At 42.9% G+C, this 57,671-nt stretch carries 54 protein-coding genes and 2 tRNA genes (2 of these 56 cut by a window edge); 31 read left to right on the top strand and 25 right to left on the bottom strand.

Annotated features, from left to right (window positions below; translation table 11 throughout):
• The 3 genes in view from Q6344_00520 to Q6344_00510 are tightly spaced (at most 51 nt apart) and all read left to right on the top strand, a layout consistent with a single transcriptional unit that may run on beyond the window.
• Positions 1–174: the final stretch of an ABC transporter ATP-binding protein gene (locus Q6344_00520; GenBank protein WLG13876.1), read on the top strand. 1,734 nt of this gene lie to the left of the window's left edge; only the last 174 of its 1,908 coding nucleotides appear in the window; its start codon lies off the left edge, out of view; it ends in the stop codon at positions 172–174.
• A gap of 51 nt (positions 175–225) precedes the next feature.
• A complete protein-coding gene (locus Q6344_00515; GenBank protein WLG13875.1) occupies positions 226–1,116 on the top strand; it encodes an alpha/beta hydrolase in 891 nt (296 codons plus the stop codon).
• Positions 1,117–1,133: 17 nt separating this feature from the next.
• Complete coding sequence (locus tag Q6344_00510; GenBank protein WLG15232.1) at positions 1,134–1,766, top strand: alpha-ketoglutarate-dependent dioxygenase AlkB; 633 nt, start codon at positions 1,134–1,136, stop codon at positions 1,764–1,766.
• Positions 1,767–1,957: 191 nt separating this feature from the next.
• Here Q6344_00510 and Q6344_00505 read toward each other — a convergent pair whose 3' ends face one another.
• From Q6344_00505 to Q6344_00490, 4 genes are all read right to left on the bottom strand, one after another.
• Positions 1,958–2,962: an NADP-dependent oxidoreductase gene (locus Q6344_00505; protein ID WLG13874.1), complete on the bottom strand. Its 1,005-nt coding sequence runs from the start codon at positions 2,960–2,962 to the stop codon at positions 1,958–1,960.
• Between the two features lie 87 nt (positions 2,963–3,049).
• The gene (locus Q6344_00500; protein ID WLG13873.1) at positions 3,050–3,808 is read right to left on the bottom strand and encodes an endonuclease/exonuclease/phosphatase family protein; all 759 of its coding nucleotides are present in this window, start codon (positions 3,806–3,808) and stop codon (positions 3,050–3,052) included.
• A gap of 4 nt (positions 3,809–3,812) precedes the next feature.
• A complete protein-coding gene (locus tag Q6344_00495) occupies positions 3,813–4,565 on the bottom strand; it encodes a hypothetical protein (protein WLG13872.1) in 753 nt (250 codons plus the stop codon).
• A 164-nt stretch (positions 4,566–4,729) separates the two neighbouring features.
• Positions 4,730–5,842, bottom strand: a complete 1,113-nt coding sequence (locus Q6344_00490; protein ID WLG13871.1) for a hypothetical protein — start codon at positions 5,840–5,842, stop codon at positions 4,730–4,732.
• A gap of 456 nt (positions 5,843–6,298) precedes the next feature.
• Here Q6344_00490 and Q6344_00485 point away from each other — a divergent pair, with 456 nt between their 5' ends.
• The 4 genes from Q6344_00485 to Q6344_00470 all read left to right on the top strand — a co-directional run bounded on the left by Q6344_00485 (position 6,299) and on the right by Q6344_00470 (position 10,014).
• Positions 6,299–8,494 (top strand): M3 family metallopeptidase, encoded by a 2,196-nt coding sequence (locus Q6344_00485; GenBank protein ID WLG13870.1) that lies wholly within the window; start codon positions 6,299–6,301, stop codon positions 8,492–8,494.
• Positions 8,495–8,752, top strand: coding sequence for a YheV family putative metal-binding protein (locus tag Q6344_00480; GenBank protein WLG13869.1), 258 nt, complete (start codon positions 8,495–8,497; stop codon positions 8,750–8,752).
• 113 nt (positions 8,753–8,865) lie between these two features.
• Positions 8,866–9,390, top strand: coding sequence for a hypothetical protein (locus Q6344_00475; GenBank protein ID WLG13868.1), 525 nt, complete (start codon positions 8,866–8,868; stop codon positions 9,388–9,390).
• A 33-nt stretch (positions 9,391–9,423) separates the two neighbouring features.
• Positions 9,424–10,014 (top strand): hypothetical protein, encoded by a 591-nt coding sequence (locus tag Q6344_00470; protein WLG13867.1) that lies wholly within the window; start codon positions 9,424–9,426, stop codon positions 10,012–10,014.
• Positions 10,015–10,142: 128 nt separating this feature from the next.
• Here Q6344_00470 and pnp read toward each other — a convergent pair whose 3' ends face one another.
• From pnp to tpiA, 14 genes are all read right to left on the bottom strand, one after another.
• Complete coding sequence (gene pnp / locus Q6344_00465; GenBank protein ID WLG13866.1) at positions 10,143–12,245, bottom strand: polyribonucleotide nucleotidyltransferase; 2,103 nt, start codon at positions 12,243–12,245, stop codon at positions 10,143–10,145.
• A gap of 748 nt (positions 12,246–12,993) precedes the next feature.
• Complete coding sequence (gene rpsO, locus Q6344_00460) at positions 12,994–13,260, bottom strand: 30S ribosomal protein S15 (protein ID WLG13865.1); 267 nt, start codon at positions 13,258–13,260, stop codon at positions 12,994–12,996.
• Positions 13,261–13,627: 367 nt separating this feature from the next.
• A complete protein-coding gene (locus Q6344_00455) occupies positions 13,628–13,804 on the bottom strand; it encodes a hypothetical protein (GenBank protein ID WLG13864.1) in 177 nt (58 codons plus the stop codon).
• A 143-nt stretch (positions 13,805–13,947) separates the two neighbouring features.
• A complete protein-coding gene (locus tag Q6344_00450; protein ID WLG13863.1) occupies positions 13,948–14,109 on the bottom strand; it encodes a hypothetical protein in 162 nt (53 codons plus the stop codon).
• 75 nt (positions 14,110–14,184) lie between these two features.
• Positions 14,185–14,709, bottom strand: a complete 525-nt coding sequence (locus Q6344_00445; protein ID WLG13862.1) for a type 1 glutamine amidotransferase domain-containing protein — start codon at positions 14,707–14,709, stop codon at positions 14,185–14,187.
• A gap of 376 nt (positions 14,710–15,085) precedes the next feature.
• On the bottom strand, positions 15,086–16,165 hold the full coding sequence (truB, locus tag Q6344_00440; GenBank protein WLG13861.1) for a tRNA pseudouridine(55) synthase TruB: 1,080 nt from the start codon (positions 16,163–16,165) through the stop codon (positions 15,086–15,088).
• 16 nt (positions 16,166–16,181) lie between these two features.
• Entirely contained in the window at positions 16,182–16,586 is a 405-nt protein-coding gene (locus tag Q6344_00435; protein WLG13860.1) for a ribosome-binding factor A, read from the bottom strand.
• Between the two features lie 203 nt (positions 16,587–16,789).
• Complete coding sequence (gene infB / locus Q6344_00430) at positions 16,790–19,516, bottom strand: translation initiation factor IF-2 (protein WLG13859.1); 2,727 nt, start codon at positions 19,514–19,516, stop codon at positions 16,790–16,792.
• A 151-nt stretch (positions 19,517–19,667) separates the two neighbouring features.
• Positions 19,668–21,152: a transcription termination factor NusA gene (nusA, locus tag Q6344_00425; protein WLG13858.1), complete on the bottom strand. Its 1,485-nt coding sequence runs from the start codon at positions 21,150–21,152 to the stop codon at positions 19,668–19,670.
• Between the two features lie 158 nt (positions 21,153–21,310).
• Positions 21,311–21,811: a ribosome maturation factor RimP gene (rimP, locus tag Q6344_00420; protein ID WLG13857.1), complete on the bottom strand. Its 501-nt coding sequence runs from the start codon at positions 21,809–21,811 to the stop codon at positions 21,311–21,313.
• A 446-nt stretch (positions 21,812–22,257) separates the two neighbouring features.
• Positions 22,258–22,334, bottom strand: a tRNA-Met gene (locus Q6344_00415).
• A gap of 125 nt (positions 22,335–22,459) precedes the next feature.
• Positions 22,460–22,543 (bottom strand) — tRNA-Leu (locus tag Q6344_00410).
• Between the two features lie 186 nt (positions 22,544–22,729).
• Entirely contained in the window at positions 22,730–23,038 is a 309-nt protein-coding gene (gene secG, locus Q6344_00405) for a preprotein translocase subunit SecG (GenBank protein WLG13856.1), read from the bottom strand.
• Between the two features lie 214 nt (positions 23,039–23,252).
• Positions 23,253–24,065: a triose-phosphate isomerase gene (gene tpiA / locus Q6344_00400; GenBank protein ID WLG13855.1), complete on the bottom strand. Its 813-nt coding sequence runs from the start codon at positions 24,063–24,065 to the stop codon at positions 23,253–23,255.
• Positions 24,066–24,703: 638 nt separating this feature from the next.
• On the opposite strand from tpiA, the gene pilB reads away from it, so the two are divergent.
• The 4 genes from pilB to coaE all read left to right on the top strand — a co-directional run bounded on the left by pilB (position 24,704) and on the right by coaE (position 29,768).
• Complete coding sequence (gene pilB / locus Q6344_00395) at positions 24,704–26,413, top strand: type IV-A pilus assembly ATPase PilB (protein ID WLG13854.1); 1,710 nt, start codon at positions 24,704–24,706, stop codon at positions 26,411–26,413.
• Positions 26,414–26,805: 392 nt separating this feature from the next.
• Positions 26,806–28,029: a type II secretion system F family protein gene (locus Q6344_00390; GenBank protein WLG13853.1), complete on the top strand. Its 1,224-nt coding sequence runs from the start codon at positions 26,806–26,808 to the stop codon at positions 28,027–28,029.
• 25 nt (positions 28,030–28,054) lie between these two features.
• On the top strand, positions 28,055–28,957 hold the full coding sequence (locus tag Q6344_00385; protein ID WLG13852.1) for an A24 family peptidase: 903 nt from the start codon (positions 28,055–28,057) through the stop codon (positions 28,955–28,957).
• A gap of 124 nt (positions 28,958–29,081) precedes the next feature.
• The gene (gene coaE, locus Q6344_00380; protein WLG13851.1) at positions 29,082–29,768 is read left to right on the top strand and encodes a dephospho-CoA kinase; all 687 of its coding nucleotides are present in this window, start codon (positions 29,082–29,084) and stop codon (positions 29,766–29,768) included.
• Here coaE and rlmB read toward each other — a convergent pair.
• Both rlmB and Q6344_00370 read right to left on the bottom strand, forming a co-directional pair.
• Positions 29,731–30,501, bottom strand: a complete 771-nt coding sequence (rlmB, locus tag Q6344_00375) for a 23S rRNA (guanosine(2251)-2'-O)-methyltransferase RlmB (protein WLG13850.1) — start codon at positions 30,499–30,501, stop codon at positions 29,731–29,733. The two genes, coaE and rlmB, sit on opposite strands and share 38 nt — an antisense overlap.
• A 212-nt stretch (positions 30,502–30,713) precedes the next feature.
• The gene (locus Q6344_00370) at positions 30,714–31,049 is read right to left on the bottom strand and encodes a pyrimidine/purine nucleoside phosphorylase (GenBank protein ID WLG13849.1); all 336 of its coding nucleotides are present in this window, start codon (positions 31,047–31,049) and stop codon (positions 30,714–30,716) included.
• Between the two features lie 739 nt (positions 31,050–31,788).
• Here Q6344_00370 and recN point away from each other — a divergent pair.
• The 10 genes from recN (at position 31,789) to Q6344_00320 (ending at position 39,846) form a co-directional block, all read left to right on the top strand.
• Positions 31,789–33,468: a DNA repair protein RecN gene (gene recN / locus Q6344_00365; GenBank protein ID WLG13848.1), complete on the top strand. Its 1,680-nt coding sequence runs from the start codon at positions 31,789–31,791 to the stop codon at positions 33,466–33,468.
• A gap of 147 nt (positions 33,469–33,615) precedes the next feature.
• Positions 33,616–34,179: a YqgE/AlgH family protein gene (locus Q6344_00360; protein WLG13847.1), complete on the top strand. Its 564-nt coding sequence runs from the start codon at positions 33,616–33,618 to the stop codon at positions 34,177–34,179.
• A 108-nt stretch (positions 34,180–34,287) separates the two neighbouring features.
• The gene (ruvX, locus tag Q6344_00355) at positions 34,288–34,815 is read left to right on the top strand and encodes a Holliday junction resolvase RuvX (protein ID WLG15231.1); all 528 of its coding nucleotides are present in this window, start codon (positions 34,288–34,290) and stop codon (positions 34,813–34,815) included.
• Positions 34,816–34,907: 92 nt separating this feature from the next.
• A complete protein-coding gene (locus tag Q6344_00350) occupies positions 34,908–35,387 on the top strand; it encodes a hypothetical protein (protein WLG13846.1) in 480 nt (159 codons plus the stop codon).
• Positions 35,388–35,447: 60 nt separating this feature from the next.
• Complete coding sequence (tusA, locus tag Q6344_00345) at positions 35,448–35,774, top strand: sulfurtransferase TusA (protein ID WLG13845.1); 327 nt, start codon at positions 35,448–35,450, stop codon at positions 35,772–35,774.
• 137 nt (positions 35,775–35,911) lie between these two features.
• Positions 35,912–37,114: a class I SAM-dependent methyltransferase gene (locus Q6344_00340; protein ID WLG13844.1), complete on the top strand. Its 1,203-nt coding sequence runs from the start codon at positions 35,912–35,914 to the stop codon at positions 37,112–37,114.
• Between the two features lie 24 nt (positions 37,115–37,138).
• Positions 37,139–38,077 carry a site-specific tyrosine recombinase XerD gene (gene xerD / locus Q6344_00335; GenBank protein WLG13843.1) on the top strand — a complete coding sequence of 313 codons (939 nt, stop codon included), beginning with the start codon at positions 37,139–37,141 and terminating at the stop codon, positions 38,075–38,077.
• A gap of 41 nt (positions 38,078–38,118) precedes the next feature.
• The gene (locus Q6344_00330; GenBank protein WLG13842.1) at positions 38,119–38,382 is read left to right on the top strand and encodes a hypothetical protein; all 264 of its coding nucleotides are present in this window, start codon (positions 38,119–38,121) and stop codon (positions 38,380–38,382) included.
• Positions 38,383–38,386: 4 nt separating this feature from the next.
• Positions 38,387–39,010, top strand: coding sequence for a hypothetical protein (locus tag Q6344_00325; protein ID WLG13841.1), 624 nt, complete (start codon positions 38,387–38,389; stop codon positions 39,008–39,010).
• A 227-nt stretch (positions 39,011–39,237) separates the two neighbouring features.
• Complete coding sequence (locus Q6344_00320) at positions 39,238–39,846, top strand: methyltransferase (protein ID WLG13840.1); 609 nt, start codon at positions 39,238–39,240, stop codon at positions 39,844–39,846.
• Positions 39,847–39,940: 94 nt separating this feature from the next.
• Here Q6344_00320 and lptG read toward each other — a convergent pair whose 3' ends face one another.
• Complete coding sequence (gene lptG, locus Q6344_00315) at positions 39,941–41,167, bottom strand: LPS export ABC transporter permease LptG (GenBank protein WLG13839.1); 1,227 nt, start codon at positions 41,165–41,167, stop codon at positions 39,941–39,943.
• Positions 41,167–42,462: an LPS export ABC transporter permease LptF gene (gene lptF / locus Q6344_00310; GenBank protein ID WLG13838.1), complete on the bottom strand. Its 1,296-nt coding sequence runs from the start codon at positions 42,460–42,462 to the stop codon at positions 41,167–41,169. The genes lptG and lptF overlap by 1 nt, the downstream gene beginning before the upstream one ends.
• 564 nt (positions 42,463–43,026) lie before the next feature.
• Between lptF and Q6344_00305 the strand changes: the two genes are divergently transcribed.
• From Q6344_00305 to sstT (Q6344_00285), 5 genes are all read left to right on the top strand, one after another.
• On the top strand, positions 43,027–43,647 hold the full coding sequence (locus tag Q6344_00305; protein ID WLG13837.1) for a cysteine hydrolase family protein: 621 nt from the start codon (positions 43,027–43,029) through the stop codon (positions 43,645–43,647).
• Between the two features lie 190 nt (positions 43,648–43,837).
• Positions 43,838–45,517 (top strand): leucyl aminopeptidase, encoded by a 1,680-nt coding sequence (locus Q6344_00300; GenBank protein ID WLG13836.1) that lies wholly within the window; start codon positions 43,838–43,840, stop codon positions 45,515–45,517.
• Positions 45,518–45,553: 36 nt separating this feature from the next.
• Entirely contained in the window at positions 45,554–46,039 is a 486-nt protein-coding gene (locus Q6344_00295; GenBank protein ID WLG13835.1) for a DNA polymerase III subunit chi, read from the top strand.
• A gap of 213 nt (positions 46,040–46,252) precedes the next feature.
• Positions 46,253–47,455: a serine/threonine transporter SstT gene (gene sstT, locus Q6344_00290; protein WLG13834.1), complete on the top strand. Its 1,203-nt coding sequence runs from the start codon at positions 46,253–46,255 to the stop codon at positions 47,453–47,455.
• Positions 47,456–47,670: 215 nt separating this feature from the next.
• The gene (gene sstT, locus Q6344_00285) at positions 47,671–48,873 is read left to right on the top strand and encodes a serine/threonine transporter SstT (protein ID WLG13833.1); all 1,203 of its coding nucleotides are present in this window, start codon (positions 47,671–47,673) and stop codon (positions 48,871–48,873) included.
• A 91-nt stretch (positions 48,874–48,964) separates the two neighbouring features.
• Here the strand turns inward: sstT (Q6344_00285) and Q6344_00280 are convergent, their stop codons facing one another.
• Together Q6344_00280 and Q6344_00275 are read right to left on the bottom strand one after the other, a co-directional pair.
• Complete coding sequence (locus Q6344_00280; protein WLG13832.1) at positions 48,965–49,288, bottom strand: chaperone modulator CbpM; 324 nt, start codon at positions 49,286–49,288, stop codon at positions 48,965–48,967.
• Positions 49,289–49,380: 92 nt separating this feature from the next.
• Positions 49,381–50,364, bottom strand: a complete 984-nt coding sequence (locus Q6344_00275; protein ID WLG13831.1) for a DnaJ C-terminal domain-containing protein — start codon at positions 50,362–50,364, stop codon at positions 49,381–49,383.
• A gap of 572 nt (positions 50,365–50,936) precedes the next feature.
• Here Q6344_00275 and Q6344_00270 point away from each other — a divergent pair.
• Entirely contained in the window at positions 50,937–51,299 is a 363-nt protein-coding gene (locus Q6344_00270) for a septal ring lytic transglycosylase RlpA family protein (GenBank protein WLG13830.1), read from the top strand.
• 118 nt (positions 51,300–51,417) lie between these two features.
• On the opposite strand, the gene Q6344_00265 is transcribed toward Q6344_00270, so the two are convergent.
• Positions 51,418–53,439: an ATP-binding cassette domain-containing protein gene (locus Q6344_00265; GenBank protein WLG13829.1), complete on the bottom strand. Its 2,022-nt coding sequence runs from the start codon at positions 53,437–53,439 to the stop codon at positions 51,418–51,420.
• Positions 53,440–53,906: 467 nt separating this feature from the next.
• Here Q6344_00265 and erpA point away from each other — a divergent pair, with 467 nt between their 5' ends.
• The 4 genes from erpA to Q6344_00245 all read left to right on the top strand — a co-directional run.
• On the top strand, positions 53,907–54,287 hold the full coding sequence (gene erpA / locus Q6344_00260) for an iron-sulfur cluster insertion protein ErpA (protein ID WLG13828.1): 381 nt from the start codon (positions 53,907–53,909) through the stop codon (positions 54,285–54,287).
• Between the two features lie 349 nt (positions 54,288–54,636).
• Positions 54,637–56,211, top strand: coding sequence for a glutamate--cysteine ligase (gene gshA / locus Q6344_00255; GenBank protein ID WLG13827.1), 1,575 nt, complete (start codon positions 54,637–54,639; stop codon positions 56,209–56,211).
• Positions 56,212–56,294: 83 nt separating this feature from the next.
• A complete protein-coding gene (locus tag Q6344_00250) occupies positions 56,295–56,822 on the top strand; it encodes a disulfide bond formation protein B (protein ID WLG13826.1) in 528 nt (175 codons plus the stop codon).
• A 488-nt stretch (positions 56,823–57,310) separates the two neighbouring features.
• A protein-coding gene (locus Q6344_00245) for a copper resistance protein NlpE N-terminal domain-containing protein (GenBank protein WLG13825.1) crosses the window boundary here: on the top strand, positions 57,311–57,671 show its 5' portion. Its footprint extends 278 nt past the window's final position; the window shows 361 of its 639 coding nt (coding positions 1–361); the start codon lies at positions 57,311–57,313; the stop codon falls past the right edge of the window.

Below are 57,671 nucleotides of genomic sequence, written 5' to 3'. Positions count from 1 at the left end.
GTTATTGCGATTGCCCATCGTCTCTCTACCATTGCCGCACTTGATCGATTGGTGGTCATGGATAAAGGTAAAATTATCGAACAAGGCAGCCATGATGAATTATTAAATCTATACGGTGTTTATGCTCGCTTGTGGCACCGTCAAAGTGGCGGATTTTTAGGCGAAGACAGCTAAGTACAATCATTAATTTTCATTGAAAATCAGACACAAGGAGGTGTGTACATTATGAAAGCATTTGCAAAAAATATTAATATTAGTGGAAAACAAGCGCGCTACTATAACCTTAGCCAGCTTACGCCATCGATACAGTCAAGTACTGCCTCTCGCGTACCAGCACACTTTTATGGTGGCAATAGTTTTACCGTTGGTACTTATAGTCCCTTATTAAGTGCGCTGGCAACTGACTTCAAAATCAGCTCGCTTGCGCTTCGTGGCTATTGGTATGACAAGCCGCAGCGCCGTCGTCTTATGCGCGAGCAGGATGCTGAGATACTTATTGAATTTTTAGAAAAAACGCAAGACAAACCCATCGTTGGTATTGGTCATTCGCAAGGAGCCACTGCCACTGCCATCGCTGCAGCCCAGCGCCCAGATCTGTTTTCACAGCTATATTTAATAGAGCCTGTGACGTTTACCAAACCACAAGCCCGACTCTATAATCTATTGCCGCGTAAGCTTCTACTCAGTCGCGAACCGTTTAAAAGCACTCTCACCAAACAATCTACTTGGGCAAGCATCGATGATTATTATGAGAACTTACGCGCTCAACGTGCTTATAGGCGCATGAGTGATGCGCATTTGCGGGTATTTGCAGAGCAAAGTTTATCCAAAGATACCAATGGCTGTTACACGCTGATATTTGCGCCTGAACAAGAGCTCGCCAACTATTTTGGCGCGCCGCATATCGATACCGCCCTCAAGCAATTAAGCTGTCCTTATACGCTTATCACTGGCAAGCCGACGTTGTTTATTAACCATAAAGTGCGACAACAATGGCAAAAATTCGTCCCTGATGACAGCATCATATCTTTGTTAGATTACGGTCATCTACTGCCGATGGAAGCACCTGAATTATGTGCTCAAGTTATCAATGAGCATTATCATAGTTATAAATAAGCTGAGCTGTCTAAGTGATGACTGACCTCTTTGCCCCTAAACCGACTGATAACCTATTGCCTTACGATGGTCAGGTCAATGACTTAGGGGTAGTTATCAATGAGGCTAACGCTCTGTATGAGAATTTACTAAATGAGCTACCTTGGCAGTCTGACATCGTGACGTTGTTTGGTAAAACACATGTTACCACTCGCCAAATCGTCTGGATGGGTGACCACGATGTCAGTTATTATTACTCTGGACAGACGCGTCGAGCCATTCCATGGTCAAAGCAGATGTTGCACGTAAAACGACATATTGAGCAGCAGTTATCAAGCAGTGGAATCAACGTTGATTTTAATTCTTGCTTACTTAACCACTATCCCTCTGGTGCTGATGGCATGGGTTATCATGCCGATGATGAAAAAGAGCTGGGCGCGCAGCCGATCATCGCTTCTTTATCGCTCGGTGCTAGGCGAAAATTTGTTTTTAAGCATAAAACTATTAGACAAGAGAACAAGCCCGTCAAAGTTGAGCTATATCTTGAGTCCGGTCAGCTTATCGTTATGCATGGCGATACGCAGGATTTTTGGAAGCACACCATTACAAAAACCAAAACTGTCGCATCAGGGCGCATCAGCCTCACGTTTCGAAAAGTGCTATCGCATTAAATTAATGCAACTTAATATAAGCTAGAGCGCGTCCTCGTTTTGAAAATGGTGATAAAAATGAGATAAACGGTAGCCAAACAAGGAAAATAGCTGATTGATATCGGGATATTAACCAGCTATTTGATGCAGTCTAGAAAGATTTAACCACTTTTAGCCCGTTTAGTCGCATGCCTTCAGATTGAGGACATGCCCTAGCTCACTTTTAAAACGATCTTGCCAAAAGCAGCACCTTTTTGCAGCTCATGATGAGCCGCGACCACTTCAGACAATGGATAGGTTTGCTGAATACGTAGCGTTAGCTTGCCATCAGCAACGAGCTGTAAAACTCGCGCCATATCTTCACCACTACGCTGCGCCTTATAACCCGCTACCTTTAACTGCTTCTGGCTACCCGCCTCTTTGAGTTTATCCACCCAAATCGTTGGTAATACATTGACGCGACCACCAGATTTGAGCACGCTAAGCGCTCGCACGCCTGCTTCATTACCGACCAAATCCAGTAGCACATCTGCCTGTAACTCAGGGAATTCATCGTCTTTGGTATAATCAATCCAACCTGTAAGCTGATTGGTATCTATTATTTCATCAAGCTTGGCATATTTTTCTGGTGAGCAAATGACGGTCACCTTGATATTGTTTTTAGCCACTTTATCCATGAGCAGCTGAATCAACAAGTGACCCACGCCGCCTGCTGGCGCGTTTATCACCACATGCTCACCATTTTGAATATCTGCAAACTCTACAAACTGTATCGCCGTCTGTCCAATACAAGGCAGCGCACCTGCTTGCTGTAACGTGACAGAATCCGGTACTTTTGCCAGCATGTCAGCATCGACTGCTACATACTCTGCATAACAGCCACCATGAAAAGTCAGGGCAGCGACCTGTGTACCGATAGTAAACTGCTCACTACGACTATCGACCACAGTGCCTGACATATCAAACCCCAAAATTGCAGGCTCATTTTTATCAAACTTGTCTTTTTGAATGGCATCAGCGCCCCAGCCTTTGCCTTGACGCGTTTTGTAATCGACAGGATTGATACCCACGTAAGCAACTTTGACCAATACCTGATTATCTGTTAACACAGGAATGGCCACATCCTCTTGATAGCTCATCACTTTAGGTTCGCCAAACTCACGTATGAGTACGGCATGTTGGGTCGTTGGTAGCGGGTTATGAGAAAGAGTAGACATCGTTATATATCCTTATAGGTATCTATTGCTTTATTTTTGCATTCAATTTTATTTTTAGTGAATAACTTAAGCTTATCTAATAATCATTTATAAATGTGCCAATTCCGCACTGAGCGGCAGATGATCAGACAGTGTCGACCATGGTTTGCCCGTATGCACCCAGGCATTTTTCACTCTTAGATTACGCACATAAATACGATCTAAGCTAAGCACAGGAAGCTTGGCTGGGAAAGTTGGCAGCAGTTTGCCATGACAATGCTTGAAAGCTTCGGTCATACCCAAGCTAGTAGCAAGCTTATCACAAGACATTTTTTTCCAATCATTAAAATCTCCTGCCAAAATCAGTGGTTGATCAGGTGCAATCTCATTACGAACATAGTTGGCAATGGCTTCATATTGCTTGATGCGATCACGCTCAAACAAATTTAGGTGTGCACACAGTACAACCACTGGTACATCCCATCCAACTGGTTGTACTTCGCAGTGCAAGACGCCACGCTGCTCAAGCTTATTAACGGTGATATTGACGTTATGTTTAGGATCCAATGGAAAACGGCTCAATACCGCATTGCCATGATGACCGTTTTCATACTCTGAATTTTTACCATAGCTATTTTGCAGCTGTAAATACTCACCAAACCATTCATGTTGCGATTGGTCAGGGTATTCGTTGTACTGCATATTGCGCTTAAGATTCTGACCTTGCACTTCTTGGAGACACAGTACATCGGAGCCAATAATATCGAGCGCTTGGGCGATACCTTGTATTTTAACTTGGCGATTCATCGGCGACATGCCTTTATGAATGTTATAGCTGGTTAGCACAAAAGAGGTTGTGGTAGTCATAGAATTAGTCATCATACTTAAAATAAATGGAACATTGGTTATCTCGCCACACTGATTGCAAGTGACGCCTAAATACTGATTTTTGAGTAGCTGATAGCGCTGATTGCTGTAGTAATTTTTCATCAATCTTGTAGTCACCACCGTAATAACCAGTAGCATCAACTGGCTGGTCTGTCTTGGCGTTACAAATTGCAGAGTTACCACGTACAGCAAATTTTTGCTGCCCTTCGTACATGATTACTTTCATCTCATCATAACTTACGTCACCACGACAACCGAGATAATAAGGCACACTCACTTCGATAACACCGTTATTATTAATATCAGTCACTACGGCGGTGTTTTTAGCGAATTCTGCGATTACATCTAACCCATCGCAGGGTACATAATCATATATTTGCCATACACGTAAAGCCTCTTGTTCATCTATAACATATAAATGCGTGAAGACCTCTCCTGCTGGCTCGTCAGGGCTATTGGTTGAATTGAAACGCTGTAATTGAACCAAATACTGTTCTCCTACTGTGCCAATCCAAGAACGAATAGCAACAATATCTTTGGTCTTTAGCCTCATTTTATTTTTTTTAGAGTCTATTTGATAATAGTTTTGAATAGAAGGCGGCAATTGACCCCATGATAAATGGCTCACAGATATATTATTCACATCTGTCTCTGCCATACTGAGACTGGAGCTAAAGGCTATCATTGCTGTGACGCTAAATAGCATGAGAGTATTTGGTATGTTATTTCGCATCATTTAACAACCTAAAGCAATCAAGTATAATTTTTAGATAAAGGCTTAATATATCATCAATGTAAAAAGAGCATTGATTCTTATCGAACCAATGCTCCCATATTATACCTATCTTCTATCAATGGCGAATTCGCAAAGGATTGTCATCAATAGGCACTATCTATCAACTAATAGCGTGTCACCAAAGCAATTGGTTGATCTTCACCCATAATATCTTGTGGCATAAATACTGCTTCGCCACCATTATGAATGACATGCTCAATGATTTCGCCAATGGCATCATCGGTGACACCTTCTGAAGCCGCATCATCTGCAGGACTCAAAGTCTGTGCCTTTTCATCAATTTTAGCCGATTGTATATAACCACGACGGACATAAAGTGTCTCGCCTGCACCTTGGAAGGCACTGCGGTAGACTTCTTGTAGATCTGTTTGCAACATATTAGCACCGCGTGCTTTATCAATCTCACCCATGGCTGCTTGATGCAGTGATGTACGATAGCCTTCCACCGCCTCTTGCACACTATTGATAATATGCTGAGCACTACCATCTTCTAGATTGGTCGCATTTGACACTGTGGCAATGATGTTGTCTGGACGATCACAAACTTCTTTATAGTAGCCGATATTTTTAGCATCGCCAACGACAACCAAAGGCATTTTATGCTCACCCCACAGCTCTTGGACACTTTTATCCACCTGATTAAAAAACTCTTTTAGATAGCTGCTTTCATTATTAGATGAGCGATCTGAGCCACCGTCGCCTGTCGTATATAGACCATTGTTTTCAATAGGAAATGGAATATTATCCATGTTTTTTTGTAAGTCATCGTCCTTATCGAACTCTCTCACCACACGATCATTAGACGCTTCAATCAAGCGAGCATTATCACGAGTGAGCACCAAGGTGTAATAGTGCACCGCACTTGCCATATCACGCACCAAATCTCGAGTCGCAAAACGATGTGAAATCACCACACGCTCCGTGGTGTCAATCGGCATACGGATAACTTGCACATCGTCGGTACTGGCAAAAATAGCTAAGGTATCAAGATTTAAGTTGTGATTTAGCTCTTTGGTCTTATCATGAATCTTATCAAGTATTGTAGTCGCTGTGCGCTTATCGTATTCGTTGGTTAAGCGTTCTTCAGCCACTTTTAATTGGTTCTTCAGGGCAATGGGATCTTGATCATTAGCAGGATGCTCGCGATGAGTCTTAACAAAGATACTAACCGCAGGGTTGGCTTTGGTTTCACGTAAACTTTTGAGAGTCGCTTTCATTTATTGCTCCTTGTTTTATTATCATTTACTTTTAACATTGTGATTTTTACTATTAATCAACTGATTCATAGTTTTTACTATCAGCAGCACTTAATATTTCTATTCCATTGCCTTGATGCTAGCAGTCAAACCTCACTCGCTGTAGGGTTAATTTGCAAGCAAATGATAGCGCTTTGTAAGTAGAACACTCTGTATTGTTCTAAAAGTCTAGCTGATCGGCTTTAAACCCGTTTAATATTCACTATCTTCTCGCTTCACTTTTTATATAGTCAATGATTAGGTTGCATTTTCGTCAAACGAACCCATCTTTTATATAGCTTATCGATAAGACAGCAAAAAAAGAAAAATAACACAAAGCTAATAACGTTCTAAATGTCACGGCAAGCCAATCTCTTATATAAAGCGACGTTTACTCAATAATAATTCATTCACTACGATCAGATATCGGATACTTTTATGAAAACCCTTCCTGCAGATTTACGCCTTGTCGATTTTGACAACGTTTCGCCAAGTACATTACAAAGCCATGTCATCAGTGCCATCGATGCAGCCAATACATTTTTAGATGAGATGAGTGCAGATACTGACAACCATGATAGCGCTGCTAATATCAGTGCTGAGCAAGCGCTGGCCGATGTGATGACTTTTGATCATATTAATCTGGCATTGGATCGCAGTTGGGGCATTTTATCGCACCTGAATAGCGTCATGAGCAATGACGACATTCGTCATGTCCATCATGAACTGCTACCTAAATTATCTGCTTATAGCACACGAGTGGGACAGCATCAGCCGCTATTTAATCGTTATCAAACTATCGTCAATGACACAGCATTTTTTGCGGCGCTTGAGCCTGCACGAGCGCGGGCTATTGAGCTTGCGCTACGCAGTTTTGAGCTGTCAGGTGTCGCATTACCAAAAGATAAACAGGAAAAGTTTGCAGCTATTCAAAGTCAGCTTTCTACCTTATCAGCGACCTTTTCAGATAACGTATTGGATGCCACCCAAGCTTATGCCTTACCGCTGCAGCAAGAGCAATTAGCAGGTCTAACCGAAAGTGGACTGGCGCTACTCGCAGATGCTGGCGAACAGTATAAAGCGCGCGCGCTTGCCAACGGTACGCTTACGCAAGTAGAATTCGATGCGTTGCCAAGTCCTTATTACGTGGCAAGCTTAAACATCCCTGTTTATCTTGCCATCATGACCCATGCGGATGACCGCGAGCTGCGTGAGACCCTATACCGCGCTTATGTCACGCGTGCTTCTGAGTTTGATGCGCATACCAATGCCAAAGGTGAGTCGCTAAATAACGCCGATATCATGAGTCAAATCCTGCAACTACGTGAGCAAAAAGCCAAGCTATTGGGTTTTGACAATTATGCAGAAGTCTCACTATCGACTAAAATGGCAGATAACGTGGCAGAAGTAGAAACCTTTTTACGGAGTTTGGCCACGCAAGCAACTCCAGCGGCTAAGCAAGACTTAGCTCAGTTGCAAAAGTATGCGCAAGATTATGGTATAGATGAGTTACAGGCATGGGACAGTGCGTATATCGCTGAAAAAGTCAAACAAAGCGAGTTCAGCTTATCGCAAGAAGAAATCCGCCCGTACTTTCCCTTACCAAAAGTGATTAGCGGATTATTTGCCATCGTTGAGCGTCTGTACGGTATCAAAGTCCAAGAGCAAAGTGAATCCGTATCACGCTGGCACGACGATGTCAGCTTTTATCAGTTGTTTGATGCTGATGATAACTTGCTTGGTGGCTTTTACTTTGACTTATTTGCACGCAGTGGTAAACGCGGCGGCGCTTGGATGAGTGGTTTTCAGTCACGTTATACTTACAGTGAACAAAATCATCAGCAGCTACCAGTATGCTTTATGGTGGGTAACTTTACCCCTGCCCTCGATGGCAAACCAAGCTTATTGACGCATGATGAAGTATTGACTCTATTCCATGAGTTTGGTCACGGCTTGCATCATTTATTAACCCAAGTGACGGTCGGTGATGTCGCTGGTGTCAATGGCGTTGAGTGGGATGCGGTCGAGCTGCCCAGTCAATTTATGGAAAACTGGGCGTGGGATGCCGAAGGTATTGTGCTGATTAGTAGCCACGTCAAAACGGGTGCGCCCTTGCCTAAAGATAAACTTGCAGCGTTATTGGCGGTGAAGAATTTCCAAAGCGGCATGCAAACCCTACGTCAAATCGAATTCGCACTGTTTGACTTATTGATTCATGCGCATACGCCAGCGCTAGATTATGACGGTATATTAGCCACGCTAAATACCGTTCGAGACGACATTGCTATCATGCAGACACCTGACTACAACCGTTTTGCCAACGGCTTTAGTCATATCTTTGCAGGCGGCTATGCAGCAGGTTATTACTCGTATAAATGGGCAGAGTTGCTATCGGCAGATGCCTTTAGCAAGTTTGAAGAAGAAGGTATTTTTAACCCTGTCACTGGTAAAGCCTTCCGTGAGACTATCCTATCAGTCGGTGGTAGCTTCCCTGCCAAGACCAACTTTGAAAACTTCCGTGGTCGTAGCGCCAGCATTGATGCGTTATTACGTCATAGCGGTTTTGATAACGCTAAAAATGACGATGCTGCCAATATTGAAAGCAATGCCCAAACGACGCACGAGGTTATCTAAATGCGCTATCAATCAACGCGACCAAAGCGGCAGTTTTTATCTGGTGTTCGCTGCCCTAAGTGTCAAGCGATGGATGCGGTGGTACAAATCAACGTCGTCACTCCAGAACCTGATGAGTATATTGAATGCACATTATGTGGACATAGCGAACATCGCCCTGACCCTGATGCCATCAGTGCCAAAAACCATGCCGAAGATCAGCTTATACGTGATGCTATGGCTACTGGTACCAGCGGCACAGTAAAATTCAAACCTTAAATATTAAGCGTTAAGTCTTAATAGCTACCAGCCTATCTAGCAATAGATAGGCTTTTTATTTTGAGTTTGCTATAGTATGGCTACTTATATTTCTAACATAAATCGACTATAGTATGAAAAGCCAAAAAATGCGTCCTCTGTCAACCAAATCACTGAAAAAAAAGCCCACTAAGTCACGCCAGAAATGGTGGTCAATTATTATATTAGCGGCATTACTGATTGGCTACTTGGTCTGGAAAAACAATTCAATAGACACTAATACTGCGCCTATCGAAAGTACACCGTCGACTACCGAACCAGATAGCGCTACTCAATTAGATGCTACGCCCTTAGGTAATAATGACAATAGTTCAAACAATAGTGACTTAACGTCAAATACTAATGAGACAACCACAGTTAATCAAATACCTAATGCTGATGCGATCTTAAATGCGGCTTTACCAGAAACAGATAGTCTTGCTAAAGAAGAAATAGATCGCTTAGAAGACGAGCGTAAGCGCTTAGCCGAACAAGAAAAACTGGCTGCTGAACAACTGACGATGAACAAGCAATTAACTGATATGAAAGCAGAGCAAATCACCCTACTTGAACAACAAATAGCGCAATTAGAAGCCGAGACAAACGGCGACAAACAGTAGCTCATTATTTAGACTTTTATCAAGGGGCTGACAATGGCGACTTTGCAACTTACCCACGCCCCTATCTTAAATAGTAGCGCGCAGCTGCTTATTCTACCAGTCAATACTGCAGGGATTCTTTTAGACCCTGTTCTCACAAAAGCTAAGACTTTATTTGCTGATAATTATCAACGTTACTATCGCGCATGCCGTGATGGCAGTTTACGTGTAGGTAGTTGCTTACTGCATAAACGTGCGCTTGAGCAAGCTGGTTTAAGCATCAGCAGTAATGGCAATCAGCCCAGTTATATCGCTAATCTTGTGGTATCAAATCATCCTTACCACCCCACACGGTCACAATGGTTGATTGCCGCGTTGAATGATTTATCTGAGCAGCTTATCCCGCTCATCCGTTATCAAGGTATTCGTAGAATTGCCCTCCTCGCACGCCCACTTATTCATAACCACTCACGAAATGAGACAGCTAACGTTTCCAACGCAGCCAATTTAGCAAACGCAGGCTCACTTGCGTTAGACTGGCACGCTGATATCTTACCGTTACTCTTACAGCACCTACAAGATTTGCCTAAAGTTCGAATCGATATTCATCTTCCTAAAGACTTTAATATAGACCAATCACTTTGATATAGGCCATTTACTTTAATAAGATATTCTACTGAAAACAAGATTTTACACCCATAAAAAAACCGCCTTAAGCACTCATGACGAGAGACTTAAAGCGGTTTTTAGATGTTGACTACATTAGATATCGATTAGCTTTGTTCGATACCTTTCATAGTCAATTTAATACGACCACGGTTATCGACGTCTTGGACGAAGACTTTAACGATCTGACCTTCTTTTAGGTAGTCAGAAACATTCTCAACGCGCTCTTCAGCGATTTGTGAGATATGTACCAAGCCATCAGTGTTTGGCAAGACGTTAATAAACGCGCCAAAATCAACGATACGAGCAACCGTACCTTCATACGTTTTGCCCACTTCAACTTCTGCAGTCAACGCTTCGATTCTACCGATAGCTGCTTTAGTTGCCGCTTTGTTTTCACCAAAGATACGAATCGTGCCGCCATCATCGATATCGATAACTGCACCAGTCTCTTCAGTTAACTGACGAATCATCGCGCCGCCTTTACCGATTACGTCACGGATTTTATCCGGATTGATTTCGATAACCGCATAGTTTGGTGCATGAGCGTTGATTTCAGTACGACTCTCAGGCAATACTTTATTCATCGCATCTAAGATGTGGATACGACCAGCATGGGCTTGCTTAAGCGCTTGCTCCATGATGTCAGGGGTAATACCTTCGATTTTGATGTCCATCTGCAGCGCAGTGATACCATCTTTAGAACCAGCAACTTTAAAATCCATATCGCCAAGATGGTCTTCATCACCTAAGATGTCTGATAATACAGCGAAACGCTCACCTTCTTTAACTAGACCCATCGCGATACCAGCAACTGGTGCTTTTAGTGGAACACCAGCATCCATCAATGCCAAACTTGCACCACAAACAGACGCCATAGAAGATGAACCATTTGACTCAGTAATCTCTGATACTACACGGATGACATACGGGAAGCGTTCGCTATCCGGTAGCATCGCTTGTACACCGCGACGTGCTAAACGGCCATGACCGATTTCACGACGTTTTGGAATACCTTCACGACCTGTTTCACCAACTGAGAAATGTGGGAAGTTGTAATGCAGCATGAAATGGTCACGAATCGTGCCACCTAATGAGTCAATCATGTTGACGTCACGGCTGTTACCAAGCGTGGTCGTAACCAATGCTTGCGTTTCACCGCGTGTGAACAATGCTGAACCATGCGTGTATGGCAATACACCAACTTGTACGTCAAGGGCACGAACAGTCTCAAGATCGCGACCATCAATACGCGGCTTACCTGACAAGATATTGTCACGAACCGTACGATATTTAAGATCGTTATAGATTTCTTTAAGCTCAGATACTGTATCAGCGTAAGTTTCTGACTCAGCATCACCAGCAAGTGCATCAATAATTGACTGCTTGATTTCATCAAGCTTAGTGTAGCGCGCTTGCTTATCAGTAATCGTATAAGCGTCAGCAACTTGCTCGCCAAACTGCTCTTTCATGCTGCTGGTAAGCGCTTGATCACGCTCAGGGGCAGTATACTGCTGCTTAGCAGTACCGATTTCTTCTGCCATTGAAGCAATGTTATCAATAACGATTTGCTGTTGCTGATGACCATATAATACCGCGCCTAGCATTTGATCTTCTGACAACTCAGCTGCTTCTGACTCAACCATTAGTACCGCAGATTTCGTACCAGCCACAACCAAATCAAGATCACTCTCTTTAAGCTGCTCAATCGTTGGGTTCAGGATGTACTCGCCGTTGATAAAGCCAACACGTGCCGCTGCAACTGGACCATTGAATGGCGCATCAGAGATGGCCAATGCCGCTGAAGCACCGATTAGGGCAGCGATATCTGCAGACTGAGTCTTATCTGATGAAACAACTGTCGCAGTGATCTGAATTTCGTTAACGTAACCTTCAGGGAATAGAGGACGAATCGGACGATCGATTAAGCGCGAGGTTAGGGTTTCGAACTCGCTTGCACGACCTTCACGTTTGCCATAGGCACCTGGAATTTTGCCCGCTGCATACATTTTTTCTTGATAGTTGACCGTTAGCGGAAAGAAGTTTTGACCTTCTTTAGCCTCTGACTTTACCACTGCTGCGACAAGTACCGTAACGCCGCCCATATGTACTAAGATAGAGTTTGCTTGACGAGCAATACGACCTGTCTCGATCACAACCTGTTGGTTGCCATACTGAAATTCACGCTTAATGGTGTTAAACATTGTCATATAATCTTCCTAATGTTGACTGACGAAAGTAATATCAGCATTATAAAAATGCTGATATTTTTCATTAAAATTCTATGTATGTGACTACTAGTGTATATGACTAATAATTGACAGTCTTTCTCTCAGAAATCATCTCAACCAGTGCCAATAACATTACCTAGTTATTCCATATGCCTATCCGTGCTAGACATCGTACTATTGTGTATATTTTGTCATTCAATTTTGGCTTTACTATAAATACTATCAAAAAGACCTTAAGTCAAAAGACTTCGGTGCTAAAAACCCTATAGGCTATTTTTCTGCGCTTCTGAGAGTTGGATATTAGCGCAGCTAGCTATTCTATAAGCTCAGAAACAGGTATTTTATAAATAGTCACCATATATATAGTAGATATATTATCAAACTCACAAGGCATTATTTTACAGTGATTTATAGCCATTGACCAATGAATTGCCGAACACAGCAATTATCGATAGAAAACACTTAGCTCTAGGCTCTAGTATTACTGTTTTCACGAAAAATTCTATTACCTACTTTGAATTGGTCTTTATAACCAATGCTATCCAAAATCAATCTTGAAAATGAATAAGCATAAAAAAACGGCGTGAAACTATTCCACACCGTTTTTAGAAAAATCTATTTTATCGATAGCAACAAGCAAGTTCCAAGCGATTCAGCAAAAATTCTAAAATAGCACCATATGATGGCTTCTTTTATTTTAGCATCCACTCGTACTATTGTCGTTAGATTAACGACGTAGACCTAACTGGCTGATAAGCGTGGTGTAACGACCAAGATCTTTACCTTTTAGGTAATCAAGCAATTTACGACGCGTGTTAACCATACGGATAAGACCGCGACGGCTATGATGATCAGCTTTGTGTGCTTTAAAGTGGTTCTGCAAATCGTTGATACGAGCACTCAATAGAGCTACTTGAACTTCTGGAGAACCAGTGTCATTTTCGCCACGTTGGTATTGAGCAATGATTTGTTCGCGATCGGTATTAGTTAGCATAAATATCTCCGGCAATGCTAAAAGCTTTAAGACATTCTCGAATTTGAGTAAGATCTAAAGCAGTAGAATAGTAAATAAAATAGCCTGCACGTCATTCAGGACAACCCTGCATTACTAGAGTTGACCTAGTGTACGACAAGCTAATTAGTCATAACGACCATTTAGGATAAGTTGCGATGAGAGAGCACTTAATATAACTATCCGTTTTGGACAGCCTATAAAGCACGATGTCTTATCTCAACCTAATGTAAATGTGACGGTGATTATAACAAAAAACTGCTGAACTAGCAGCAGTTTTTCACAATACTTGTAAAGTCAGATTTATTTTTTATAGTTAAATCATCCGTCAATAGGCAATAGAATTTGCTTATTTCTTGACCTCATATTCCGTCGCGTTACCGCCTAGTTCCTCATCTTCAAGCGGTGCAGCTGTGGTAACTTCTGCTAAACTATCAGGAGTAGCATGCTCGCTAGGATTCATGTCTTCTGCGAGCCTTTCAATCTCTTTTTCTTGCTCATCCATGTTATTCAATGAATTACTCATATTAGCTCCTGAATTATTATTTTTTGAAGTAGCTGTTTTATACTTTTTACATTGAAATGCAAATATCGTCAGTGGCATTGAGATGTAGAGATGATCAGCAAATATATCAGTATCACCTTATTATGGATGACACTTTACATACTCTACTTGTCTTCTTTAGCATTTCCTAGGTTGTCCGCAATACGCTCTGCTGCGGCTCCACTATCTGCAGTATGATTGTTCTCAGTTTGGCTTTTAAGTGCTGCAGTTGCTGACTCAGAACGTTGTTGCTCAAGCTTGGTATCGTTTGGGTTAGAGTTTGACATAATGTTTTCCTCGGTTACAGTTGTGAATGTTTAAGAAATATAAATAATTAATTACTCAGTAAGTGGGTAGAAAAATTAAGATAATGCCTTATCAATAGCATCAACGAAATTGCTGATATCATCTGGATTACGTGAGGTAATCAAATTACCGTCTACCTGTACTGTTTGATCTACAAATTTTGCACCAGCATTTTCTAAATCTATCTGTAGCGTATGATAAGCAGTGAGTGTTTTACCTTTGGCAATACCTGTATTGATAAGTGCCCAAGGAGCATGGCAAATGACAGCTAATGGCTTGCCTGCATCATTGATAGCATTGATAATACTATGAGCCTCTTCATTGCCACGAATCGTATCCGCATTGACAGTACCACCTGGTAGTACCAACGCATCATAATCAGAAATGCTTGCGTCTTTTGCAAAAATATCAGCAATAAAGGTGTCGCCTTTGTCTACATCTTGCTGCATGGCTTGCACTTCTTTTTCTTTATTTGTGGTTATAAGAAGTGTCTTGTAACCTTTATTTTTGAGTTGATTATTAACCTCTTCGTATTCTGCTTGCTCGAAGTTATTGTGTAGTAAAAAAGCGATGGTTTTCATGATATTCCTTTTTTCGTTATGAGTGATTTTATTTTAGTTGTTTTATTATTCATACTTTATTTTTATGAGTCGTTGTTATTATTGGCTGTAGAGTCTTCCTCTGACCCATCTTGTTCCTATTAAATATTCTCTTTCGAACCTAGTTTTTATTTTTGATATATGACTTTTTATCTTATTATTTTTTTATGTTCTTATTCTTAGAGTCTTAGTTCGATTTATTTTTCTATCCAGACTTCCTATCCGGTAGATCTAAAGTACAAAAAAAACAGGTTCCACCATAGGTGAAACCTGCAATAAAATGTGAGGATATGTGATTAGTGTAAACTATTAGTAAGCTAAATCGTGTTTAAACGAGGGTTATATAAGAACCGTAACATTAACGCTGGATTAATTTTTTAGGCTGCAATCTACCGTTGAGACTTACGGCACCCAATCCAAGAAACTGACCTTGCTGATTTATCAAACGAATATCAGCTGGAATCTCATGGATCAAGGGTTGTTGGTCATCTTCACTATTAACCATATCACTATCTAGTTGAATATCGTTGTTTTCTGACACAGACGACTGATGACTGATACTAGTTGAAATATAGTCGCGCAGACTGTCTGTCAGTTGCTCAAATACATTCAAACGTTGACCCATGTGTATACGCTCACACTGCTCAACCGTCAATACCATCTCAGCTTCAATATTAATGCAAGCATCTACCGGCATTAATTGCTCTTGCCTGTTATCAAACGCTAATACTTCCAAGTCTGACAAAGTAATCGCATCATTGATTTTAAAATCACCAACCTGCGTACGGCGTAATGCAGTCAAATGCCCTAATGTACCCATCGCTTTAGCGATGTCTTCACCGAGTACACGCACATAAGTCCCTTTAGTACAGGTCACTGTCAATTGAATTTTCTCATGATCAAGCGCTTTTAAATCAATGGCCTTGATTACAATACCTCTAGGCGCTCGTTCTACCTCAATTCCCGCACGAGCATACTCATAGAGTTTTTTGCCATCTTTTTTTAGTGCAGAATACATCGGTGGTATCTGCTGCTGAGCACCTAAAAACTGCTGGGCGACTTTGTCTAAAAGCACATCATCAAATTTTGGAATGGGTGCTTGTGCAACGATTTGACCATCGGCATCACCCGTATCAGTTTGACCACCAAGTAGAATAGTTGCTTGATAAGATTTATCTGCATCTAGCTGATAATGACTAAATTTCGTCGCTTCACCCATACAAATCGGCAATAGACCGGTTGCCATTGGATCAAGTGTCCCTGTGTGCCCCGCTTTTTTACTTTCATGATTTGGCGACTTAAAAAGATACTTCACCTTTGACACCACTTGCTGTGAAGTCATGCCTTTGGGTTTATCAACTAAAATAACACCCGAGACTTTAATCTTGTTAGGGTGATTACTAGACTTTTTATCCGCTTGCGTAGATGCGATAGACATAACGACTTTTACCCTTCTACTCTTCGTTTTCTTGCTCGTCAGACTCATTTTCTTCAGTCTTAATAACTGCTTTACTGATTAAATCCATCATGTAATTACCACGAGCAGTCACTTCGTCATAATGAAAACGCAAGCGTGGTGTGGTACGTGTTTTTAGGCTGTGGCTTAATTCGGTGCGCAAAAAACCCGCCGCTTTATTAAGTACTTTGATACTCTCTTCATGATTGGTCTTATTCATGGAATCATTAAGCTCAGGCTCCATGATGGTGACATAGACATCAGCATATCCTAGGTCAGGACTAACCTTGACACTAGAAATAGTGACAAAACCAGTCAAACGAGGGTCATTGACTGCATCACGAATGAGAACAGCAAGCTCACGCTGAATTTGGTCGGCTAAGCGTTGTAGACGTTGGTTCATATTGTTACCTTACTTTAATATGGCTTATTTTCACTGATTGATATATTGGCTTATTAACAAATTTTAGGACTAATAGTTGGTAAAAAAGGCCTAGCAGGATGTACCTGTTAGGCCTAAGTACAGCTAGATATTAAGAAGATACTAATCTGCTCAGCTGATTAAGCATATTGCATGATTAGATATCCTGCTATCGAACTGTAACGTTAGATAGTACGTGCAAACTCTTGGATTTCAAAGACTTCGATCTTATCGCCAGCTTCGACATCATAGCCACGAACAGCCATACCACATTCCATACCAGTACGTACTTCATTAACGTCTTCTTTATAGCGACGCAATGATTGCAATTGACCGGTAAAGATAACTTGGTCATCACGCAATACGCGGATAGGTTTGTTGCGATAAATTGTACCTTCAACCACCATACAACCAGCAGCAGCACCGAACTTACTAGAACGGAATACTTCACGAACGTCTGCAACACCAAGAATTTTCTCACGATGTTCTGGCGCAAGCATACCACTCATAGCTGCTTTGACATCATCAATCAAACCATAGATAACGCTGTAATAACGGATATCCATGTTAGCGGCGTCTGCTTTGCGACGCGCGGTCGCATCAGCACGAACGTTGAAACCTAACAATACCGCTTCGCTAGATTCTGCAAGTGTCACATCAGATTCAGAGATAGGACCGACGCCTGAGCTGATTACTCTGACTTTAACTTCATCAGTTGATAGCTCATTCAATGCAGAAAGTAGTGCTTCAAGCGAACCACGAACATCGGTTTTCAATACGATATTCAAGAATGACACATCACCTTGTTCCATCTGATCAAACATGCTTTCTAAACGCATGGCATTCTGACGTTCAAGTTGACGCTCACGCTCACGGTTACTTCTAAACTCTGCCACTTCACGAGCTTTTTTCTCGTCAGTTAAGACTAAGAACTCGCTGCCAGCTGCTGGCGTTTCAGGTAGGCCTAAAATTTCTACAGGGATAGAAGGACCCGCTGATTGAATACGCTTACCATGTTCATCAGTCATCGCACGAACTTTACCATAATGCTCGCCTGCCAAGACCAAGTCGCCTTGCTTCAATGTGCCTTTTTTAACTAAGACACTAACAACAGGACCGCGCCCTTTTTCAAGTCTTGATTCAATGACCACACCTTGAGCAGCGCCATCTAACGGTGCTTCTAGCTCCATTAGTTCAGCTTGTAGGCTAATAAGTTCTAACAGCTCATCAATACCATCGCCGGTTTTGGCTGAGATGCGAGCCATTGGGGTATCGCCGCCCCACTCTTCTGAGACGACTTCTTTAGCAGTCAATTCATTAAGGACGCGATCTGGATCAGCGCTTGGCTTATCCATTTTATTGATTGCAACGATAATTGGCGTACCAGCAGCACGGGCATGATCAATAGCTTCTGCTGTTTGCGGCATCATACCATCATCAGCGGCAACAACTAACACAACAATATCAGTCGCCTGTGCACCGCGTGAACGCATAGCACTAAAGGCCGCGTGACCTGGAGTATCAAGGAAGGTAATCACACCACGATCGGTTTTAACGTGATAAGCACCGATATGCTGAGTAATACCACCCGCTTCACCAGTTGCCACTTTTGTTTCACGAATTTTATCAAGTAATGATGTCTTACCGTGATCGACGTGACCCATGATCGTGACTACTGGCGGACGAGTTTGAACGTTACTGCTACGCTCATCAACGGCGTCTTGTAGATCGTCTTCAACCTTAGTATCACTAACTAGTACTGGATTGTGACCCATCTCTTCAACGAGCAAACTTGCTGTCGCTTGATCAATCGTATCTGACTCACGAGCCATCTCACCCATTTTCATAAGCAATTTGGTGACTTCGCGCGCTTTAACTGCCATACGTTGAGCAAGATCTGCGACGGTAATTTGTTCACTAATCTCAACATCGTAAACAATTTTTTCAACAGGTTTTTCGAACTTATGCTGTGATGCTTGCGTTGAACGCAAACCGTTTTTACGGTTTTTGATTTCACGCTCATCTTGATTCTTACGACGACCACGGCCACGAGCACTAGTACTACTGGTGCCACGCTTGATTTCACGACGTTCTTTTTCAAATGATTCTTCTAAGGCATCACCAACCAAACCTTCAGCGAGTGGCTCATCTTTACGAACTTCAGAAGCAGGCTGATCTGTATATTTTCCAGCCATTTTACGCATTTGTTCAAGCGTACGTTTCTGTGCTTCTTCAGCTTGAGCACGGCGTGTTTCTGTTTCGATTTCACGTAAACGAGCTTCTTCTTTCTCACGCATTTCGCGCGCTTTACGCTCAACCGCCGTTTCAACTTTCGGTTTCGTCGCTGCAACTTTTTTCTTCGGTTGGTCTTTAGGTTTGACTTCGACAGTGGTTTTGCCACCTTTTTTCACAACCACTGAGGTTGAGATATCGTCGTTTTTATCATCTGACTTTTTGCTAGAGCCTAAGCTTGCACGCATTGCAGCCAAGGTTGCAGCTTGACGTTCTTCAGATTTTTTCTTGGTAGCAGCACGCTCTTCAGCATCTTTAGCAGCACGTTCTTGCGACTCAATCATCGCTTGCTCACGCGCAGCCAACTCTTCAGCCATTTTTTCTGGATCAGGCTTTTCAAATACTTTCTTTTTACGCACTTCCACATTGACGCTCTTAGATTTACCTGAAGAGCCGGTCACGCGCGCAGTGCTAGTTGTCTTAGATTTAAGACTAATACGACGCTTTTCTTGCTGACCATGACTTTGCTTTAAATACGTCACCAACTTCTCTTGCTCAAGCTCAGTGACTAGGTCACCCTCTGCACGAGCAGGCAGTCCAGCATCTACCAATTGCTGTTGTACAGCACTTGCGGTTTTGCCTACCATATCTGCCAGTTCTTTGACGGTCTTATCTGCCATTTATTATCACCTACTGTCTATTATTTGCTATATGTTCAATTCAGTTGTTGGCTACAAATGATTGGGGTAAGGCTGGTATTGGTACTGCTTTGACACCAGCACTTTATTATCGATAGCATATCACTAAAAGACAGCGATATGCAGTTACCGCTTATTCATTGAACCAAGATTCCCGAGCTTTCATGATGAGTTTTCCTGCGGTTTCAGAGTCTAAACCTTCGATATCTTCGAGATCGAAGACTGCTTGTTCTGCCAAATCATCAACGGTAATAATGTCTTTTTGTGCCATTTTATAGGCCCAATTGACTGTCATACCTTCAAGCTCTTGTAGCTCTTGACTTGGCTCTTTCATGTTCTGTTGTTTGACCAGCTCATCAGCGATGACCACTTCTTTTGCACGCTCTTGAATCATCTCAATTGCTTCATCGTCTAGACCTTCAATATCATAAAAGGTTTCAACTGGTACGTAAGCCACTTCTTCAATACTGGTAAAACCAATATCGACAAGTGCTTGTGCTAAGTCTTTATCCACTTCTAAACGTTCATAGAATAATTCGATAAAGGCTTTCGATTCGTTTTGTTGACGCTGCTGATATTCTTCTTCTAGCATCATATTAAGCTTATAACCAGTTAGCTCAGACGCCAAACGTACGTTTTGACCTTGTGAACCGATCGCACGCGCCAACTGATCGTTGGTGCTAAAGATAATATCAGCTGTCTGCGTATCTTCATCCAAGATGATGCTACTGACGTCAGCTGGCTCTAAAGCACTGATAATGAACTGTGCTGGATCATCTGACCACACCACAACATCAATGCGTTCGCCATCAAGCTCCTGCTGGACGGCTTGGATACGTGTACCACGCATACCAATACAAGCGCCAACTGGATCGATACGATGATCGTTGGTTTTCACAGCTATTTTAGCACGAGTACCCGGCAAGCGCGCGACGTTGCGGATTTCAATAATTTGTTCGGCAATTTCAGGCACTTCTTTTTGCATCAATGCTGAAAGCATTTCAGGATGAGTACGAGACAGTAGCAACTGAGCGCCGCGGTTTTCACGGTTTACATGATACAAAATGGCATTGATACGTGATTTTGCACGTAATTGCTCACGCGGCAGCATCTGATCACGTGACAAATAGCCTTCGGCATTGTCACCTAGATCAATGATATAGCCATCACGAGTCTGCTTTTTGACTTCGCCATACATCATCTCGCCAACACGTGGCTCAAAAGCATCTGCTACTAAATTACGCTCAGCTTCACGAATCTTTTGGATGATGACTTGTTTGGCTTGAGTCGCAGCAATACGACCAAACTCAATCGATTCAATCTGTTCTTCTTTGACATCGCCGATTGACCATTCTTCTGGATCAAGATCGCTGATGGCTAGCTGACAAGCAGGCATTTCATGGTCTTCATCTGCAACCACTGTCCAGTAACGATAAGTATCGTAATCGCCCGTTGTACGGTCGATAGCAACCCGTACTGCCACTTCTGGCTGTTCGGTGTATACTTTTTTCTTAGTCGATACCACCAAAGCATCTTCTATCGCTTCAAAGATATCTTCAGGATTTAAGCCCTTTTCATTACTGACAGTTTCTACTACCGTTAAGATTTCACGACTCATGCTATACCTGTCCTATCATTTTTAATTGACTTAAATTTTATAATTTGTGTATTACTATTATATTTTCACCGTAAGCTATATAAGCTGTTTGGATATTAAAATATTGATGAATGATTTGTTACTTCAAGTTGTCAAATCAAACCAAGCTGTACAAAAGCTTAGGCATCTTCATAAATCAAATTGGCTTTATCAATATTACTCAGTGCAATCTCAAACTGCTGACCATCGCTTGATGTCAGATTTAAGACATTTGCATCGATACTATCTAAAGTACCTGTCGCTTTGCGACGTTTTTGATCACCTTCACCAATCGCTTGTATTAAACGCAAGCTGACGGTTTGACCAACATAGGCATGCATCTGCTCATCGGAAAAGAATGCACGGTCGAAACCTGGTGAAGAAACTTCTAAGATAAACTCACCAGCAATCGGATCATGAACCTCAAGAATACCGCTCACTTGATGGTTCACTGCTGCACAGTTTTCAATGGTTACTTGTTTATTTTGGGCCTGCTCTTCTGGCAATGCTTCAATATAAATGCGTAATAAAGAGCGATTGCCTTGCGGTGCAAACTCGATACCCCATAATGCCACATCGCAAGCCGCGACGGCAGGAGCAATAATATTGGTCAGTTCTGTAACTTTGGTTGAAAGCTTCATAATCTATTTATCTTTTCCTATTCACGTATCTATCGTACTTAGTAAACCGCGTAATTGTCGCTCACTCATGAAATTTATTTATTAGTAAGAGACACAGTCATTATATTATCTTAAATCACAAACATATTATTTTATATGATATGCGCTTATATAGGGATGAGCACAAAAAACATCAAGCTCAGCCAGACAATGCTTTTATTATTCACAAAGCAGTACTATCGATAAAGGAGTGAGGAATAAAGGATAGTGTGCTTAAGAAGCAGCGCGCCGATAGCGGCAGGTGACAACCAATAACGAATAATATCGCACTCTATAGAACTAGAGCTTAGCATAAGTAGGATAGATACCGCGATACCACTGACCGTCAGATACAAAAAAACCCACAAACATAATGGTGGGCTAATCGTTACTGACAAATTTAGTGTACAAAACATCAGTATAAAAAGTGGTAGCGGGGGCTGGATTTGAACCAACGACCTTCGGGTTATGAGCCCGACGAGCTACCAGACTGCTCCACCCCGCATCAATCTATGGTGCGTATTATATGGGGGTTTTATATAAGTGTCAATCTTTATTTTAAATAAATTAAACTAAATTTCTTACCTATATTACTAACGCCGTACTTAATACGTTACAACTTTAAAAACTTGGTGCGATTGGGGGGACTTGAACCCCCACAGCTTGCGCCACCACCCCCTCAAGATGGCGTGTCTACCATTCCACCACAATCGCATTTTTCACTGCTCTACTATTACTATCTAATCTATCATAATAGATGCTTAAGGTAGGCATCGATAGAATCAGACTGCTAAAACAGAAAAGCATTGTAAATCTAACGCCTTAAAATAGCAAGAGCTGCCTCAATTAAAAGGCAATGACTAAAGACAGCTAGTAAAGGCAAGTGTCTTTAAAGTACAGTTATTGAGGATTCTGTGTCAATGGACGCGGCGTTTGTGGTGCTGACACAGGTGCATCTAAACGGAACTGATCTTCAGCCTGTTTGCGCGCATGAACGGCTAGCGTCATACTGGTGATAAAAAATATCACTGTTAATACTGCTGTCGCACGCGTTAAAAAGTTCGCTGTTCCTGCCGCACCAAAGACCGTACCTGACGAGCCAGCGCCAAAAGAAGCTCCAGCGTCTGCCCCTTTACCATGCTGTATCAAAATCAAGCCGATCATGGCAATCGCCACGATAATATGCAGGGCTAATATAAACGTAAACATGGTGGCCTCTTTTGCCGCGTAATGACGACTGATAACGGAAAATAAATCTTACGGTTAATAGGAATAGCAATTGACGGGTAATGCTGCCAAATCGATTATATAAATAAGGCGCATTGTACACGATTGCAAGGGCACTGTTAAACCTACTTTTGCCAACTGATAAAGACATTTTATAATCGAGACCGCCATGAAATGCACGTTTTATCTTTATTGACTAGTCTTTAGCTCGACTAAAGGCATTGGCAATTGCCAAAAAACTCTCTACCTTTAATGATGCGCCGCCAACCAATGCCCCATCAATCATAGGATCTGCAGCGAAGCTATCGGCATTGTCCGCATTGACACTACCACCATATAGCACACTCATTATCTTTAGTGATTCTGCAAAGCCTGTGATGGTTTGCTTAATATGCTGATGCGTTTGACTGACTTCGCTCACGGTTGGGACTTTGCCAGTACCAATCGCCCACACTGGCTCATAAGCAATGATCAGTCGATTAGATAGTGATGACATGAGATCTGGTTGGATAGTAATCACTTCTTTTATTACTGATAACTGAGTGTCAATTACGTCAAGGGTTTGCTTATCATCATATTGAGCCTGAGTTTCGCCAATACAAAATACCACGCCCAAACCTTGGGTGAGTGCGTGAGTCACTTTCTGCAATAACGTATCGTGAGACTCGCTATGATACTGGCGACGCTCAGAATGACCCAGTATCGTCCAAGTTGCCCCAGCGTCTGCTATTTGCTGTGCTGAGCAATCACCCGTATAAGCGCCAACACTGGCACTATGCGCACTGACGTCTTGCGCTGCACTCAATATCGAACTACCAGCTAAACGCGCACTGACAGCTGCCAGATGAATACAGCTTGGTGCCACCATCAACTGACAGCGACTACTTGACCGTTCTGTGTCGGCTTGCTCTTTAGCATCAATCGTAGTCAACAAATTATTCAACAATAAATCGACGTCGTGACTCGTTGCTGGATTTTGTTTCCAATTACCAATTACCCAAGCTTGCATACTCATCTACCTTGTTTCATCTATTCTTGCCAATTTGGCTAATATGCGCGCCAGTATAACAAATAATTCTCAAGTGCTATAGTATGCTGCCACCAGCAGAAAAACAGACAGTCAGTGCGAATATTTACTAAGGCGTGTCCTCACTCTAAAAAATTATGATAAAAATGAGATAAATTACTGTTAAACAAGGAAAGTAGCGCAAATATTATCGAGATATTGATAAGCTATTTGACGATGTTTGGCAAAATTCAACCATTTTCAACTTATTTAGAGGATAGTCTATTAAATTGAGGATACGCTCTAGACATTGTCTCAAGCTATGATTTTTTGGGTCAAGCACTCAATCGTCCATATAAAATCTTTAAACTAAAGTAATGTTTTATAGTATTGTGTCTATATATAACAGAACATTATCACCAATCTAACGACCAAGCTACTGATGACCTACACTATTAAAACGCTTTCTCTGCTAGATCTCTTGTAAGAGCATCTCTGCATTGACTGTTATTAATGATAGCCTAAAGGCTAACAATGACTTATAGCAGGTCTCTGTTAAAAATTATAATAGTAAGTGGCTCTCAGAAGTATATGGATTTCAGACAAATATATAGCATATTGGGTATTAAGGAGAAGTCGTAATGTCTATCACCACGAGCAAGTATGGTGGTTTAGCGCACCAGCTAATCAGCGAAGGTATCGTCAGCGAAGCGAATATGAAAATCGCGCAGACCGAATCGCAACAGCAACAAGTAGGACTAGTGCCCTACCTAGTCGATAATAAATTGGCAGATGCTTATCATCTTGCACAGATGTTGTCACAAGCTTTTGGTGATCCTCTTTTCGATCTTGATTCTTTACATGTTGATGTCATTCCAAAAGACTTAGTAGATGAAAAAATCATTCGTAAATTTAATGCGTTGCCATTATTTAAACGAGGACAGCGTTTATTCGTCGCATTAAGTGATCCAACTCGTGTGGATGCAATTGACGCTATTGCTTTTAATTCACGGCTGTCTATTGAAACTATTGTCGTCGAAGAAGACAAGTTAAAAAAGCGTATTGAGAGTCTTTACGCTGATGCCATGCAAAATTTTGATAGCTTCTCTGATAGCGATTTAAATGTTGGCTTTGATGAAGGTGAAGAAGAGGAAGGCGAGACCAAGCTTAGTGATGGTGTCGAGGAAGCACCCGTTGTAAAATTTGTTAATAAAATGCTGGTTGATGCCATTCGTATGGGTGCCTCTGACTTGCACTTTGAGCCCTATGAAAAAACCTATCGCGTTCGCTTTCGTGTCGATGGGGTGATGCAAAAAATGGCCAATCCACCTGTACAACTGGCTGGGAAAATTGCAGCCCGCTTAAAAGTAATGTCGCAGATGGATATTTCAGAGCGCCGTGTGCCACAAGATGGACGTATCAAGCTCAAGATATCTAAAGATAAAGCCATCGACTTTCGAGTAAGCTGTCTGCCTACCCTATTTGGCGAAAAACTTGTACTTCGTATTTTGGATCCTTCTTCAGCGATGTTGGGTATTGAAGCGCTCGGCTATGAACCTGATCAGAAAGATATGTTTTTAGAGGCACTGCATAAACCACAAGGTATGTTGCTTATCACGGGACCAACTGGTTCTGGTAAGACCGTGTCGCTTTATACTGGTATTAATATTTTAAATACTGGCGCGACCAACATATCCACTGCTGAAGATCCGGTGGAGATTAACCTGGAGGGGATCAATCAAGTCAACGTCAATCCAAAAGTGGGTCTAACTTTCGCAAATGCCCTCAAATCTTTTTTACGCCAAGATCCTGATATCGTCATGGTTGGTGAGATTCGTGACCTTGAGACTGCTGAAATTGCAATTAAAGCAGCGCAAACAGGGCATATGGTGCTCTCAACCCTACATACCAACTCAGCACCTGAAACACTGACGCGGCTGCGGAACATGGGTGTGGCCTCCTTTAATATCGCGACTTCAGTGAACTTGGTTATCGCCCAGCGCTTAGCACGACGTTTGTGTAAAAACTGCAAAAAACCTATTAATATCCCTAAGCAAAGTCTGCTTGAGCTCGGCTTTACAGACGCTGATTTGGACAATCCAGACAATATCATTCACGAGCCAGTAGGCTGTAATGAATGCCGTGAAGGTTATAAAGGACGAGTCGGTATCTACGAAGTCATGAAAGTCAGCCCTGATATCTCACGTATCATTATGGAAGATGGTAACGCGATAGATATCAAAGACGCTGCACTCAAAAATGGCTTCCGAGACCTGCGTCGCTCTGGCATTTTAAAAGTCTTACAAGGCGTAACCAGTATTCAAGAAATGATGCGCGTTACTTCCGAGTAAGTATGTTTGCTTTTTTACAGGTCAAATACGCACAGAAAAAAGCACTGCTGATTGCTGAAAGGGAACGTTCAAAGCGACTAACCAACTACTTTTTAATCTTTAGCTATCTAAAAAGCAGTCTTTGTCAGTGCGATGGTGAAAAGTATAGTCGAAAGTTCAGAATCACTCTTATATGAATAATGCCATTATTTATATGAGGACTTATATGATGGGCGTTAATTGTACGGACTTTTATAAATCAGCAATAATCTCTACCAGATATACTTAAATATAAAACAGAGTTATACTGGTTTTTTACGTTAAAATAAAGTATGCCTTTTTTATGTAATGAGTCAGGCATCGTTGTACATCTTTGCAATATCTATATTAGACAATATTTTGAGGGTAGTAACATGGCAAAAGCGAAGACCGACATGCTGTTAGACTTTGTCTATGATGGGGTGAATCGACGCGGACAAAAAGTAAAAGGGGAGACCACTAGCCGTAGTTTAGAGTTAGCAAAAGCCACTTTACGCAAACAAGGTATCAGCGTCAAAGGTATCAAGAAAAAACCGAAGCCGCTTTACACTTTCAAGAAATCCATCAAACCTATTGATATTGCTATTTTTTCTCGGCAAATGGCGACCATGATGAAAGCGGGCGTGCCATTGACCCAATCCTTTGAGATTGTTGCTGACTCACTTGACAATCCCAGTATGAAAGACTTGGTATTACAAATAAAATCGGACATTGAAGCGGGTGGGACTTTTGCTTCAGCATTACGCAAGCACCCGCGTTATTTTGACGATCTGTTTTGTTCACTCATCGATTCTGGTGAGCAGTCAGGTGCACTGGAAACCATGCTTGAACGCGTTGCTACCTATAAAGAAAAAAGTGAGTTGCTTAAAGCCAAAATTAAGAAAGCAATGAAGTACCCTATCGCGGTTATCGTTGTTGCTATTATTGTGACTATCATCCTGCTGATTAAAGTAGTACCTGTATTTTCTGGTTTATTTGAATCTTTTGGTGCAGAGCTGCCTGCTTTTACCCAAATGGTTGTCAATATGTCTGAGTGGATGCAGGCGTGGTGGTTTATTTTAATCATCATTATCGGCGGTACTATCATTGGCTTTTCAGAGACGAAAAAACGCTCTAAGAAATTCCGTGACTTCTTAGACCGTGCGGTTTTAAAAGCACCAATATTTGGCAATATTGCCTATCAAGCTATTATTGCTCGTTTTGCTCGTACACTATCGACGACCTTTGCTGCGGGCGTGCCACTTATTGATGCCCTCGACTCTACAGCTGGTGCCACTAATAATGTTGTATTTTATAATGCCACTCAGCAAATCAAAAATGATGTTTCTACTGGTCAACAATTACAGTTTTCAATACGCTCGACCAACCTTTTCCCAAGCTTAGCCATTCAAATGGTTGGCATTGGTGAAGAATCCGGTAGTTTGGAAGAGATGTTAGACAAAGTTGCCGTCTACTATGAAAATGAAGTAGATAACGCTGTTGATGGATTGACCAGCTTGATGGAACCTTTGATTATGGCAGTCTTAGGCGTATTGATCGGTGGCTTGGTGATTGCCATGTATTTACCGATTTTCCAGATGGGCGCAGTAGTAGGCTAAAAGCTAACTAAAGGACAGCTTGTTCATGCAATTTATAGAGTTATTACAAGATAATATGCCTATCGCTTTAGGCATATTTGGCCTATTAGGTCTTTGTGTTGGCAGTTTTTTAAATGTGGTGATTCACCGTATTCCGCTGATGATGGTTTATAGCTGGCGACAAGAGTGCAGCCAGTTTATGTCAGAACAAGCAGACATGCCTCGAGAACACACTCTGCCCCTAACAAATATCGTAGCGGCTGACCAGCCGATTACTTTGAGTCGACCAGCCTCACGCTGCCCTCATTGCGCCCACAAAATAAAGTGGTACGAAAACATACCGTTAATTAGCTGGTTAATACTACGTGGCCGTTGCTCAGAATGTAAAGCTGCGATTGGACTGCGTTATCCACTGGTTGAGCTAGCAACAGCCCTACTATCAATGTTAGTAATTTATCAGTTTGGCGTAACTGCAGCTGGCTTGTCAGCCCTAATTTTGGTATGGACGCTGGTCGCCTTAACCGGTATTGATTTTGATACCCAATTACTGCCTGATCGCTTGACCTTTCCATTAGCAGGTTTAGGATTAGCAGTGAATTCACAAGGCTGGTTTGTCTCACCTACTCAGTCAATTTGGGGCTTATTGCTAGGATTTTTGTCATTGTGGATAGTGGTTAAGATATTTTATCTACTCACTAAAAAGCATGGTATGGGGCAGGGAGATTTCAAATTATTGGCAGTATTAGGTGCTTGGCTTGGGCCCATGATGTTGCCATTGATTATTTTATTGTCTTCTCTATTAGGCTCAATTGTTGGGATTATTTTGATGAAGAAGCAGGGTGAAAGCAAGCCGTTTGCCTTTGGTCCTTATATCGCTATCGCTGGTATTGTTGCTTTATTATATGGCTCAGATATCGTCAACTGGTATCTCGGCATGTATACTTACTAAATTGTCCTAGAAAGTATTTCGGTCGCTCCTTTTCAAGCAGACACCAAATCTTAAAATAGACACCAAAATACTTCCTTAGCTTATAACCATCACTGTCATTATATCGAGCAGATAAGTCATTATTATGTCAAAACAATCATCTTCACCTTATTCTCATAAGCCCCAGACCCCGCAAAAGAAAAGTAAAACCTTAGTAGTTGGCTTAACGGGTGGTATCGGTAGTGGTAAGTCCGCTGCGAGTGCTTGGTTCGCTGAGCAAGGCATTGATATTATCGATGCGGATGTGATTGCCCATGAAGTCGTCGCTAAAGGTAGCACCACTCTGCACAAAATCCAGAAAAAATTTGGTGATTGGGTGTTGAATGGCGATGGATCAATGGATCGAGTGGCAGTAAGAACGCACGTCTTTTCACATCCTGAGGCATTGATTGAGTTAGAAGCCATCACTCATCCAGCGATACGCGAAGCAGCAAAAGCACAGTTGGCAACCAGTACTTCGCCTTACGTGATATTGTCAGCGCCTCTACTTATTGAAGCAGCAGAAGCAGGGCTTGCCAATTTATGCCAACGTATCTTAGTAATGGATGCCACCGAGGATACGCAGATTGCGCGTGCCAGTCAGCGTGACGAACAAAGCATACAAAAAATCAAAGCCATCATGGTGAATCAGCTGAGCCGCGAAGAGCGTAATCGTCATGCAGATGATGTGGTGCTCAACGAAGGTGATCTTGCGGCTCTGTATGTGCAATTAGCGCCATTACACCAAGAATATCTTAAGCTTGCCCAGCAGCTAAAGTACGCTGTCGATTGACTTCATACAGCGCCATACCAGTGGCAACACTCACATTTAGACTTTGAAGGTTGCCATGCTCATTTCCTGACATCGGAATATACACCAGCTCATCACAGCTCTCCATAGTCAGGCGACGCATCCCCTCACCTTCTGAACCCATGATAATGGCTGTTTTGCCAGTCAGATCAGCGGCATGAATCGGTTTGGCATCTGCATTAAGCGCTGTACCAAACACAAACACCCCAGCATTTTTGATTTGCGTGAGCGTACGTGCCAAATTCGTAACACTAATAATCGGCATCATCTCTGCTGCACCGACCGATACTTTAGCCACTGTTGGTGTCAGACTTGCCGCATGATGTTTCGGACAAACCACGGCATCCACACCCATCGCCACTGCGGTACGCAAGCAAGCACCAAAGTTATGTGCATCAGTAATTTGATCCAAGACCAGTAATAAGCATTGGTCACGCCCAGCAAGGGTAGCAAGCAAGCCTTCATCAGCAAATCCTAAAGGACGCGCATTTAGCACCACACCTTGGTGCTGCGGACTGCCACACAATTGCGTGAGCTTGTCTTTTTGCGTGGGTTGGATACTGATACCATTGTCACGTGCTTGCGCCATAATCGCTTGTACATGGCTATCAGTCTCACGACCTTGCTGTACAAACAAGCTTAGCCCATCTAAAGGACGATATTCGAGTAAGGCATCAATCGCATGAATGCCATAAAAATAGGTAGGTTTTGCCATAATAGGCCTATTGATTATAAAGTGGGTATCGCGCTATATGATAAAAACTAGGCGATAAAAAGATATGACAGTAATTGTATCAATAAATGGATATCTGCATATAAATAATATCAGCAGAAAAAGAAAAACCTTACCAATCCGATAAGGTTTTTCTTTTTTTGAGTAAAAGGCTTTTTGCTGTCATCAATCACTGAATAACAGCTTTAGCAAACTTACCCTTCTAAGTGACAGATATATTGAACAATTTCTTCTGTCCGCAGATTAAAACCACTATTGCCTTCAACCACGAATGATTGACCAGCGCGGTAATAGCTGAATTCTTCGTCACCATTAATTTTGACCTCACACTCACCGCCCGTGATTTCGATACGCTCGGAGGTATTGGTGCTAAAATGATAATGCTCAACCAAATTATCACAAGGCAAGATAACGCCCAATGTTTTATGTCGACCATCTTCGAACATAATAGTGTGGCTTGAACAACGACCATCATAAGATACCGTCGCTTGAGCATTGACTGTTACATTAGTAAATTGCGCCGCTGTCATAGTGGCTTCCTTATCAAATAATCATTACGAAACTAAAAAATAAGTAATTGGTTAGAGTACCGCCAGAGTTGCGTCGTTAACCGACACCTCTGTACTACGTACTGTATCCTTCTATATTAGATATCTGTACGCTAAAGCTTAAAGCTAGCTACAGGTTCTATGAAAATACTTTAGAATAATGACCGAGTGGCATACTCTTCCAACTATACGCCTATCATTTTACAAAATTATGACTCGTTATCATGTATTACACTGCACTAATCTAATCAGAAGAGTTTATCATTATGTGAGATTATGCTACCACATTATATCTATAAAGTTTGTTAAAGCGACTAGGAAAATGCTGTTTGATGCGAATCTTAAACTTACTTACTCACCTTTTTTGAGTCAGCACCTGATCGCTACAATTAGACTATTTTTATAAGTCTAATCCGCAACCATGCTTAGTACACAGCCATCATTTTGACAGGCTTAATCATCTTAATGATTGATATTGTGAATATTATGATGATGACTCATAGCCAGTTTTTGACAGTTTTATGGTAATCTTCCAACAATAAAATCTATTATACATCGCTTGAAAGTTTGTATTTAATCGCGTTTAACACCATACTATTTGCCTATAATAGTTATCTCATTAATACGGTTAAATGAATAATTTCACTCCCTTATCTACCCTATTTTATATATGGCTTCTTGAGATGTATATGAAGTCTATTGTCTGTCATGAGAGGCATTGATGCTAGTATCATTAACTTTACATCAGTTTGCGTTGATCGCTCAGCATGAGCTGAGTGTGGCTGAAGGCTTCAATGTCATCACGGGTGAGACCGGTGCTGGCAAATCGCTATTACTCGATGCACTGTCTTTATGTGTTGGTGAGCGCGCAGACAGTGCGATGGTCAGACACGGGGCGGCGCAAGCCGATATTTATGCGCAGTTTGATGTAGAAAACAATACCGTCATTGCTGATTGGTTTGCCAAAAATGATAGAGTACTAGAAGAACCTGAAGTACTGATTCGCCGTCAGCTCAGCAATACCGGACGCTCAAAAGCTTGGTTAAATGGCACGCCTGTCAGTTTGGCGGAGCTCAAAAGCTTAGGTGCATTGCTGGTCAATATCCATAGTCAACATGCTCAGCAAGCGCTCCTCAAGCCGCAGTTTGTGGTGCAATGGCTCGACGAGATGGCACAAATCACGCCACTAGCCATACAAACTGCCAGTAGCTATCAAGCTTACCAGCAGCTCAAACGCCGTGCTGACGATATTGCGAGCCGTGAGGCTCAGCGCCAAGACCGTATTCAACTATTGCAAAGCCAACTTGCTGATATTGCGCCGTTATTGGCGGTTGATTATGCAGAAGTTGAAGCAGAGCACGAAGAGCTGTCTAATATCGAAGCCCTCATGATAGAGGCCAGTCATGGCTTGCATCTGCTCGACAATGACACGGATGAGCCAGATGTTATGACCTTGCTTGGGCAGGCGATTAAGCTTTGTGATAACCAAATGAGTGTCAGCCAAACCTTTGAGCAAGCCTCCGAGCAGCTGCATTTAGCACAGCAACAAATTACTGAGGTAACAGGCTTACTGTCAGATTATGCTGAGCAACAGTTGCCTGATCCTGAGCGTTTGCAGACATTAGACAGTCTTATCAGCTTAGGACATCGTTTATCACGTAAGCATAGCTTGCCAACGAGCGACTTAATCGATGAAGCAAAGGGCTGGGAAGCGCAATTAGAGCAGCTAGAAAACGAGCCAAGCAGTGATGCGATGGCGGCACAAATTGAACAAGCTTGGCAAGACTATCTTGCACTCGCCACTCAGTTAAATAAAGAGCGCTCGAAAGCCGCGCCGATCGTCAGCAAACAATTAATGCAGCAACTACAACCGCTCGCGCTACCCAATGCCCGCTGCGAGTTTGTCTTTACCAAAAAAGCCGATGCTAGCCAATATAGTGCGCAAGGTTGCTATGATATTGATTTATTATTTAGCGCCAATGTCGGTATGCCGATGCAGCCGCTACATAAGATTGCCTCAGGCGGTGAGCTGTCACGAATGGCACTGGTGATGCAAGTACTGCAAGCAACCAATGCCGATAATAATGCCGCTAAGCCGATGCTAGTATTTGATGAAGTCGATGTTGGTATCAGTGGCGGTACTGCGCAAGTGGTCGGTGAGCTACTGCGCGCACTTGGGCAGACGCAGCAGCTACTGGCCATTACCCACCAAGCACAAGTCGCGGCGCAAGCGCATCAGCATATCTTGGTACAAAAACATCATGACGAGCAGACCGAAAGCGAGCTATTAATACTGACTGATAGCGCACAAGTCGACGAGCTGGCACGCATGTCTGGCGGTGTGATCATTACTGATGTCACCCGCGACCATGCGCGTAGTTTATTGACCGATGTGAAATAAAGGCTTGGTCATTCACCAACCAGTTGTGCAGCGCTGTGTCTCATCACTGCTAAATATTTGCTTTGGTTGATTTTTACCTCAGTATCGCCATATAGTGGTGTGTCATTTCTGTTATTTTACCTTCAATATTAGGGTGCGTTTGTCTCTATGTCTAAAGCCAATTTGACCCATCATTTTTTAATCGCGGCACCAGAACTGTCAGACCCAAGGTTTGAGCAGGCGCTGATTTATATCTGTCGTCATGATAAACACGGCGCACTTGGTCTGATGGTCAATCGTCCATTAGAGCAGGCACGCGTGGGCAAATTGCTAGAAGATTTAGACATTGAAGTGACGGATGCGCAAGTGATGGAAGATGTGGCATTAGAGGGTGGCCCGATGTATCCAGAGGTTGGCTTTGTGCTGCATACGGGTCAACCAGAATGGGCATCGTCTTTTGCAATCTCAGAAAACGTCTGTATTACCACCAGTCAAGATATCCTTAAGCGTATCGCCGCAGGTCAAGGCGTCGGTCATTATCAGCTGTGCTTGGGTCATGCCAGCTGGGGTAAAAAACAGCTCGATCAAGAACTAAATAATGGCGATTGGCTCGTCTGCCCGGCTGATCTGAATTTATTGTTTGATACGCCATTCGAAGAACGCTGGCAAATTGCCGCGGATAAGATTGGGGTGAACTTTGATTACCTTAGTAGCGATATCGGTCATGCTTAATGATTGGTTATGATTGTTAAATTATCCATTTAAACTAAAGATGCATTTAAATTAAAGCCGTTAAGCTAAATGAATCATGCCCAATAGAAATAGGAAGTATGCATAATGATGGTAGAGTCTGATACGAGCGTTAAAATCGAAACTGCTGACACTACTGTGGCGGAACCTGCTATTAAGCCTCATCTTATTTTGGCGCTCGATTACGGGGTAAAAAAGATGGGCATGGCGTTAGGTAACACCATTACCGAGACTGCGCGTGCTTTTGATATTTTGGCGATGAATAATGGTCAGCCTGATTGGGACAATCTGCTCGGTATTATTAAAGTCTGGGGCGTGTCAAAAGTGGTGGTTGGGTTGCCACTTAATATGGATGGCAGCAGCTCAATGCTGTCTAAGCGTGCGCACAAATTCGCTCGTCGTCTAGCACATAGGGTCATGGAACAGCATCTACCAGTGATCGTGAGCCTTTGTGATGAGCGTCTAACCTCAGTGGCAGCGCGTGAGATTGCATGGGATAATGGTTGGATTAAGCACGAACGCGACCCAATTGATGACATCTCTGCCTGCATTCTGATGTCGACTTATTTCGCTGACCCTAGTAGCAGTATCGCCATCGACGCTATCAAAGCCGATTAAATCAGCGATAAACCTGCTGTTAAAGCACTCTCAATTAAAACACTGCCAATTCTGACATATCGTCACTCTACACGGATAAATACCTGATTATTATGACCACTGTCTCAGACCACTCCCTGCAAAACAAATCGCAACATGGTTTTGCGCCGCTTGCCATCGCCCGTATAAAAGGCGCACAGCGAGCGAATCAAATAGCGATTTATCTCATTTATGCCGCTATTCTCGCCTTTATGGTCTTTGGCACCATTGCCAGTATCAAAGCCTTTCATGACAATCAACTGCTTTATCAACTTTTCTATAACTTGCCTTATGCCTTGGTTGCGCTTACGATTCCTATTACTATTTATGATGCGCTGGTGATTTATCGTTATCGATTAAACCAAGCGTCGATGATTGCCATGAGCATTGGCGTATCGACCATCATATTGGTTGGTGGCTTATTATTCGCTGATACCGCCTGGTTAGGCTTATCTTGTTGGCTAGGTGTGGCGTTTTTATTTAAAGTGAGCTTTAAGCGCTTTTTTAATTTTCTAGAAGCAGAAAAAGACACTGAAACCGCTGAAGAAACGTAAAGCATACTTATAAATGACGCAAAAAACTTTTACCTTATACTATCGATTTAAATGACTACTATGAGCACTTTTACCACGCAGACGACGATCAATCATCATTTAGATACGCAAGGGCTGATTTGCCCTGAGCCTGTCATGATGCTGCATCGAACCATCCGTAACGCTGATGCTGGCGAGGTGATTGAAATACTCGCCACCGACCCAGCCACCACTCGTGACATTCCTAATTTTTGTCGTCATTTGGGACATGAGCTTGTGCAGCAAGAAACGCTTGCTGAAAATATAAATCTAAACGTCGATCCCGATGAAATAATGGTCGCTGGCGATGAGGATGCACCAATCAGCGCCACGCTTTATCGTTATCTGGTTAAGAAAAAAAGCGCTTAAATGCACTCAAGTTACCGCAGCAAAGCATTGATCACAGCAAGGCGTTAATCACAGTAAAACAATGACAGCGCAATAAACAATATAAAGGTATCTTTGTATTTTAAGCGAAGTATCTTTCACAAAAGGTAGGCTATTACGTGTTACAAACAGAAAAGCAGTATGTACAATGGCAAGAAAACGAGACTCTACGTAATGCTCTTTGGTTGTCTGAAAGCAATCATATGCCACCTGCGCGCATTGTGTTGGTCGATGATACAACGACCGCAGATGACGCTTACCGCTTAGCTTGCGAAGGCAGCTCACTGCTGTGGCGCGGTGATTTTCATAATGCACGCCAGTTGCTACAAGCGCTTGGTCGTCGCATAGATCGTACCAATGAGCGCTCTGAGCTGCGTAAAGCAAAAAAAGCGGCTAAATCTACAATAGAATCTGATTCAGTCAGCTCTAAAGAAATACCTAATCTATTTCATCAGCAGCGCCAACTGCAAGCGCAGCGTTCGCGCATATTAAGCCGTTTGCTACTAGAGCTTGATGCCAATTATGTCAGCCAACTACGCCGCGCGCCCGATGTCAGTGCAGCCTGCACAGCCGCTTTTGGCCCGTTAGATAAAGCGGTGGATGAGTCTTGCGTGCTGTCGTTTAGTGACTTGCAAGGCGCACTCGGCGCGGCAGGATGGCGCGAAAAAGGCGTCCCAATAGACAGCTTAGGGTTATCAATTTTCCCGCATTATGGCGTCTTTGCACCAACCCGTCATGAGTATGTACAGCTATTGCTCGATGCACCGCTACCAGCAAGCCATGATGTCGCCTATGACATCGGTACCGGAACGGGATTGCTGGCTATTATCTTAGCTCAGCGCGGTGTTCCACAAGTGATAGCAACTGACTTGAATCCACGTGCTTTGGCCTGTGCCAACGAGAACTTTACACGGTTAGAATTACCTGCCGTACAATTGCAGCAAGCGGATTTATATCCGACTGATGCACCACTCGCCAATCTGATTGTCTGTAATCCACCTTGGTTACCTGCTAAGCCAAGCTCGTCTCTTGAGTATGCCGTCTATGATGCCAAGAGCGCGATGCTACGTGGCGTTCTACAAGGTGCCAAACAGCACTTAGCTGAGCACGGCGAGCTTTGGTTGATAATGTCGGACTTGGCAGAGCACCTGCAACTGCGCACCCGTGATGAGTTATTAGGCTTGTTTGCCGATGCTGGATTGGCGGTAAAATATCGTCTGGACACCCAACCTAAGCATGGTCGCAGTCAAGATGATACAGACCCGCTACATATCGCGCGCAGTGCTGAAGTTACCTCGTTATGGTGCTTAACGCTTATCTAACATTCAACCATCGAGTACTGAGTTATGAGCCGTGATCGTGCCGTGCAACAGCGCCAACCTAAGGCGCTGGCAGTAGATGACGAACCCAGTTATATGACTGAGTTTCGTCAAGCCATGCTGGCACGTGGTCTAGCGACGCGTACTCGTAATGCGTATGTCCGCGACCTGCGCTCTTGCGAGCTGACCAATCCTATTGCCCTGACACGCTGGCAGCCTGATGATGTGCTGCACTGCTTATCAACCCTGACTCAAGAAGACAAAACCCCACGTACCCAAGCACGTATGCTCTCAAGCTTGCGTCAGTTTTATCTGTGGATGATTGCCAGTAATCTGCGTGAAGACAATCCTTGCGAGCGTATCAAAAGCCCAAAGCTAGGTCGCCCATTACCCAAAGACTTAGCAGAAGCAGATGTCGACAATCTACTTGCCGCGCCTGATACCAGCACCGCGCTCGGACTGCGTGATAAAGCCATGTTAGAGGTGCTATACGCCTGCGGTCTGCGGGTGAGCGAATTGATTAATCTCTCATTAGAGCAAGTGAATCTAAACGCTGGCTGGCTACAAATCACGGGGAAAGGCAATAAAACTCGACTGGTGCCATTAGGCGAATATGCCAGCGATGCGCTAGAAGATTATCTAACGCATGCTCGTGGTGATTTGATTGCCCATTTAAAATCAGGAAATTGCCAAGCGGTATTTTTGACGGCGCAAGGTGGCTATATGACACGGCAGAACTTTTGGTATTTGTTAAAGAAACACGCCAAAGTCGCCAGTATCGATAAAGAGCTATCACCGCATACACTGCGTCACGCTTTTGCCACGCATTTGCTGAATCATGGCGCAGATTTGCGTAGCGTGCAGTTATTACTTGGGCACAGTGATTTATCAACCACGCAAATCTATACCCATGTGGCGACGGCGAGATTGCAGAAATTGCATGCGGAGCATCATCCGCGAGGTTAGGGTTTTTATCATAGTAATATTGATAAACAAAGAGTTATGCTATGTACGTTGAAGTCAAAAACATTAAAGAAGATGGTAATGAGATAACATATGAGTTTTTTAATGGGTCATGTGTCTCTAATGGAATTTTTGTACTATACAAGGATAGAATGGAGCCATTTACCTTTGATATGTCGTGTCGGTTGATTAAGCCTATTGATGGTTATGCTCCTGAGGCACACTATCAAAGAGCAATGGTAGCCGTCATGAAAAGTTATAAGAAAAATGGTAAGTTACCTGAAAAATCTTTTTTTATGTCAGGATAATACAATGACTGAAGCTTACATTAACTCATTACTACGTGATATTCCGTCCAATGTTGATTATACAGAGTTGCCTGAAGATATAGACCTTGAGGACTTACCTCTTGAGCGTATCGAAAAGGTTAAAACTCTTTTAGTACATGAGGATGATTATATCGTTTTTCAGGCAGCACGATTATTAACTTCTTGGGGTGTTGAAAAAGGCTTCCATATTTTAGAAAAATTGCTGGTAGAGAATAAGCTACGAGGTATGATACAACATCGTCTACATGGATATGATGAGACTTATAAACACGTTCTATATGCATTTATTAGCTATTGGGCAAATCGATCAGATATAGGTAAAGGAGAACAAGCAAGAAAAGCGATCTGTAATCCTATATCTATTATTATTAAAGCATCTAATATGCAATCTTTCCAAATCGCAGGATTGTTCAGACTGGTAAGCAAAAAAGACTTTGTTGAATATATTCCATTACTAAAAGAACATCTTCAAATCATAATTAAGAATCCAGAAGATAATTATTGGAGAATTCATGATGTTATTGAACTGTTCTTAAAAGTTGACCCTGACTTCGTTGCGCAAGTGCTAAAAGAACATAAGAAAGAACTGTCCAATTTTGGGTTTTAAAATTAATCGTTTATCCAATCGTAAGACACGCTTAGTATAAGTGTACTAATGATAAATATTATCTTGATTGAGAGATGCAAGGTATACCCTGCTCTTATTCAAACATCGCTATAATTCTTACAACATACTGCAAACTCCCTCTTTTCTCGTTACAATACGCGTATGATGTGCACGCTGCATAACTGAGCAATGCACCGCCTTTTACTTATCCATTATCCGAGAATCTCATGAGCCATAGACCACCTGCTGACCTATTAAAAAACGCCCAACATTGGCGCGAAGACATTAATTTTCGCCAAGACGTACTGGGTAAGCCATTTGATTTTGCGACCACGTGGGGTATTTTTTCACCGCAAAAGCTTGATGATGGTAGCTTGATGCTGCTTGATTATATTGATTTTGAAGCGGACGATGACTCGATCGATTTGGGCTGTGGTTACGGCGTACTCGGTATGACGGCAGCGCGTGAATGTCCAAACGGCCTGCATACTTTGATTGATAAAGATTTTATGGCAGTCGAATATGCCCGCCTAAATTGTGAGAAAAACGGTCTAAAAAACGTCGATGTGCATTTATCAAATGGCTTCAATCACGTAGCAAAAGACAAAGACTTTAGCCTTGTGATGTCGAACTTACCAGCCAAAGTAGGTAAGGAGCAGCATTATCTGTATTTCCTCGATGCTTATGCACGCATGCGTAAAGGTGGGCGTTTTTACGTGGTGACGATCAATGGCTTGCGTCAGTTTATGAAGCGCTCGTTTACCGAAGTGTTTGGCAACAGCGAAAAGATCAAACAAGGTAAAACTTATACCATTACCATGGCGACCAAAGACTAAGCTTTAAAAGCTTATGTATTAAAAGCTGCGTAAACAAAAAGCCCGCTAAATCGTCATGATCTAGCGGGCTTTTTTTATGGCTAAATTTCTAAAATTACATCTGCCGTTTAAGCAAATAGCCACCCAATATCGCACTGGCGATAATCGGTAATATCACCATTAATAATGGCGAAAATCCAGTCGCCAATGAGACAAAGCCAACCAAGTCTTGCACATAACTAAACAGCAAGCCAAACAATAATGCTACGACGATACGCAAGCCTAAGCTATGCGTCCGCAGTGAGCCAAAGACGAATGAGCAGGCAACAATCACCAGCGATAAAATCGATAGCGGTGAGAGCAGTTTTTGCCAAAAAGCCAGCTCATGACTTAACGAGCGTGTGCCTTGTTGGCGCATAAATTGACGATGCTCATACAGCTGAGTCAATGATAAATCCTCTGCCTTACGGGTAAGCAGATATACCGATTCAGGGGCAAAGGGCAGGCTTAAGGTATCTGACGGTGAGATGGCTTGGCTACTCTCAAAGCCTTGGTTAATCATCAGCTTGGTCATGTTGTTCAGCTGCCACTCATAGCGATATTGCTCGCTCGGTTTGCTGCTGGCAGGATTAACAGGTTCACGACCAATATATTTACCACCCTCAGCGTGAATGGCCGTTTGCAGATTGCCATTATTGTCTAAATGCCAACGTTTGACTTCGCCGATATTGCCTTGCACATCAGCATAGTCGATATACAAAATATCGCTACCATCTGGCTTGGCACTGCCGTCTTTTGTACTCTCAAAGCGTGGCTGCAACGTCCAATAACCGCGTACCGATGTGACTAATGAACTGCTGTCTTCATCGTTGATTTCTTTTGCCAATTGATTAGAGTGCGGCAGCACGAACTGATTGATAATCAATGCGAGCAACACAAAAATCAAAGCAGGCTGCAATACCCAACCGACGATACGATAAACGCTGACGCCAGCGGCACGCATCACGACCAGCTCACTTTTATTGGCAAGCAAGCCCAAGCCGACCACTGCACCTAGCAATGCGCCAGTGGGAATAAATTGCTCTAAAAAATAAGGCGAGCGATAAAAAATATACTTAATCGCCTCGCCCATCGTATAGCTATCATCTAACGAATCCAGCTCAGACAAATAAGAGAATACCAGCTGTAATGCCCACAAGCCTATAACAGCTCCGACGATTGCGAGCAAAGCGTTCAGCTTGACGTAACGGCTAAGCACTTTTAGTTTGGCAGGTTTGCGAGCGTGCTTAGCATGAGCGTTTTGCGAGTCAGGATTGGACGGTTTAGAAGATAAGACACTCATTAGGACTGCCCTCCTTGTGAGCCACTGCTCTGATGATCGGCAACCGTTAAAGGCGTGTTCTTCGGTTTGCGAAAACGTAATCGATGCTGCACACGGCTACCCCAATTCATATAAAGCGCCAATGCCATAAATCCCAAAATGAGCCACGCATATGCCCAAACGCTCACGCTGCCTTTGCTAACAGCATTTTTAAGTGAAATAATACCCAGCGCACAGCTGACAAACAATAAAATCGAAGGAAATAGGCGTAACCAGCGACCTTGGCGCGGACGTACTTGCGCCAGTGGTACAGCGAGCATTGGTGCAATGATCATCAACCACGGCAATGCTAGACGATAGCCAAGCTCACTTTGTGCCACACGCAGCGAGTTGCCACTACTTGCCGTACCACCCGTCGCGGCTTGCCATAATGGTCCAATCGCTTGCGTTTCGATATTATCTTCGGTGATGACTTCTTTTGAGGATTCTGTCAAAGTAATGCGGTAACGATCAAAGCCCACTTGATTGTATTTCAGACTGCCAGCACCGACTTCATAACGACGCCCTTGGAACAAGTCCAATTGGGTCACACCGCTATTACCCGTGTCTACTTGCTCGGCACGCTTAGCCAACGTAATAGTATCTTTGCTGATGTTGGTATTATTAGTAATCGCCGTTGGCATATTTGGTATGTCTGAAATATTTAATTGCTCAGCTGTTTCGGGATCGATGGTGTTTTTAACATCGACAGCAGCCTCTTTAGCAGTGTTATTTTTAGCGGCACTGCCCTTTTTTTCAGGCTCAGATTGAATCAATATCACATCTTGCAATTGCTTTTTATCATCGCTCAAGCTGCCCACATACAAATGATAATTGCCACTACTAATAAATTCATTGGGACGAATTAAATCAAAAGCGCTGGTCAATGCCTGCTGTTGCCAGACACTTTCTGATGAGCGTACGCCCCACGGTTTACCAACGATAGATAAAGCCGCTTCACCAACGAACAACGCCAATATTAACGGCGTCATCAAACGGGCAAGTTTACCACGCGACACCCCACTGGCATTAATCACCGCCATTTCTTGATCGACATACAGCCGCCCGAATACCAGCATTAGAGCGATAAAAAATGCTAATGGCAGGATAAGCTCTAAAAAGTACGGCAAATTATAACCAATGATGGTAAATAACAAGCTGATATCTAGATTGCCTTCTGCGGCAATACCAAAGTAACGGATCAAACGACCGCCCAGCATCATCACCACTAAAAACCCCAAAACCAATGCGGTCGTTGAGGCAACTTGTTGAGTCATATAGCGGCGTAATATCACAATGGGCACTCTTTTAAAAAGGTTGATAGTCGCACGATTTATCGCAGCTTTATTGGCAAACACTGACAATTATGGATAGCTCTAAATACAATAGCTGATACCGATAACTGAACCATAGAAATACAAGACCGTGCTGCTCAATCAGATACTTAAACAGCCCTAAAAGCAACGGCAAAAGATATGAAAACATCTGCGAGACGGGTTAGCGACATGCTGTAAAAATTAGCGATAAAGATAACCGCTAATCCTAGCATATTTTGCTCAAAAATGGCTGTGAAATGTGTTTGCAAACATTGCGTCCATCTTGCTATAACGCTGTATGGCTCACTAATAATAGATAAGATATGAAAAGGATAACGAGCATTTAACTCATTAGTTTGTCTTATCTAAGAAGCCTTTTTATTAAGTCTTTGCACGACCTTTTTACTTGATGTCATTTGGAAACCTTTGTGTGTCATTCGTATCACTGCCCTCGCACCATTAGGATTACTTGTTAAACTGAGAAAACTAAAAATTCCTAATTAGCTCGCCCAATGGAGAATATTAATGACAAATAAACTCGGTTCTACCCCTTCTACTTTACTTGAACTTGCTGGCGGTCAATTTGATACGCTCGATTGGTCAAATTGCGCCGTGGTTTTTATTGACTATCAAAACGAATATGTCGATGGGGCGATGCCATTGGGGCAAGCTGGTACGAACGCCATTGCAAATGCGCGACTATTGCTAGACAAAGCTCGTAAACAGAACGCTCCTGTCTTCCATATCGCCCATCACGGCGCAGATAATGGCAACGTTTTTGATCCTCTATCATCTAACGTCGAGATTATCGCTGAATTACAACCAAAGGATAGCGAAACCGTCATCGTCAAAAAAAATCCCAATGCGTTCCATGATACCCAGCTGCAAGCACTTATTTCAGCTGCGCAAAAACAGCAAATTATTTTTGCAGGCTTTATGAGCCATATGTGCGTCAGCTCAAGCGTCAGAGCAGCCTTTGATTTGGGTTTTGAAAATTTCGTGTGTCATGATGCTTGTGCCACGCGCGATCTGCCTAGTGTTGCAGGACAAGTCATAACAGCTAGTACTGTGCATGACAGTGCGATGGCTGCACTTCAAGATAGATTTGCCGCTTTAGTAGCAACCGATGAGTTAGTTAATAGCTAATAAGCAGTTCGAACCCATGACCTAAACCTTGCTCACTGCGCACTCACCTCGCAATATGCTACACTATTGCGATTGCTTGACTGGCCAAACAATCTGATAATTTAACAGGTATCAGCAATTAAAAAAATCTGCCATTTTCATAGCGTTAACGTCATAACTATAATGTCATAACCCCAATAAGGATAAATATATGAATATTAAATTAACCCAAACACTGCCAAAAACCCATACGCAAAAAATCCTCAAAAAAGAAGCGAAAAGTAAAGACGCGGCCTGCCTTGTCGTCTTAATTGATGATAAGAAAAATATCTTAGCTGAGTCAGTCTTGAGCGATTATCAAACCCGCATTGAGCAATTGATTGAAGTATCACACTTTAACGGCAAAGCTTGTGAAACGGTTGCTGACTATGCGCTAGCGGGTGATAAGAAAACCACCAAAGAAAACCCAGTACAGCTCTTATTGGTCGGTGTGGGTAATGTTGATAAATTGCGTCATAGCGTTCTAGAAAAAATTGCCAATACCATTTATAAGAGCACCCAAAAACGCGTCAATTCTATCACTGTTGCGCTGGGCGATAGCTTAGAAGAAAACCAGTTTAGCCAATTTGCGCTGAGCCTACTGGCAGCAAGCTATCGTTTTGACAAGTACAAATCTGAGCAGCAAACACCTGTTTTAACGGATATCTACTTACTGGCAGAGTCGTCTTTAGAAGACTCATTAGACTTTGCACAAGCGGTCTTTACTGGTCAAAGCTTGACCCGTGATGTTGCCAATGAGCCGGGTAATATCTGTTTCCCAGCATATATGGCTGAGCAAGCACAGGAATTGGCAGCCACTTATCCTGACCTATTAAAAGTAACGGTACTTGGCGAAGACGAGATGTCAGCACTGGGTATGAACTGCTTCTTATCGGTCGCGCAAGGCTCTACCAAAGAAGGCAAACTGGTACTGATGGAGTATCGTGGCAAGTCTAATTTTAGCGTCAATACTGATGGTGATACTAACAAAACCATTACCAACAGCGCAAAAGTAGCTGGCGGTCTCAAAGCCTTGGCTGATAAATTACCAACCAAAGCTGCTAGCAAAAAAGCCGCTAAAAATGCTGAACAGAATAGCGAAGACAATGCCAATGCTGCAAATAATGATGCGCCTATCGTCTTAGTCGGTAAAGGTGTTACCTTCGATTCAGGTGGTATCTCAATCAAGCCGGGTGCGGCGATGGATGAGATGAAATTTGATATGGGCGGTTCTGCTGCGGTACTCGGTACTCTAAAAGCGCTATGCGAAGCGCGTCTACCTATCAATGTTGTCGGTGCACTCGCTTGTGCTGAAAATATGCCATCAGGAGAGGCGACGCGTCCAGGCGATATCATCAGAGCAATGAACGGTAAGTCAGTTGAAATCCTAAATACTGATGCTGAAGGTCGTTTAGTATTGTGTGATACCTTGTGCTACGTGCAGAAGTATTATCAGCCAAAAGCCATCATTGATGTCGCAACCTTGACTGGTGCTTGTGTGGTTGCATTGGGTCATGTACGCTCGGCAGTCTTTAGTAATGACGAAGACGTGTTGTTTGACTTAGAAAACGCCAGTAACTTATCAGGCGACCTTATCTGGCACATGCCGATGGATGACGAATATCAAGCGCAGATTGACTCGCCTATCGCTGATATTCAAAATATCGGTGGTAAAGGCGCTGGCGCTGTGACTGCTGCCTGTTTCTTATCGCGCTTCATCGAAGAAGGTCAAGCATGGGCGCATTTAGACATCGCTGGTACGGCATGGATTTCAGGTCAAGACAAAGCCGCAACTGGTCGCCCTGTGCCATTATTCATGCAATACCTAAAAAATAGCGCAAATATGGCATAATCTATTGATGAATCACCATTCAATGAAAACCACTTTATGAAAGTTAGCTTTTATGTATTAACTGAGAATAAAGCTCAAGATTTCTTGGGCTTTATTTGTCAGCTGACCCAGACGGCGCTTAATAAAAGCAGCCAGTCGTTATTAATCCTTGCTGAGGATGAAACGTTAATTGGTGAGCTTGATAAAGCGCTTTGGGCACAAGACGATACGAGCTTTATACCACATCAACGCCTTTTAGATTCTAATACAGAAGGCGCTGATATGGATGTTGCTAATACTGATATTAATAATCAATTATTAGCACCAGTGTTGCTTGCCAGCTATATGCCAGCCGATTTTAAAGGGATCGTACTCAATACTACGATACGTCCCGTTAATGACTATATAAATGCTACCAGCAATACATTGCCAACTCGTATTTTAGAGCTTATCAAACCTGATACAGTCAGCACTGAGGCAGGACGCGCTAAATATAAGCATTACCAGCAACTCGGCTATGAGCTTACCCATTTCAAAGTTTAATCTTCTATTACAAAATCAAACGCCAGTCATGGCGTTTTTTTGTGCTTAAATGTCGACTTTTAAAATTCTTAGAGGCTTATAAGTAAGTTATTGCCTACTGCTTCATAAAATCTGTCAGTAGGCGCTCATCACAAAAAATGCTAACATCCTTCGGTCGTTAAGCTAACGATTGTTAAGCTAATATTTATTTCCAAATGGACTAAAGGGGTAAAAATGCATTCATTAATAGCGATGTACCAACGAATCGGATTGGTAACGCTGATTGTTATCGGCTTAGTACTAGGTACTTTGATAGGATGGCTGGCGCCAAGTGTGGGTATTGCCTTAGGGATTTTGGGGACTCTGTTCGTAGGTGCCCTAAAAGCCGTTGCCCCGATACTGGTGTTTTTTTTAGTGATGGCAGCTATCTGTCAACATCGTAGCGGTAATAAGGTCTATGTAAAACCGGTGCTGTTTTTATATCTGATAGGCACTTTTATAGCCGCTTTGGTCGCTGTTGGTGCCAGCTTTTTGTTCCCAACCGAATTGACGTTAGTGAATGCGACCATCGAGCAAGTACCGCCAGCAAACTTAAAAGAAGTATTGAACAATTTATTACTCAGTCTCGTCGCCAATCCAGTTGCTGCCCTAGCCAATGCTAATTATATCGGTATATTAGCTTGGGCCGTTATCATCGGCATTGCGCTACGACAAGCTGGCGAGACGACTCGCAGCACTGTCAATGACATTGCAGATGCCATCTCAAAAGTAGTCAAATGGGTCATCGCGCTAGCACCTTTTGGTATTTTGGGATTAGTCGCCAATACCGTCGCTGATACTGGCTTTGCTGCGTTATTGGGCTATGCACGAATTTTGCTAGTACTGATAGGCTGTATGTTGTTTATTGCTTTGGTGACTAACCCTCTCCTCGTATACTTAAAAACGGGTAAAAACCCTTATCCACTGGTATTCACCTGCTTACGCGAATCTGGTATTACTGCGTTTTTTACCCGTAGCTCTGCTGCCAACATTCCTATCAATATGAACCTTGCTAGCAAATTAGGGTTACATGAAAATACTTATTCAGTCACCCTGCCATTAGGCGCCACTATTAATATGGCAGGTGCCGCTATTACTATTAATGTGTTAACCCTTGCAGCCGCGAATACACTCGGTATTGAAGTGACCTTTGGCTCAGCATTACTGCTAAGTATAGTCGCTACAATCAGTGCTGGCGGCACCTCTGGCGTCGCTGGTGGCTCATTACTACTCATTCCTTTGGCGGCCAGTTTATTCAATATTCCTGATGATATTGCGCTACAAGTGGTGGCTATTGGCTTTATTATTAGTGTGCTGCAAGACTCCGCAGAGACCGCATTGAACTCATCAACAGACGTCTTGTTTACTGCCGCTGCTGATCCAAAATATGCACGCTAATGTTGGGTGTGTTAAAGACGACCATAACAAACCAATCACCTTAATTGATAGGTATAAAAATAAAAAAAGGGCTTAACTGCCCTTTTTTTGGTTATAATTTACCCATTTTTATTCTGTTTTACGAATCTTACCTGTATATGAGTATGAGACTAGTAAAGCAAAAAACATAAAATGGCTTGTTCTCTTTCATTATTCATTAGATTGTCGGGGTAAGGATGTATTCATTTTTTGCGATGTATAAGCGCATTGGTCTAGTACCACTTATTATTATCGGTTTGATAGCGGGAGTATTGATAGGTTGGTTGGCACCAGATATCGGTATTGCCTTAGGATTATTGGGTACCTTATTTGTAGGAGCACTAAAAGCCGTTGCACCGATACTGGTATTTGTGTTGGTCATGGCGGCCATTAGCCAACATCGCAGCGGTAATGAAGTTTACGTCAAGCCTGTGCTTATCATGTATATGTTTGGCACTTTTTTAGCCGCACTGACTGCTGTCGGTGCGAGCTTTTTATTTCCAACAGAACTGGTATTGGTCAACGCCACAATTGAGCAAGTCCCACCAGCCAACCTCAAAGAAGTACTGACCAATCTACTACTAAATCTGGTCGCAAACCCAGTTAATGCCATCGCTGAAGCCAACTATATTGGTATTTTAGCGTGGGCAATTATCATCGGTTTCGCACTGCGCCAAGCCAGTGATACCACACGCGCTGTGGTCGGTGATTTTTCTGACGCCATCTCCCAAGTGGTGAAGTGGGTCATTGCCCTAGCACCTTTTGGTATCTTGGGTTTGGTCGCCAACACCGTCGCTGAGACAGGCTTTGCGGCTTTGGCAGGTTATGCGCGTATCTTGATGGTACTGGTTGGTTGTATGCTATTTATCGCTTTGATTGCTAACCCTATTATTGTACTGATCAAAACCGGCAAAAACCCTTATCCGCTAGTATTCAAATGCTTGCGTGAGTCAGGGATTACCGCATTCTTTACGCGTAGCTCGGCTGCCAACATTCCCGTCAATATGAACCTTGCCCGCAAATTGGGTCTACACGAAGATACTTATTCGGTGACGATTCCACTAGGTGCGACCATTAATATGGCCGGCGCGGCGATTACGATTAACGTCTTAACGCTTGCAGCCGCGCATACACTCGGTATTGAAGTGACCTTTGCCTCAGCACTGCTACTCAGTTTGGTTGCAACCATTAGTGCCTGCGGTGCCTCTGGTGTCGCTGGTGGTTCATTACTTTTAATTCCATTGGCAGCGAGCTTATTTAGCATTCCAAACGATATCGCCATGCAAGTGGTTGCGATTGGCTTTATCATTGGTGTGATACAGGATTCAGCAGAAACGGCGTTGAACTCTTCAACGGATGTACTGTTTACCGCAGCAGCTGATCCAAAATATGCGCGTTAAACGCTAAATATATTATTTGCAAAAAAAGGGTCTCATTTTAGAGACCCTTTTTTTGTGCTGATTTTTTATGTACTGACTAAAGGGGAAAAAATTATTTTAAAGGATCGATTTCAATTTCAATCACTGGTGTCTGCATGTCTAATTGGCGTTTAAATTGGCGTAATTGTTCGAGCTCATCCAATAACTCAAGTATCAAGCCAATCGCAGGAACACTGGCTTCAAAGTCGCGGCTAAGGCGCGAGGCGCGGCGCACTGTCGTCAGCTGATAACCAGTGAACTGCTCACGTTCCGGCACATCATATTCGATGATGTCCTCTTCAATCAATTCGATGACCCATTGGCGCTCTTGGCCACAGGCAGATACCAGCTCATCCAAGCTCATGATAATGTCGGTAAATTCAGGCGAGTGTTTCATAGCTATTATCCTCGTTTGCTCTTTATTTCATCGTTATCGTATGGTCTTCATCTCTATTACAGTGTTTCAATGTGAGTAATTTTTGGCGGCCATTAACGACTAATATTGATATCGGCAAAGGCTTGTTTTAGTTGCTCATAAGCTTGGGTCGCAGCCTCAGTGCTGATATCAGGGTTCACGATGTTTAAGGTTAGATACAAATCACCCGCTTGCTTAGCAGGGATACCTTTACCTTTTAGGCGTAAATTGCTGCCAGACTTACTGTTCTTAGGCACAGTCACAGCAAGCGTACCAGCTGGTGTACTGACGTTGATTTTTTCACCCAACGCCGCTTCCCATGGCGCTATATTGACGGTTTGATAAACATCAGCGCCTTCGATACGGATATTGTCTGCATGACGGATTTTTACTTTTAAAAATAAATCGCCGTTTTTACCGCCACCAATACCAGCGGCACCTTGCCCTGCTAGGCGAATTTGCTTGCCATCAGTAATGCCTTTAGGGATTTTAATTTTCAGCGTTTTGTTGTCATACTCGACACTGCCATTCGGTTGACGAATAGGGACATTCAACTTAATGCTGTAGTCATCGCCGTTATAAACGGACGCCAAATCAACCGTAATCTCTGCATGTTGATCTTGACCTTTGCTATCTTGCGAGCCAAAACCACCACGCTGTGATTGTCCACCCGCTGAACCACGTGCACCGCGACCAAATGCCGAAAAGATATCATCGAAGCGGAAGCCACCATCGCCATAAGCTTCACCTTCACCGAACTGATCTTTGATATCTTCCCAGCGATAGCCGCCTTGCCCGCCACTTGCAGATTGACCACCAAAACCACCACTTTGACCAGCAAAGGGATTGTCTAGCATGGCGTCATATTCGGCACGCTTTTCTTTATCTCTAATGGTTTCGTAAGCATTATTAATCTCAGCAATCTTATTATCTGCATCTGGATCATCGCTCACATCAGGGTGATATTGACGGACAAGCTTACGGTATCTTTTTTTAATATCTGCAGCTGACGCGTCTTTTTTGACCCCTAAAATGTCATAGTAATTTTTCTCTGCCATGTTTTTGTCCTCAACATAAAAGCATGTTAATGATACTGGTATGCCCATTTTAAACGATATGGTACGGAAATTTATTCAACTGCGACATAACAGGTGGTAACGATAGTCTATCTAATAATGATAGTAATATAAAAATTCAATACCGTTATACAAATATTACCAGTAATAGTGCTGAACAACAGCAGTGTTTAGGTTGTTTGAGGCACTTAATACATTGTTATTCACTTGTGCCACGGTAGTGATGTGTTTCTCTATGATTCTGACATTATTATTCTTTGAGAACCACAGACGTCATATCAATTTAACACTCGCCCTAATGAAAAAATAGAGAGTCAAGCCAAAAACCCCATTAACAATGTAAATCATTATTTAAAACAATTACATATAAATCACTGGTATTTAGTAGCTAGCGTGCAGAAATGAGCGTTTTGACCTTGGTAGTTCTTTTACAGAACCGTAAGAATATGACAAAGTATGTGTTGTAAAATGAATATAATATTTGTACTCATAGGGAGTATGAATAACATAGGCAAGTATATCTGTCTATTTTATAAATTGCTTAAAGGTATTAAATGTCTTATTTAATCAAGTCTTTGGTTATCACATTATCACTATTGCTGAGTACCACCGTTTTTGCTGGAAACACCAGTTATTACGGTAGTCAGTTCCACGGTAAACGCACTGCTAGTGGTAGTATCTTCAACATGAACTCTTTGACCGCTGCGCATCGCACGTTGCCGTTTGGTACGAAGGTACAAGTGACCAACAAGAAGACAAAGCAGAGTGTAATCGTAAAAATTACCGATAGAGGCCCTTTCATTCGGGGTCGTATTTTGGATTTATCGAAAGCCGCTGCTGGTCAAATAAACTGTCAGTTATGTACGACCACAATGGAAATACTGTCTTATGGTGATGGTAAATACCGTAAGGAATAACGTAATAAAAAAGGGAGAGCCAGCGCTCTCCCTTTTTTTTGACTGTCTTTATCAAGTGAAAATAGCTTAAAAAACAATCAAAACCTGTTATTTACTATTTACTATAGCGAACAGCTCTCTACTCAAAACCCACTTCCATTTCTTCTAATGTCGTCATCAAAAGCAATAGTTTTTCTTCATTGTCACTGTGCTGCTGCTGCAATGCCGTTTGCTCGTTAAGTAATAACAGCAAATCAGACTTGCGACCTTCTTCATATAAATCCGTATCAGCCAGTTTTTCTTCAAGCGTCACGAGCTGTCCATCAATTTTAGCCAATGCTTTTTCTATCTCTTCTATCTCACGGCGAATAGGCGCGGTGAGTTTGCGTTGTTCAGCCGCCAATTTGCGCTGCGCATCTTTACTAAGCGTAGGCGTCGTCGCTTTACTTTTTGATGAATTATCAGGTGCTTTATTATTCACTTGACCATTATCTGTTTCACGTGAAACGAATTTCTTACTCTCTTTTTTACTTTTCTTCTTACTGGTACTTTTATCTGATGAGTTCTCTTGTTTACGCTTCTCTGCCAACCACTTACCGTAGTCGCTGATGTCACCATCGAACTCCTCGATTTGACCATCATGTACCAAAAACAGCTCATCACAGACGTTGGCAATCAACTCACGATCATGCGAAACCAGTACCACTGCCCCCTCAAATCCTTGCAAGGCGATGGTCAACGCTTGGCGCATTTGTAAGTCCAAATGGTTGGTCGGCTCATCGAGTACCAGAACGTTGGGACGTTGCCAAACAATCAATGCCAGCGTCAAACGCGCACGCTCGCCCCCAGAGAATAGCTCACTCGGCGTATCAATACGCTCACCGCGGAAGTCAAAACTGCCTAAAAATGAGCGTAGCATCGCATCAGAGGTTTTACCGGCTAGACGACGCAACATCTCTATCGGCGTGGCTTTGGCATCCAAGATATCCATTTGATGCTGGTTGAAGTAGCCTAATTTTAGGGTATCCGAAACACGATACGTCCCTGTTAATACGCCAAGCTCGCCGACCAGTGCTTTAATCAGTGTTGATTTACCTGCGCCATTCATACCTAGCAAGCCAAGACGCGTATCCGGCGTTACTTGCACATTGGCATTATATAGAAGTGGCGTATCGCTATAGCCAATATCCGCTTTGGTCAGCTCAATCAGTGGTGAGCTCATATTTGCTGGCTCATAAAAGCGGAAAGAGAACGGGTTGTCCGCCATCATCGGTGACAGCTCAGCCATGCGCTCAAGCTGCTTGATACGGCTTTGTGCTTGCTTAGCTTTACTGGCTTTAGCACGGAAACGACGAATAAAGTCATCCAAGTGTGCTTTAGTCGCTTCTTGTTTTTCAAACGCTTGCTGCTGCTGCGCCATACGCTCGTGACGGGTGCGGATAAATTGCTGATAGTTACCGGTATAAAGGGTGATTTTTTGTTGTTCGACATGCAAGATATGACCAACCGTGGCATCTAAAAAGGCTTGGTCATGCGAGATGACGATAACCAGACCAGTATAGGCATTGATCCAAGTCTCAAGCCACAAAATCGCATCCAAATCCAAATGGTTGGTCGGCTCATCGAGTAACATTAAGTCCGCACGGCTCATCAAGGTTTTGGCAAGGTTTAGACGCATGCGCCAACCACCCGAAAACCCTTCTACGGGCAATTCATGCTGGCTGGTATTAAAACCAAGACCTGCCATAATTTGTGCCGCTTTAGTCGGCGTACGATAGCCATCAATTTCATCAAACTGCTGATGCAATATCCCGATCTGCTCATCACTGACGCTACTCAAATCATTCAAAGAAGCATTAATCTCATACCACTGCTCATCACCGCTCAATACATAATCGATTGCAGACTGCGTCGTAGCGCCGACTTCCTGAGCCATGTGTGCCACATGCCAGCTATCAGGAATACTGACTTCACCTCTATCAAGCGTGACCTCGGTATCTCCTCTGCCCATTCGCGTCAACAATAAGGCAAATAAGGTGGATTTGCCGGTGCCGTTGTTGCCCGTCAAGCCAACTTTGTGGCCCGGATGTAGCTGGAAGCTTGCCCCTGCAAACAACTCACGACCATCACGGCGAACACCAACGTCTTTAAATTCGATCATATAATCTCTTCAACTCAACAGTAATATAAAATATAAGGCAATAAAAAACACACATCTGGCATGTTAACTGGCGGCTATTATTTCAAACGCTTGCCTCATAGGCAAACGATTAAATAACTATTTCAAAACCAAGTGTTTATTCGCACAAAAAGTCTTTCTCTTAGCATGAGTTTATGGGGATAATAACTGCTAGTATCAATCAGCCACCTTCAGCCAGTAGCGTCACGCTTGACAAACGAATCAATACCCCCATTATGATATACTGCGATGAGATAAGTGCCCGTTATCAACCAAATCGTTGTAATGACACAGATATCATATTTATAATGCGCCATTAGTCATACCAATAGCAGCGCCATAATAACAGCACCCAATTGAATCAAACGCCGTGCGTATCTTTATTTGCAACTATTTCATTGCAAACCCTAACTGGACGACCGCATTTGATCCTAGCAACTGAGGTAGATATGAACGAATCAGCCAACCAATTTAATCCAAGCGCCAGCCAGCCAGTAGACCCAACTGTTTTAAGCTTAACCGATAGCGCCGCACAAAAGGTGCGACGTCTACGTGAAGAAGAAGGCGACAGCGATCTGATGTTGCGTGTCTATGTGACGGGCGGCGGCTGCTCAGGTTTTTCTTACGGCTTTAACTTCGCCAATGAGCTGAATGAAGACGATGCCAATTTTGACAATGACGATGTAACCTTGGTCGTCGATTCACTAAGCTATCAGTATTTACAAGGCTCTACCGTTGACTATACTGAAGGGTTAGAGGGCGCACGCTTTATCGTCACCAATCCAAATGCCACCACCACGTGTGGCTGTGGCTCATCCTTCTCTATTTAAGTTGGCGAGACGCATGACTTTTGATCAAGATACCTTCCTCGTTAGTCAACGCTATCATAAACCGCTTAACGTCGTACTTTTGAAGCATCTATCTCGTAGGTAGATGCTTCTTGTTTTATGCGTTTTTTAGAAAACAGTAACGCGCTGTTCATAAAATTTTTTATTGAAATACCTATTAAAATCAAGATGAATGAGCGCCTGTAAAGCTTATCGTATTTGTAATTGTCCGTGGTTTTCAGGGCAGCTTTGAGCTAAACTGACGGCATTCTTAATCCAATATTTACCTTCATTATGGTCAAACGCCAGTCGTGTTTTGTGCCGCCATAATAAATAACAATAGATGACTATTATGAGTAATTTTGCGAGTAGCTTTGTGAATTTTGACATTCCTAATTGGTTTGATAGCAAGCATTTAACGGGCATGCTCCGCGGTATCGAAAAAGAAGGGCTGCGCGTAAGACCCGATGGCTACTTGGCTCAGACACCGCATCCAGCCAAACTTGGCTCAAAGCTCACCCATCCGTTTATCACAACTGATTATTCAGAAAGCCTACTTGAGCTAATTACTGACCCCAAAACCTCACCAAAAGAGACGCTAAACATGCTGCGTCAGTTGCATGTATTGGTCCATCAAGCCATGCCTGAGGGTGAGCTGATGTGGCCGCTGTCTATGCCTTGTATGCTGTCATCGAATGATGAAGACATCCCACTGGCTGATTATGGCAGCTCTAATACAGGTAAGCTCAAGACGCTATACCGTAGCGGGCTTGGTATCCGCTATGGTCGGCGCATGCAAACGATTGCAGGTTTACATTATAACTTGTCTTTTGGTGATGGATTATTTGAAGTCTGGCAAGCTGAAATACCTGCTGCACAAGTGCAAACGCTGACAGAATTTAAAAACGAAAAGTACTTAGGGCTTATCCGTAACTTTAAGCGTCTGACCAGTTTGGTATTGTATTTACTGGGTGCTAGCCCTAGCGTTTGTCCTTGTTTCTTAGCTGGTCGCGAGCATGATTTAGAGCTACTAAACGACTCAACCTACTATAAGCCTGCTGCCACCAGCCTACGTATGGGCAAGCTTGGTTATACCAATAGTGTACAAGAACAGCTCGATATTCGTTATAACTATCTGCCAGAGTATGTCGATGGACTGCGCCGCGCGATTCAGACTCCGCACGAAAGCTTTGCCAAGCTTGGCTTGGATGATGCCGATGGCAACCCTATCCAAATCAACAATCATATTTTACAAATAGAAAATGAATACTATAGCCCTATTCGTCCCAAACAAATCGCGATGAGCGGCGAGACACCGACCGAAGCATTAGAGCGCCGTGGTATCGCTTATGTCGAGTTCCGTGCAATCGATCTAGATCCTTATAGCGATGTCGGTATTCGTCTATCTAGCGCCTGTTTCTTAGAGGTCATGGCGCTGTACTGTCTGCTGAGCGACTCACCTGATCTATTACCTGAGGAAGAAGAGACCTTAGCCATCAATCTTGAGCGCGTGGTAAACGAAGGTCGCCGCGAAGGCTTACACATTATAAACAACGGCGAAGAGCAACTGCTTGAGAGCTGGATGCTGGTGCATTTAGAACGTATGCAACCACTTGCCGCGCTACTTGATGCGCATTATGGCGGCAACGATTACCGTGCAGCAGTCGCGTTAATGCAAGGCAAAGCAGGACATTCTGAATCGACTATTTCAGCACAAGTAAACTCTGATAGTCAGCGTTTAGGCAGCTTATGGCAGCTTGGCTTTACCTTGGCGCAGCAGCATCGTGAGTCTTTATTACAGCAAACGCTTAGCCCAAACACCCAAGCCAAATATGAAGTGTTGGCAGAAAAATCGATATTACAGCAAGCTGAGATTGAAAAAGCCGAAACTGAAGATTTTATGGAATTTTTACAGCAATATCGCTAAGCTTTGATTGCTGAGTTTTGATTGCTAAATTCTGACCGCCACTTAATGTGTATAGATGACTACTTTATAAGAGTAACTGCCCGATGCTAAAGCTGACCACTTACCGCAATTTGCAAATATTTTTGGTGATAATAGCCGTAATAGGTATGAGTTTTGCGCTGTTTTTTTTACAGCGCTATATGGGGTTTTCGCCTTGCCCACTGTGTATTTTTCAGCGTATTGGCCTCATAATCATGGGCAGTTTTGCTTTGATAGCGGCATTATTCAACCCTAAATCTAAGGCAGTTAGACTGGTATTGTGGCTTGGTAGCTTAGCAGGTATCGGTTGGGCGACCGCCGTGGCTGGACGTCATGTTTGGCTACAGCATCTACCTGCCGACCAAGTACCTTCTTGTGGTCCAGGGCTGGATTATTGGTTAGATACGCTACCGATTTTGCAAGTATTTAAAGAAGTTTTTGCAGGTTCTGGCGAATGTGCCTCTGTTGAGTGGACATTTATGGGTCTGAGTATTCCTGAACAATCTTTGATTCTATTTAGTCTGCTATTAGTGGTACACGGGTTGATATTATGGCGCATTTTACGACCTGTTGCCCCTAGCCGCCTTGCTTGATAGCGAATTAGCCCCTACGTTGCTTTTTGCTATATCCTTCGTTTTTGCTATATCCATTTTTCCAAACGAACAGGTGTATTTATTACTAAACGTCTGTTCGTTCACGAGCCACTATTAAATATCTCCGATAATTTTGGTTCGTCATATCTATCAATGTTAAACCATTATTCTTAGCTCATGGCTAAACCTATCATAACAAAAAGGCCACAGAGATATCTTTAACCTTTGATATCTTGACACAGTTTATTTGCTTTTGATGGGTAAAATAGCGTTTTAAATATCCATCACTGTTGACTGATTGGCGATAGGCTACCGATAGCTTCTTCTCGCCGCCTAGCCTCAGATGGCACTTGTAGTCTCGTAGTCTTCTACTCTAATTTAAACATTTATACTTCCTATTATCTTTCCTTTTTGACAACGTATTGAGTTGTCGATAGTGTCGATAATCATTTGGAATGACTATTAAAAAACTGTTTTTTGGTGTGACCATGATATATTTTTTGCCTACTTGTTCTAACACGCTGACTATTCTCAAACGCGGTGGTCGTTGTTTGCTAGCGCTGCCCCTCTGTGTGCTGCTCATCGGCTGTGATAGTACCTCGTCTAGCGGCGATAAAGGTATGACGACTAAGGTCGCCCCTATCGATCATGTAGAAGAGAACAGCGCACAAGCTAGCGCAGAGAACTTGTCAGAGACCAATCTATTAAATGCGGGTAGTGAGCTAGATAAAGTGTCAGAAGGACAATCGCTGATTGCGGCTGCCCAATCGAGTAACGGTGCACATCCCCATCAATCGCTGACACGCTCAGAGCCGGGTAATGGCACATTACAAGCCACGTTAATGGGCG

Source organism: Psychrobacter cibarius (assembly GCA_030686115.1).
In the GTDB taxonomy this organism is placed as follows: domain Bacteria; phylum Pseudomonadota; class Gammaproteobacteria; order Pseudomonadales; family Moraxellaceae; genus Psychrobacter; species Psychrobacter cibarius_C.
Note: the sequence above shows the minus strand (reverse complement) of the source record. Positions and strands in the feature narration are given on the sequence as shown.

Excerpts from the sequence above, each read along its gene's own strand:
- Q6344_00455 (WLG13864.1), bottom strand. The coding sequence starts at position 13,804 with ATGAGTAATTCATTGAATAACATGGATGAGCAAGAAAAAGAGATTGAA.
- Q6344_00250 (WLG13826.1), top strand. The coding sequence starts at position 56,295 with ATGCTAAAGCTGACCACTTACCGCAATTTGCAAATATTTTTGGTGATA.
- Q6344_00445 (WLG13862.1), bottom strand. The coding sequence starts at position 14,709 with ATGAAAACCATCGCTTTTTTACTACACAATAACTTCGAGCAAGCAGAA.
- pnp (WLG13866.1), bottom strand. The coding sequence starts at position 12,245 with ATGACAATGTTTAACACCATTAAGCGTGAATTTCAGTATGGCAACCAA.
- Q6344_00370 (WLG13849.1), bottom strand. The coding sequence starts at position 31,049 with ATGACAGCGGCGCAATTTACTAATGTAACAGTCAATGCTCAAGCGACG.
- infB (WLG13859.1), bottom strand. The coding sequence starts at position 19,516 with ATGGCAGATAAGACCGTCAAAGAACTGGCAGATATGGTAGGCAAAACC.
- rpsO (WLG13865.1), bottom strand. The coding sequence starts at position 13,260 with ATGCTAACTAATACCGATCGCGAACAAATCATTGCTCAATACCAACGT.
- Q6344_00435 (WLG13860.1), bottom strand. The coding sequence starts at position 16,586 with ATGAACCAACGTCTACAACGCTTAGCCGACCAAATTCAGCGTGAGCTT.
- tpiA (WLG13855.1), bottom strand. The coding sequence starts at position 24,065 with ATGCAAGCTTGGGTAATTGGTAATTGGAAACAAAATCCAGCAACGAGT.
- Q6344_00325 (WLG13841.1), top strand. The coding sequence starts at position 38,387 with ATGACTGAAGCTTACATTAACTCATTACTACGTGATATTCCGTCCAAT.
- Q6344_00330 (WLG13842.1), top strand. The coding sequence starts at position 38,119 with ATGTACGTTGAAGTCAAAAACATTAAAGAAGATGGTAATGAGATAACA.
- gshA (WLG13827.1), top strand. The coding sequence starts at position 54,637 with ATGAGTAATTTTGCGAGTAGCTTTGTGAATTTTGACATTCCTAATTGG.
- pilB (WLG13854.1), top strand. The coding sequence starts at position 24,704 with ATGTCTATCACCACGAGCAAGTATGGTGGTTTAGCGCACCAGCTAATC.
- Q6344_00475 (WLG13868.1), top strand. The coding sequence starts at position 8,866 with ATGAAAAGCCAAAAAATGCGTCCTCTGTCAACCAAATCACTGAAAAAA.
- Q6344_00350 (WLG13846.1), top strand. The coding sequence starts at position 34,908 with ATGACCACTGTCTCAGACCACTCCCTGCAAAACAAATCGCAACATGGT.
- Q6344_00270 (WLG13830.1), top strand. The coding sequence starts at position 50,937 with ATGTCTTATTTAATCAAGTCTTTGGTTATCACATTATCACTATTGCTG.
- Q6344_00480 (WLG13869.1), top strand. The coding sequence starts at position 8,495 with ATGCGCTATCAATCAACGCGACCAAAGCGGCAGTTTTTATCTGGTGTT.
- Q6344_00300 (WLG13836.1), top strand. The coding sequence starts at position 43,838 with ATGAATATTAAATTAACCCAAACACTGCCAAAAACCCATACGCAAAAA.
- Q6344_00450 (WLG13863.1), bottom strand. The coding sequence starts at position 14,109 with ATGTCAAACTCTAACCCAAACGATACCAAGCTTGAGCAACAACGTTCT.
- Q6344_00515 (WLG13875.1), top strand. The coding sequence starts at position 226 with ATGAAAGCATTTGCAAAAAATATTAATATTAGTGGAAAACAAGCGCGC.
- rimP (WLG13857.1), bottom strand. The coding sequence starts at position 21,811 with ATGAAGCTTTCAACCAAAGTTACAGAACTGACCAATATTATTGCTCCT.
- Q6344_00360 (WLG13847.1), top strand. The coding sequence starts at position 33,616 with ATGTCTAAAGCCAATTTGACCCATCATTTTTTAATCGCGGCACCAGAA.
- secG (WLG13856.1), bottom strand. The coding sequence starts at position 23,038 with ATGTTTACGTTTATATTAGCCCTGCATATTATCGTGGCGATTGCCATG.
- ruvX (WLG15231.1), top strand. The coding sequence starts at position 34,288 with ATGGTAGAGTCTGATACGAGCGTTAAAATCGAAACTGCTGACACTACT.
- Q6344_00495 (WLG13872.1), bottom strand. The coding sequence starts at position 4,565 with ATGATGCGAAATAACATACCAAATACTCTCATGCTATTTAGCGTCACA.
- Q6344_00490 (WLG13871.1), bottom strand. The coding sequence starts at position 5,842 with ATGAAAGCGACTCTCAAAAGTTTACGTGAAACCAAAGCCAACCCTGCG.
- tusA (WLG13845.1), top strand. The coding sequence starts at position 35,448 with ATGAGCACTTTTACCACGCAGACGACGATCAATCATCATTTAGATACG.
- recN (WLG13848.1), top strand. The coding sequence starts at position 31,789 with ATGCTAGTATCATTAACTTTACATCAGTTTGCGTTGATCGCTCAGCAT.
- Q6344_00265 (WLG13829.1), bottom strand. The coding sequence starts at position 53,439 with ATGATCGAATTTAAAGACGTTGGTGTTCGCCGTGATGGTCGTGAGTTG.
- Q6344_00485 (WLG13870.1), top strand. The coding sequence starts at position 6,299 with ATGAAAACCCTTCCTGCAGATTTACGCCTTGTCGATTTTGACAACGTT.
- xerD (WLG13843.1), top strand. The coding sequence starts at position 37,139 with ATGAGCCGTGATCGTGCCGTGCAACAGCGCCAACCTAAGGCGCTGGCA.
- truB (WLG13861.1), bottom strand. The coding sequence starts at position 16,165 with ATGTCTATCGCATCTACGCAAGCGGATAAAAAGTCTAGTAATCACCCT.
- Q6344_00505 (WLG13874.1), bottom strand. The coding sequence starts at position 2,962 with ATGTCTACTCTTTCTCATAACCCGCTACCAACGACCCAACATGCCGTA.
- sstT (WLG13833.1), top strand. The coding sequence starts at position 47,671 with ATGTATTCATTTTTTGCGATGTATAAGCGCATTGGTCTAGTACCACTT.
- Q6344_00500 (WLG13873.1), bottom strand. The coding sequence starts at position 3,808 with ATGACTACCACAACCTCTTTTGTGCTAACCAGCTATAACATTCATAAA.
- Q6344_00295 (WLG13835.1), top strand. The coding sequence starts at position 45,554 with ATGAAAGTTAGCTTTTATGTATTAACTGAGAATAAAGCTCAAGATTTC.
- Q6344_00280 (WLG13832.1), bottom strand. The coding sequence starts at position 49,288 with ATGAAACACTCGCCTGAATTTACCGACATTATCATGAGCTTGGATGAG.
- Q6344_00390 (WLG13853.1), top strand. The coding sequence starts at position 26,806 with ATGGCAAAAGCGAAGACCGACATGCTGTTAGACTTTGTCTATGATGGG.
- Q6344_00320 (WLG13840.1), top strand. The coding sequence starts at position 39,238 with ATGAGCCATAGACCACCTGCTGACCTATTAAAAAACGCCCAACATTGG.
- lptF (WLG13838.1), bottom strand. The coding sequence starts at position 42,462 with ATGACTCAACAAGTTGCCTCAACGACCGCATTGGTTTTGGGGTTTTTA.
- erpA (WLG13828.1), top strand. The coding sequence starts at position 53,907 with ATGAACGAATCAGCCAACCAATTTAATCCAAGCGCCAGCCAGCCAGTA.
- Q6344_00470 (WLG13867.1), top strand. The coding sequence starts at position 9,424 with ATGGCGACTTTGCAACTTACCCACGCCCCTATCTTAAATAGTAGCGCG.
- Q6344_00305 (WLG13837.1), top strand. The coding sequence starts at position 43,027 with ATGACAAATAAACTCGGTTCTACCCCTTCTACTTTACTTGAACTTGCT.
- sstT (WLG13834.1), top strand. The coding sequence starts at position 46,253 with ATGCATTCATTAATAGCGATGTACCAACGAATCGGATTGGTAACGCTG.
- rlmB (WLG13850.1), bottom strand. The coding sequence starts at position 30,501 with ATGGCAAAACCTACCTATTTTTATGGCATTCATGCGATTGATGCCTTA.
- Q6344_00510 (WLG15232.1), top strand. The coding sequence starts at position 1,134 with ATGACTGACCTCTTTGCCCCTAAACCGACTGATAACCTATTGCCTTAC.
- nusA (WLG13858.1), bottom strand. The coding sequence starts at position 21,152 with ATGAGTCGTGAAATCTTAACGGTAGTAGAAACTGTCAGTAATGAAAAG.
- coaE (WLG13851.1), top strand. The coding sequence starts at position 29,082 with ATGTCAAAACAATCATCTTCACCTTATTCTCATAAGCCCCAGACCCCG.
- Q6344_00275 (WLG13831.1), bottom strand. The coding sequence starts at position 50,364 with ATGGCAGAGAAAAATTACTATGACATTTTAGGGGTCAAAAAAGACGCG.
- Q6344_00385 (WLG13852.1), top strand. The coding sequence starts at position 28,055 with ATGCAATTTATAGAGTTATTACAAGATAATATGCCTATCGCTTTAGGC.
- lptG (WLG13839.1), bottom strand. The coding sequence starts at position 41,167 with ATGAGTGTCTTATCTTCTAAACCGTCCAATCCTGACTCGCAAAACGCT.